Below are 54,617 nucleotides of genomic sequence, written 5' to 3'. Positions count from 1 at the left end.
AAGAGGATCGGCTGAGATGGGATGGACAAGGCTTTACGCCCTCATCGTCAAGGAACTGCTCGCCGTGCTGCGCGACCCCAAGGGCCGCGCCATCCTGATCGGCCCGCCGATCGTCCAGCTTCTGGTCTTTTCCTATGCCGCCACGCTCGAAGTGCGCAATGTTGACGTCATGATCTTCAACCGCGACAGCGGCCACTGGGGCCAGGAACTGATCGAGCGCATCGATGGCTCGCCGACCTTTCGCACTATCGAGATCGCCGCCAATCAGGCCGAAGTTCAGGTGGCAATCGACAACCAGGCGGTGATCGCAGCGATCGAAATCGGCCCGGATTTCTCCCGCAACATCGAGGCGAAAGCGCCGGCCGATCTGCAGGTGATCCTCGACGGCCGCCGTTCCAATGCCTCGCAGATCGTCGCCGGCTACCTCTCGCAGATCAGCGCCGCCCTTGCCGCCGAGACGCCGGCAGGCAGGCGCGCCGGCCCCGAGATGGTTTCGACCATGCCCCGCAACTGGTTCAACCCCAACCTCACCTATCAGTGGTTCATGGTCCCGAACCTGATCGCCAGCATCGCGCTTTTGATCGGCCTGATCGTCACCGCCTTGTCGATCGCCCGCGAGCGCGAGCTCGGCACCTTCGATCAGCTGATGGTCTCGCCGCTGCGCCTGCACGAGATCCTGATCGGCAAGCTGATCCCGCCGATGATGATCGGCCTGTTCCACATCACGGTCTATATCCTGGCCGCCGTCTTCCTCTTCGAGGTGCCGCTGCGCGGCTCGCTCTTCCTGCTTTACGGCAGCGCCATCTTCTACCTCGGCTCGGTCGCCGGCCTCGGCCTCTTCATCTCGGCGCTGTCGATGACGCAGCAGCAGGCGATCCTCGGCGCCTTCCTGTTCATGGTCCCGGCCATGCTGCTTTCCGGCTTCGCGACCCCGATCGAGAACATGCCGGGCTGGCTGCAGCCAATAACCTTCATCAATCCGCTGCGCTATTTCCTGGTGATCGTCAAAGGCGTTTTCCTCAAGGACATCCCCTTGAGCGAGGTGATAAACCAGACGATCCCGCTGGCGCTGATCGCCAGCGTCACGCTCAGCGCCGCCGCCTGGCTCTTCCGCCGGCGGCTGGAATGAGGCGATTTCAGCCGCCTCACAGAATGTGAACCGGGCTTCCAAAGCGTGAATCTCCTGCCGGAACATCGGCCAGGCGGCGTCGTTACCCAGACGCAACCCCAGCAAAGGAGAAGCAAAATGTACAAGATTCTACTTGTCTCCGGCGCCCTTGCGCTTTCGTCTTTCGCCACCAACGCGCTTGCTGACGGCGCCGTCACCGGTGCGGCTGGCGGCGCCATCACCGGCGCGATTGTCGGTGGCCCCGTAGGTGCCGCCGTTGGCGGCATAGCCGGCGGTGTCGTCGGTGCTGTCGTCGATCCGCCGCCGCGCGAGGTCGTCACCTATGTCGAACAACAGCCGGCCCCGACTTCTCGCGTGGTCGTCGAACAACCGATCGTCGTCGGCAAGCCACTTCCAGCTGATGTCGTCGTCACTCCGGTGCCCGACAACCCGAAATATGCCTATACCGTCGTCAACGATCGCCGTGTGATCGTCGAGCCCCGCACCCACCGCGTGGTGCAGGTGATTGAATAATAAGATCGTCGAAGCCGCCTGCGGCGGCTCGGCTACCTCAAGCCCCGCTTCGGCGGGGCCTTTTTCGTTTGCTTGCGCCAACGCGCCCATGCCCGTCGCCGGTTCAAGCCCTGTAGGCGACGAGCACGGCGCCTCCGGCAATCATGATGACGCCGAGCCAGTTCGACAGCGTCAGGCGTTCACCCAGGCAGAGCACAGCAAAGACAGAGACGAAGACGACGGACAGCTTGTCGATAGGCGCCACCCGGGCGGCATCACCGAGCTTCAAGGCGCGGAAATAACAAATCCAGGATGCGCCGGTGGCAAGACCGGAGAGCACTAGGAACAGCCAGCTCCTGCTCGACACCGACGACGGCTCCTGCCAACTGCCTGATATGGAGACCATGATTGCCGCCGCCATCAGGATAACGATGGTGCGAATGAAGGTCGCGAAGTCGGAATTGACGTTCTCGACGCCGACCTTTGCGAAAATCGCGGTGAGCGCTGCGAAGCAGGCGGAAAGAAGCGCCCAAAGCGGCCAGCTTGTGAGAATGCTTTTCATGCAGCTTGTCTCGCTCCTCCGCCTCCTTCTCCAGCAGGATCAGACCTTCAGCTCGCGCCGCTCACGCTCGGTGACCATGGCGAGGTCGAGAACCTTCTGCAGGTTGGCGGCGTGGCGGAAATTGGGATCCGGCTGGATGCGGCTTGCTACCGCCTCAGCGAAGCGCTGGTAGTTGGTCGGCACCGGCGTCACCTCGATCTCCCTCCAGGTGGCGGTCTCGGCATCTTCGCCGAGGCAGCCGCGCAACTCGGAACCGCCGGGGCGATGTATGACCTCGAGGCTGCCCTTCTCGCCGTAGATGCGCAGCTTCAGTTCATTAAGATGGCCCGTCGCCCAGCGGCTGGCATGGATGACGCCGAGCGCGCCGTTGGCGAAATCGACCGACATGGTGAAGCTGTCATTGGCGTCGAGCATATATTCGCCGATCTGGCCGCCCGGCGCCTTGTTGAAGGTCTTCAGCCGCGCAAAGACATGATCGATGTCGGTCGCCGCGCCATAGGCGGCGAAATCGAGTATGTGGATGCCGACATCGCCGAGCACGCCGTTCGAGCCATGGCCGGTGGACAGCCGCCACAGCCAGGTCGATTCCGTGCGCCAGTCGCCCCAGGCGCGCGAGACGAGCCAGCTCTGCAGATAGGATGCCTCGACATGTTTGATCGTGCCGAGCTCGCCGGCGAGCACCATCTCGCGGGCGCGCTGAAGCGGCGCCACATTGCGATAGGTGAGGTTGACCATGTTGATGATGCCGGCCTTTTCGGCCGCTTCCGTCATCTCCAGCGCCTTCGGATAGTTTTCCGCCAGCGGCTTCTCGCAGAGCACATGTTTGCCGGCTGCGATCAGCGCCAGCGTCGTCGGGTGATGGATGCGGTCGGGCGTAATGTTCGTCGCCGCATCGAATTCACCCCAGGCGATCGCCTCATCCAGCGACAGAAACCGCTTTTCGATGCCGAACTTGTCGGCGAAGGCGGAAAGCCGGTCGGGATCGGTGTCGACGGCGGCGACCACCGTTACGCCGTCGATTTTGCTGAAGTGGGTGAGCTGGCTTTTCGCCATCACGCCCGTGCCAAGAACGAGTAGTCGCATGAATGCTCCTCAGCGGTAACCGGCTTCGCCGGCCTGGTGCAGTCTCGGGCCGCGTTCGACGATCGGCTCCAGCGCCTTTTCTACCGGCACATTTGGAGCGTCGGTAATGGCAGTCAACGCCGCTTCAGGGTTATAGGCCCACTTGACGCCATTGATCAGCACCTTCTGGATGGTGGCGTCATGATAGGTCGGATAGGTCTCGTGGCCGGGGCGGAAGTAGAAGATGTTGCCGGCGCCGCGGCGCCAGGTCAGGCCGGAACGGAAGACTTCCCCGCCCTGGAACCAGGAGATGAACACCGTTTCCAGCGGCTCCGGCACCGAGAACTGCTCGCCGTACATTTCCTCGTTCTCGAGCTCGAAATGCTCGCCGATGCCGGCGGCGATCGGATGGCGCGGATTGATCGTCCACAGCCGCTCGCGCTCGCCCGCCTCGCGCCACTTCAGCGCGCAGGGCGTGCCCATCAGCCGCTTGAAGATCTTGGAGAAATGACCGGAATGCAGCACCAGCAGGCCCATGCCCTCCCAGACGCGCTTGGCGACGCGTTCGACGACGACGTCGGAGACGGCGCCGTGATCCTTGTGGCCCCACCAGGTCAGCACGTCGGTTTCGGCAAGCCGGGCTTCGCTAAGGCCATGCTCCGGCTCCTGCAGCGTCGCCGTCGCCGCCGAGATGGCCGGATCGGCATTCAGCGCATTGGCAATCGCCGTGTGCATGCCCTCGGGATAGATGCCGCGGACGATCTCATTGGTATTCTCGTGAATATTCTCTCCCCAGACGACGGTGCGAATGGCCATGCTGTGCTCCTGTAGAGTGGAAAGCTCTCGAAAGGCGGGAAGGTAGGATTCAAAGCGCTTTGGAAAATAGCGCCGCGTGCGCCTCGCTCTCCTCCACGTTTAGCAACACATAGCCCTTTGTCAGGAATTTGACAAAGGGGAAAATTTGTCTCGTGGCCCGGACACCAGTTTTATGAAATATCCCAGCAATATCAATGCGAAACTGATTTCGAAAACAGGTTGACCACGACGACGCCGGATACGATCAGCCCAAGCCCGAGGATTGCCGGCAGGTCGAGCCGTTGCTTGAAGAAGATCAGCCCGACCGAGGAAATCAGCACGATTCCCAAAGCGCTCCAAATCGCATAGGCGATACCAACGGGGATATTCTTCAACGTAAGCGACAGGCAATAGAAGGCTGCCGCATAACAGGCGACGACGAGCGCCGTTGGCCCGATGCGGGTGAACTGCTGCGACAATTGCAGCGCAGTCGTGCCGATGACTTCGAGCACGATGGCGGCAAAAAGCAGCCCGTAAACGGCGGCCTGGCTCATGACGAATTCCCTTTCGGATTACTAGCCGGTCAGTTCCACGAGGCGGCCGATAAGATCCCGCCTCAGGGCATCGTCGATGTCGTGGCTTTCCAGCGTGTCTGCGAACCAAAGCCCGTCGGCGGCAAACCGCGCGATCTGGGCGTCGAGCGAGGAGTCCGTGCCGACATACTCTTCTGCCCGCGCCTGCACCCACTGGCGCCAGCGCAGACGCAGCCTCGGTTCGGCAAGCAGCGCGATCGTCACCTGCGTCCAGTTCCTGGAATCGTCGGGACGGTCCTTGAGGCCGGATACCGCCATGACATAGGCGCGGGTGAAACGCCCCTGCGGCAGCGGATCACTCCGCATCAGCTCCTCGATGTCGGCGTCGAACGTTTCAAGCAGGCTCTCGAACAGGGCGTCGAGCAACGCATTCTTCGTCGGGAAGTGATGCAGCAGCCCGCCCTTGCTGACGCTGGAGGCAGCCGAAACCGCATCGAGTGTGACCGCGACCATGCCTTCGCTCGCGGCAAGACGCGCGGCGACATCCAGCAATTGCTGGCGCACGAGAGCCGGTTGTTTCTTGCGGTGATGAGCGTTCGACATGCGAGATAAAGATACCGTCCGGACGGTTTTGTCAAGAAGAATCGATGAACCCCTGCCGCGCCGGCATTATGCGCGAAATGCCGCGGCAGCTTGATGACAGTTGCGATCATTTTCCGCCCGGTGCATGAAGGTCGGGCGGATGGCAATGATATCGGGAATGGTTTCGTGACGGAAAAAGTCATCACTCTCTATGAGGCGATCGGCGGCGATCCGGCCGTGCGGGCGCTGACGCATCGCTTCTACACGCTGATGGACACGCTGGAGGAGGCAAGAAACGTGCGCGCCGTGCATCCGCCGAACCTCCAAGGCAGCGAAGAGAAATTCTACGAATACATGACCGGCTATCTCGGCGGCCCGCCGCTTTACACAGACAAGCGCGGCCATCCGCGCCTGCGCAGCCGCCATTTCGTCGCCGAGATCGGCCCGGTCGAGCGCGACGAATGGCTGCTCTGCTTCCGCCGCGCGCTCGATGAGACGATCGCCAGCCACCCGCTGCGCGACCTGATCTGGGCGCCGGTCGAACGCCTTGCCTACCATATGCAGAACAAGGCCACTGACACCGAGGAACAGCCATGAGCCTGAATGCGCGTCTAGAGCCGGTGCTCTATCTCTTTGCCGGCCTGTTCGGCGTGGCCGGCGTCGCGCTTGCCGCCCTTGCCGCCCATGGCGGCGACCAAGCCCGCCTTGCGGCTTCGGCATCCGCCATGTGTCTCGCGCATGCTCCTGCCCTGCTGGCATTGGCCCTCGGCACGGCAAGGCTCAAAACCGCGGGGCTGGCCGGTTTCCTCATGATTGTCGGAACGTTGCTCTTTGCGGGCGACCTGGTGACGCTGCGCTTTACCGGCGCCGACCTCTTCCCCTATGCCGCGCCGACCGGCGGATGGGCGATGATGCTCGGCTGGCTGGCCGTTGCGGCAGGCGCCGGCTTCCGCGTCAAAGCTTAGCCGCGCTGCTGCGGCACGCGGCCGAAGCGCAAGAGGTTGCCGTGTGGATCATGGATATAGAATTCTTCCATGTTCCACGGCCGCACTTTCATCTCGCTCAGACGTTCGACACCCTTTTCGCGATATTCCGAATGAAGGGCGCCGATACCGCCGCCTCGGAGATAGACGGAGGTCTTCTCGCAGAGCACGGCATCTTCGGTGCGCCAGAAATGCAGCTCCATGTCGTCACGCCGCAGGATGAGATAATCCCCCGCCTGATAGACGACATTCGCAAAGCCGAGCTTGTCTCGATAAAAGGCGAGCGTCGCATCGATATCGAGCGACGGCAACGGGGAGGACCTCGATTCGATCAGGCCCCTGGTTCATATACCATCGACCACATTGAAGCCCTCAAACACCGGCGGCCCCTTGTACATCGCCTTGCGGTCGCCGGCATCTCGGTGCGCGGCGCGAAAATTCTCGGACTTCGTCCAGTTCTGAAAATCCGCTTCGCTCTTCCAGACCGTGTGCGAGGAATAGAGCGTATAGCCTTCCTCTTCGTTGGCCTTGCCGCGCAGCAGGCGGAATTCGACGAAACCGGGCACTTCGGCCAGGCTGGAATCGCGATTGCGCCAGACCGTTTCGAAATCGCCCTCGGTCCCGGTTACGACCTTGAAGCGGTTCATTGCAATATACATGAAATCTCCTTACGCCTTCTTGGCCGCCTTCGCAGCAGGCAAGGGAAAGGCGAGAATATTATTGCCGTTTGCCGCCGCCGCGCCGAGCGGTCTCGTGGCCGCCTCCCCAGGCATACGCGCCTCCCAGGTGGGGAACAACGTCACATTCTGATAGATCTGCTGGCGTGCGGTGTGCTGCTGGAACAGTTCGTAGAGTTCGGGCACGAGGCCGTCGCCGCTTTGTGCGGCGAGCTTGTGCAGACCGATCATGGTGAAGCCGTCGGGGCGCTGGTCGTTCATCGGGAATTGTCTCGTTCGTTCATCGTCTGCAGCGCACGTTCCAGGCTGGACTTGCTGCCGTTTCGAAGCGGGATGAAGGCCTTGCTGAACTTCTTGCAGCCGGTCTTTACGCGCAGGCAGGCATCGTGGCTGATACAGTCGATGGGGCAGAACACGCAGTCGACGGAGGGAAGCAGCGTGTCGATGCGGGAAACCGCTTCGCGCAGGCCGCCATCGTGATGAATGAGCTCGGCGCCGAAATTGCTGGCGATCTGGCGCAGATGCGCCACCTGGCAGTCGCGCCCGCCGACATAGAGGAAACTGCGGCCATCCAGTTTGGACCGTCCGGGGGATGCCTGACTTGCGTCCTCGCCCGCGCTGTCGCGGCCCTCCCGGTTCGAACCCTTCTTGCCCTTGCGAGCCATTTACCACCCGTTCGCTCGTTGATCGTCACACGATTCCTGCGTGTGCGAACGGACCTTATTAAACTTGATTTTAGAGTAAAGTATAAAGTTGATTGTTTTTATCATATTTATTCCCTCCCGATCTCGAAGACCTGCGTGAAGCTCATTGAGATTCCGCCTGGAGGCGGACTGAAGGGAGATGCGCGCCGCACAGCCTCAGCAGCCGCCCGATCGATCTCCGGAACGCCCGAGCTTCTGGAGATGACAGCAGAGACAAGATTACCGCTTCCAGCGATGGTCAGCGTCACTCCGGCCGTCCCACTAACATTCTTCGGCTCGCGAAGGGCGCGCCGGATGCGTGAACGAACCTTTCCGCCATAGTTGGCGCGGGCGGCTGTGCCTACCCCGTTATTATTGCTGGCGGCTTGCGAATTGCGGTCTGACTGGGCCGACGGATTACCTTCAGCAACGCCACGCATAGAATCCTGCTGCGCTTCGCCCTTCGACCCGGCAGCCTTCTTCAGTGGGCGCTTTTTCTCGATCGGTTTCGGCTTTTCCTCAGTCACCGCTTTCGGTTTCGGCTTCGGCGTCACGACCTCTTCCGGCACATCTGGTTCCGGCTGCACCTCGGCCGTTTCGAAGGGCTTGACCTCTTCTGGCTCGACTGCGGCGACAGGAGGGGTCTCGGATGGTTGGAATTCCGGGGGTATCTCGTCAGCAGGCTTCTGCTCCTCGGGAACGATCGTCGACATCTGTTGTGCGACGGCAGTTTCCGCCGGAACTTCGGAAACGAGGATCTCCGGTTCCACCGCCGCCGCAGTCTCCGGAGAGACGCGCGTTACCTCTGGAGCGGGGGCTTGCTGGATCGGATCCTGAGTTTCTACAGGCGAAACTTCGGTTGGCTGAATCGTCTCAGGTTCGACCGCCTCTGGAATGATTTCTTCCTGTACGGTCACATCGGTCTCGCCTGCAGCGGTCTGGTCGACGTCGGAATTACCATACATCACGACGCTGACAGCTTCGCCGGCTTCCTCGATTGCTTCTTCCGAGATGTGGGGGAAGGCGACAATCAGCATTGCGGCCAACGTCGCATGGAAAATCAGCGAACAAAAGCAACTCAGCGTCACCCGCCGCCGCACCGGTGTCTTCTCTGCTTCTTGTTTTTCCACCGCCGCGTCCATCGGTGGTGCAGGAGCGGGAGTTGCCGGCGCGGCTTCCGGATGATCCGGGAAGGATGAAATCTGCGCGAAACGCGTGTAATGGATCACCGTTTCGCCGGCCGGCTGCCGCTGCGCGTTGCGCAATTCGGGAAGCTCGTGGCCGGGGTGCATTCCGGGCGTATTATCATTCAGGCTGCCGCCGGCGTCCGCCTCCCCGATGAGCACCTGTCTCGATCTGGTTTTCGCTGAAATCGCCATTGTCTATGCCTCGGACAGCCTGAAACATGCCCGCCGGAGATCATCCCCGGCGTCTTCTTATCCCTCGAAGGGAACGGAAATCTGCGAGCGGGCGACGAGGCCCTTCATGCATTCGCCGGCAGCCGGCCCGTCGCAGACCGGCGTGTCGTTGATGAGGATGCGGGTCACGCTCTCGCATTTGACATTCGGCATGTCGAACTGACGCACGCGCTTCTTGCCCTGCGGCAGATCGCGGAAATCGAGCACGGTGATGCGGTCGACGGCATTCTTGTCGTTGAAGAAGGCAAGTTCGAAGGACACCTTGTTGATGGCGGCGGGCAGTTGGTTGAGCGCGACGAAGGTCATCATGCAGCCCTTCTGCGAGGGGGCCAGCGCGTTGAGCTCGACATTGAGAGAGGCTGCCGGCGCCGTCTCCTGTGCCTGGCATACGCTCGCAACCGTCATCACCCAGCCGGCCGCAACGGCCGCAAACCTACCCGTCATGATCTTCTCCGCCATTGTCGCAGGCCGCCAGCAGGCGGCAGCAAATCAGCAATCTCAAAAACTTGACTACGTTAGTCGCCTATTGCGTCTTTAAAAAACTATGAGTAAGAAAGTCAAGTTAATTGTCACCACACCGGGGACCACCGATCCCCGGCTTCACGGAATTGCCAACCGACATGATGGTTGAAAAGCCAGATAGCTTTAAGCATGCGCCGCTGCCCAGCGAGCCGGCGGCGCAACAGCGGATCGTCGAAAGCGCGGATCTTTTCCGCGGCACGAACGAGATCGTGATCAAACACGACGGGCTGGTCTACCGCCTGAAGATCACCCGCCAGGGCAAGCTCATTCTTAATAAATAAAGGCCAATAAGTAGGTAAGACATGACTGAACAGAAAAGACCGGCGCCGGCCGAAATCCGTGCGTTTCGCGCCGAAAATCCCAAGATGCGCGAGCGCGATATCGCCGCCCGGCTGAAGATTTCCGAGGCAGCCCTCGTCGCCGCCGAAACCGGCATCAGCGTGACCCGCATCGATGGCAGCGCGCTGAAGCTTCTGGAACGCGTCACCGGCCTCGGCGAAGTGATGGCGCTGTCGCGCAACGAAAGCGCCGTGCACGAGAAGATCGGCGTCTTCGAAAACATCAAGATGGGCATGCAGAGCGCGATCGTGCTCGGCGACAACATCGACCTGCGCATCTTCCCGAGCCGCTGGGAGCATGGCTTCGCCGTATCCAAAAAGGATGGCGACCAGGAGCGTCTCAGCCTGCAATATTTCGACAAGGCGGGCAACGCCGTGCACAAGGTGCATCTGCGACCGAATTCGAATGTCGAGGCCTATCACGCGATCGTCGCCGAGCTGAAGCTCGAAGACCAGTCGCAGGAATTCGTCGAGGCGGAGATCTTCAATGCCGCCGATGAGGCCGCAGATGTCAATCGCGACGAGCTGCGCGACAACTGGAGCAAGCTCACCGACACGCATGAGTTCTTCGGCATGCTCAAGCGCCTGAAGATCGGCCGCCAGGCGGCCATCCGCAGCGTCGGCGACGACTATGCCCGGAAGCTCGACAACAGCGCGACAGCGGAGATGATGCATGCCTCGGTGAAATCAGGCCTGCCGATCATGTGCTTCGTCGCCAATAACGGCATCGTCCAAATCCATTCCGGCCCGATCTTCAACGTGCAGACCATGGGCCCGTGGATCAATATCATGGACCCGACATTTCACCTGCATCTGCGCCAGGATCACATCGCCGAGACCTGGGCCGTGCGCAAGCCGACCAAGGATGGCCACGTCACTTCGCTCGAGGCTTACAATGCTGACGGCGAGATGATCATCCAGTTCTTCGGCAAGCGCAAGGAAGGCTCTGACGAACGCGCCGAATGGCGCGAGATCATCGAAAACCTGCCGCGGGCAGCAAGTGTCGCCGCATAAGGATCGCAACGATGACGATGCGTAACAATGTGCGCCGAATCCGTCCCTGGCAACTGGCGCTGACGGCGGCGGTCATGGCGCTGCCGCTGATCACTTCGGCGCCGGCGGTCAAGGGCATCGCCTTTGTCCGCGCCGTCCACGCCGAGGACAGGAGGCTCGACACGTCGCGCCTGATTTCGGTCGGCGGCGATATTACCGAGATCGTCTATGCGCTCGGCGAGGAAAGCCGGCTGATCGCCCGCGACACGACGAGCACCTATCCGGAAGCGGCGCTGAAACTGCCCAATGTCGGTTATATGCGCGCGCTCTCGCCCGAAGGCATCCTCGCCATGAACCCGACGGCGATCATCGCCGTCGAGGGCTCGGGCCCGAAGGAGGCGCTGGCCGTGCTGAAAAATGCCAGCGTGCCCTTCGAGACCGTGCCGAGCCCGTTCACCCGCGACGGCATCATCGCCAAGATCGATCGCGTCGGCGCGCTGCTCGGCGTGCCCGACAAGGCCAAGGCGCTTGAAGGAACGGTCGCGGCCGATCTCGATGCGGCGATCGCCGACGCAGAAAAGCGCCCGGAGGCCGAACGCAAGCGCGTTCTCTTCATCCTCAGCGCCCAGAACGGCCGGATCATGGCCTCGGGCACCGGCACGGCGGCCGACGGCATCATCCAGCTTGCCGGTGCCGTCAATGCCGTCGGCGCATTCCCCGGTTATAAGCCGCTGACGGACGAGGCGATCATCGAAGCCAAGCCCGACATAATCCTGATGATGGACCGCGGCGATGCTGCCGGCACCAGAAACGAGGACCTGCTGGCCCAGCCGGCGATCGCGCTGACGCCGGCCGGCGAGAAGAAGGCGATCGTGCGGATGGACGGCATCTACCTGCTCGGCTTCGGCCCGCGCACCGCCGCCGCCGCACGCGAGCTCCACGCGGCGATCTACGGGGGCTGACATGGCCCTGCCGCAAGCCATGACGCAACGAGAGCGACGCTTTGCGATGGCAGAGATCGGCGAAACCAGGCGGGCGGGCGACAGAACGCGGCTCGCCTTGCTGGCGATCGCGCTGCTTGTCGCCGGCTCCGCCTTCGCGATGTTGTTTTCGGTGACAACAGGCGCCTCGGATGCCTCGATCCTCGACGTGATCGGCAACATGACCGGCTCGGAGGCGGCGCTGAGCGCCCGTGACCGGATCATCATCTTCGATATCCGCCTCCCCCGCACGATCCTCGGCTTTCTAATCGGCGCCTCGCTGGCCGTCTCCGGCACGGTGATGCAGGGCCTGTTCCGCAATCCGCTCGCCGATCCGGGCCTTGTCGGCGTTTCCTCCGGCGCAAGCCTCGGCGCGGTCGCCATGATCGTGCTCGGCAGCGGCCTGGCGGCACCGTTCCAGGCACTATTCGGCATCTATGCTTTGCCAGTGGCCGCCTTCGGCGGCGGTCTGGTCACGACGCTGCTGCTCTACCGGATCGCCACCCGTCACGGTCAGACCTCGGTGGCGACGATGCTGCTTGCCGGCATCGCGCTCGGCGCGCTCACCCTGGCTCTGACCGGCCTGCTGATCTACGTGGCCAACGACCAGCAGCTGCGCGACCTGACCTTCTGGAGCATGGGTTCGCTTGCCGGCGCCACATGGACGAAGATCGCCGCCGCCGGCCCGATCATCCTGCTGTCCTTCATGGCCCTGCCCTTCATGGCCCGCGGCCTCAATGCCATCACGCTTGGCGAGGCAGCCGCCTTTCATATGGGCGTGCCGGTGCAGCGTCTGAAGAATGTCGCGATCGTCGGCGTCGCCGCGGCGACCGGCGCTTCCGTCGCCGTCAGCGGCGGCATCGGCTTCGTCGGCATCGTCGTGCCGCACATCCTGCGCATGGCGATCGGCCCGGATCATCGTTTTCTGCTGCCGGCCGCAGCCCTTCTCGGCGGCTCGCTGCTGATCTTCGCGGATGTGCTGGCGCGCACCCTCGTCGCCCCTGCCGAACTGCCGATCGGCATCATCACCGCAGCGGTCGGCGGCCCCTTCTTCCTGTGGATCCTGCTGAAGCAGCGTTCGCGCCTTGCCCTGTGAGCGATCTTGTGAGTGACGTGCAGATGATCGAAGTGTCCGGCCTTTCCGTACGCCTTTCCGGCAAATCCATCATCAGCGACGTCGCCTTCACCGCAAAGGCCGGCGAGCTGACGGCGATTGCCGGACCGAACGGCTCCGGCAAGACGACGACGATGAAAGCGATCTCCGGCGAGCTTGCTTATGATGGCTCGGTGCGCATCGGCGGCGGCGAGGTGCGAGGACTGAAACCCTGGCAGCTTGCCGCCATTCGCGGCGTGCTGCCGCAGGCAAGCACCATCTCCTTTCCCTTCACCGTGCGCGAGATCGTCCGCATGGGCCTGACCTCGGGCCTCAACCTCAATCCCGACCAGGCCGATGACACGGCGGCCGCAGCACTTGCGTCCGTCGACCTCTCCGGCTTCGAAGGCCGTTTCTATCAGGAACTCTCCGGCGGCGAGCAGCAGCGCGTGCAGCTTGCCCGCGTGCTTTGCCAGATCGCCGAGCCCGTCGTCGACGGCAAATCCCGCTGGCTGCTGCTCGACGAGCCGGTCTCCAGCCTCGACATCAGCCATCAGCTGACCATCATGTCGCTCGCCCGCGATTTCTGCGAACGCGGCGGCGGCGTCATCGCCGTCATGCACGACCTCAACCTGACGGCGCTCTTTGCCGACCGCCTGGTGCTGATGAAATCCGGCCGCCTCGCCGCCGCCGGCGGCATTGATGAGGTGTTGACCGATGAGACCATGCTCTCAGTCTTCGGCTGCGCGCTGCACATCAATCAGGTGCCTGCCGACGGCACGCCCTTCGTGCTCGCCCACAGCGCCATTTCCCAGCGCTAACCACCGCGCATAGCGGAACTTTTGAGCGCCCGACACGTTGTCGGCAGTGATTTGGGTCAATGCCGCGCGGTCTCATGTATGCAACGAACGGTGGTGACCCCGGTGCAGAACAGGCGGGCTTGCGCGCGCCCCAGCCAATGGAGACAGCCATGACCTATTCCATCTTTCACTCCGGCCGCAGCCGCCGCAACGGCACCTTCCACAATTTCGAATCCGGCATCGAGGAACAGATCGAGGCGCTGCGCGATGAGCTCGCGGAACTGACGCGCCTGGTCGGCAAGAGTTCGCGCCATCAGGGCGATAAGATGCGCAGCCAGGCAAGCGCCGGTTATGAGGAACTGCTGAGCCGCAGCGAGGATCTCTTACGCGAATTGCAGCATGGCTACGAGCGCGGCGCGACCGAGATGCGCGATACCGTGCGCAAACATCCGCTGGCAACAATCGGCGCCGCAGCCGCCTTCGGCCTGGCCATCGCCTTCCTCGCGCGGCGCTGAGGAAGCGCGATGCTCTCGATCCTCAGCCTGCTGACGGGCGCAAGCGTGCATCGGACCGTCGCGCGCGCCAAGCGCACCAGCATCTTCCTTGCGCTTGCCCTGCTCTTCCTCCTCACCGCCTATGCGCTGGCCGTCACCGCCGGCGCCATCTGGCTCGCCGGCATCTACGGCCCGGTCGGCGCCGCCCTCTTCCTGGCCGCTTGCGCGCTGCTGATCGCCGTCATCCTGGTCGTGGTGATGGGGGTCATCAACGCTCAGGAGAAACGCCGCGCCCGCGAGCGCCGCGCCGCGCTGGAATCGGTGGCGGCAGTCGGGCTCGGCCTCGTCCGCGCCCAGCCGCTACTGACCGCCGGCGTGCTGGCGGCCATCGTCGCCGCCAATCTGGTGGGGTCGAAGCGGGAGGATTGAGGAAGGATTGGCGCCTCATTTCCGAATGCTTGTCAAAGGAAGAGCGTGTGTTCCTCCACACACCGGTGGACGATGGGCATAGACGCCCGCCTCACCCTCCCTCATTCCTGTGCCTGTCACAGGAATCCAGCCACGGCGCGTCCGCGCCGTGAAATGAAGCCGTACTTCAACGGAAAGAGTCTTTTGCGCCCAAGGACTTGGGCGCACTGGATTCCTGTGACATCCCTTGGGCGAAGCCTGAGGGCACAGGAATGAGGGCGCGGAGAGGTAGCGATCACCCCTTAATGCAAAAAGCCGGTGTCTCAGCAGCCGGCATCCTCAGAATGCAAACGCCTTCGACGTCAGCGGCGCCGATGTTGCATCGGGGCCGAAATCGGCTTCGCCCGAGATCTGCAGCAATTCCTGCAGTCGTTGGCGGGCGCGGTTGACGCGGCTCTTGATGGTGCCGACGGCGCAGCCGCAGATTTCGGCGGCTTCCTCGTAGGAAAAGCCCGAGGCGCCGACGAGGATGATCGCTTCGCGCTGGTCCGGCGGCAGCTGATCGAGCGCCTTCTTGAAGTCCTGCAGATCGAGCGCGCCATATTGCGAGGGATGCATCGCCATCGATTCGGTGAACAGGCCGTCGCTGTCCTGCACTTCGCGGCCGCTTTTCCGCATCTGGCTGTAGAGTTCGTTGCGCAGGATCGTGAAGAGCCAGGCCTTCATGTTGGTGCCCATCTCGAAATGATCCTGCTTGGCCCAGGCTTTCATGATCGTATCCTGGACGAGATCGTCGGCACGGTCGTGGCGGCCGATGAGCGAGATTGCGAAGGCGCGAAGACTGGGCAGGGCCGCCAGCAGTTCCCGCTTGAAGCTGGGTTGCATTTTATCTTCCATGCGACGATCCTATTCGGCCATCTTGGCGGAAGCCATCATCTCGGCATGGTCGAGCTTTTCGAGAAGATCGAGAAAACGATCCGGGATCGCTTCATCCTGTGCGGCCGCATAAAGCGACCGCAATTTGACGCCGATCTGATTGTTCGGGTCCAGGATATCGCTTGCCCGCAGCTCCAGCTTTCGCTGATCGGCTGCTTCTTTCTTGCGTGAGGTCATCAATTCGTCTTCTCGCCGGTTGTCTGTTCTAGAGGCGCGCACGGCATCATCACGACTTTAACCCGCGAGACCGAGGCTTTCGAGTATCGATGTCGCCGAAGTTTGCCGCTGCGTGGGTCAAAATGCTACGCCCTTTCTATGTCGGCTGGAATAATGCGGCGCGGCAAAAAAAGTTCCTGCCTCCGGAACTTTTTTATCAAGATGACGTTAATCGGTCATTGAAGCCAATGCCGGCCTGTATACAGGAGCCATATATGACACTTTCTACTCGAATTGCGCCGCACCTGCCTTATCTGCGTCGCTATTCCCGCGCACTGACCGGCACGCAGACTTCGGGCGACGCCTATGTCGCCGCCGTTCTTGAAGCCATCATCGCCGATCTCTCGATCTTCCCGGATACGGCGAATGACCGGGTCGCCCTCTACAAACTGTTTACGCAACTGTTTGGTTCCACTGCAGTCCAGATTCCAGAGCCGACCTCGCCATATGCGTGGGAACAGCGCGCCACCCTCAATCTGTCCAAAGTTTCGCCAGGCGCCCGTCAGGCCTTTTTGCTTGCTTCCGTGGAGAATTTCCGCGTCGCTGAAATCGCAGAAATTCTCGAGCTCGACGAACAGGATGTGATGCAGCTGCTCGACAAGGCTTCACAGGAGATTTCCCGCCAGGTGGCAACCGATATCATGATCATCGAGGACGAGCCGTTGATCGCCATGGATATCGAACAGATGGTCGAAAGCCTCGGACACCGCGTCACGGGCATCGCCCGCACCCATGCCGAAGCCGTCGCGCTCTACAACAAGACGAAGCCGAGCATGGTGCTCGCCGACATCCAGCTTGCCGACGGCAGTTCCGGCATCGATGCCGTCAACGACATTCTCAAGACCTCGAGCGTGCCGGTGATCTTCATCACCGCCTTCCCGGAACGGCTTCTGACCGGCGAGCGCCCCGAACCCACTTTCCTCGTCACCAAACCTTTCAACCCCGACATGGTCAAGGCACTGATCAGCCAGGCGCTTTTCTTCAATGAATCGACCAAGGTAGCCGCCTGAGACGCAATTTTCCGGCCTTCGGAACCAAACCGTTGAAACAGGCGTTCCGGTGCTGCCGGGACGCGTCGAAGGCCTTAACGGTTTTTGCAGCGCTTTGTTCTAGAGTTGGCAGGCGGTTTCTGGAGGGGCGTCCCCCTTCAGCGACGTTCAAGACGTCACAAGGAAAGGCGGCCGAGTGAATACGACTGAACCATTGTCGGGCACGCCTTTCACCTTCGAAGGCAAAGCCGCAATGATGGAACGGGCGCTCGGCAGCGCCGGTATTTCAATACTGTGCCAGGACGCCCGGCTGTCGATTTTCTACGCCGAAAATCTGCCGCCGTATTTCGCTGCGCGCTTCATGCCCGGCGGCACCGATGCCGGCCTCTTCGGTGATATTCACGGGCAGTATCTGACAGCGCTGAAACACAAGGTGCTGGAGACCGGAATCCCCAACAATGCCGAGGTCGAGATCGACGTCGACGGCGAAATGCGCACCTATGAACTGAAAATCCAGCGCACCGGTGCACGCGGCATGCACGGGCTTCTGTCCGTCATGACGGAGGTCACCGAAAGCCGGCATCGTGAGAAAGTACTGAAATCGCTGCTGCGCGAACTCTCGCACCGCTCGAAGAACCTTCTCGCCATCATCCAGGGCATCGCCACGCAGACGGCGCGCAACACGCTCTCTCTCGACAGTTTCCTTCTGAAGTTCCGCGGGCGGCTGCAATCGCTTTCCAATTCCCAGGACCTGATCACGGATTCGAGCTGGCGCGGCGCCTATCTCTTCGAACTCGCCGAAAAACAATTCGCCCCCTACTGGCCGGAAACATCAGGCTCCATGCCGATCTACGGGATCAACGCGCATCTGACGCCGAATGCCGCGGTGCATCTTGGACTTGCCCTCCACGAACTCATCGTCAACTCCGCCTCCTATGGCGCCATTGCCGGCGGCGCTGCCTCCATCACGCTCAACTGCCGGGAAGCTGCGATCGGCGGCAGAAGGGCGATCGAGATCGCCTGGACGGAAGTGCTGCAGGATCAGTCGGAAGTCCACGAATTCAGTGACAACAGCTTCGGTCGCACCGTGCTGGAGCGCGTCGTGCCCTCGTCGGTCAACGGCAAGGCGGAACTGAAGCTTGTGCCCGGCCGCATCGAATATCGGCTGACCATTCCGGAGACCGAATTCGAGATCTTCAAGCGCATCTGACGTGGGAATAAGACGAGCGAAAACAGAAAAACAGCCGGTGCGAGGGCGGCGCACCGGCTGTCTTCACTCACCGGGAGGGGACCGTGAGTACGTCCGGATGGTGGGTTGGGGGCGCGCATGTTGGGTCGATGCGATCACCATCCGGATATCGCAATAACGACGACGTCCAAATTTGGTTCCCTGTGATCGTAAATAAATTCCACTTTTTTGAATTTTTTTCGGACGCCCTTACCGAGCCGAACGCAGAAATATTTCGCAGGCCTAAGGCGGGGAAATTTCTCGCGCGAAAACAGGGGCTTGCGCGGTCACGACGGTCAAAATTTTACCGTTTGATAAATTTTTAAACCTGAGTTACGCTTTCCCTCACAGGCCGTTTACCAATAATGAGGGAACTTCAATGGAACGACTGGAAACTGGGATTCATGCCGGCCGGCTATCGCCCGCCGAGTATGAGGCTAATTTTTCCGATCTGCATCCCCGCCTCGACAATCACGAGGCGCTGGTCGCCGCCGACCGCTGCTATTTCTGTTATGACGCGCCGTGCATGACGGCCTGTCCCACCTCGATCGACATTCCGCTCTTCATCCGGCAGATTTCGACCGGCAATCCGCTCGGCTCGGCGAAGACGATCTTCGATCAGAATATTCTCGGCGGCATGTGCGCCCGCGTCTGTCCCACCGAAGAGCTCTGCGAACAGGCCTGTGTGCGCAACACAGCGGAAGAACGGCCTGTCGAGATCGGCCGCCTGCAGCGTTACGCAACCGATGCCGCCATGCAGGCCGGCAAGCAGTTCTATGTCAGGGCCGAAGCATCGGGAAAGAAGATCGCCGTCGTCGGCGCCGGCCCGGCAGGACTGGCCGCTGCGCATCGCCTAGCGGTCAAAGGCCACTCCGTCACCATCTACGATGCCAGGGAAAAATCCGGCGGCCTCAACGAATACGGCATCGCCTCCTATAAGACGGTCGACGACTTCGCCCAGCAGGAAGTCGATTACATCATCTCGATCGGCGGTATCGAGGCGCGCCACGGCGCCCTTCTCGGTCGCGATTTTTCGCTTGCCGATCTGCAGGCGCAATATGATGCCGTCTTCCTAGGCATCGGCCTTGCCGGTGTCAACGCGTTGCGCATCGAGGGCGAAAACCTTGCCGGTGTCGACGATGCCGTCGATTTCATCGCCGCACTGCGCCAGGCTGACGACAAGAGCGATATCCCTATCGGCCGCCGCGTCGTCGTTCTCGGCGGCGGCATGACGGCGATCGACGCTGCCGTGCAGGCAAAGCTGCTCGGTGCCGAAGAGGTGACGATCTGTTACCGCCGCGGCAAGGAGCATATGAACGCCTCGGAATACGAGCAGGATCTGGCAAGCTCCAAAGGTGTCATCATCCGCCATTGGCTGGCGCCGAAGTCGATCCTGGCTCAGGACGGCGAGGTCGCCGCCATCGAAGTGGAATATACCAAGCTCGTCGAAGGCCGCCTCGTCGGCACCGGCGAAACCGGGGTGATTGCCGCCGACCAGATCTTCAAGGCGATCGGCCAGACCTTTGACGCCTCCGGCCTCGGTTCGCTTCGCATGGAATCCGGTCGCATCGCGGTCGACGTCGAGGGCCGCACCTCCCTCGACGGCGTGTGGGCCGGCGGCGACTGCGTCTTCGGCGGCGAGGATCTTACAGTTTCCGCCGTCGCGCACGGCCGCGACGCGGCTGAATCCATCCATCGCGCCCTCTCCGCAGCAGCCGCGCCGGCTGTCGCGGTTGCTTGAAGGGGAGAATGAACAATGGCTGATCTCCGTAATAATTTCGTCGGCATCAAATCCCCCAACCCGTTCTGGCTGGCGTCAGCGCCGCCGACCGACAAGGCCTACAACGTCGAGCGCGCCTTCAAGGCCGGCTGGGGCGGAGTGGTCTGGAAGACGCTGGGCGAGGAAGGCCCGCCCGTCGTCAACGTCAACGGCCCGCGCTACGGCGCGATCTGGGGCGCCGACCGCCGGCTGCTCGGACTCAACAATATCGAGCTCATCACCGACCGCGACCTCTATACCAACCTGCGTGAAATGAAGCAGGTCAAGATGAACTGGCCGGACCGGGCGCTGATCGCCTCGATCATGGTGCCCTGCGAGGAGCAGGCCTGGAAGTCGATCCTGCCGCTGGTCGAAGAGACCGGCGCCGACGGCATCGAACTCAATTTCGGCTGTCCGCACGGCATGTCGGAACGCGGCATGGGATCGGCCGTCGGCCAGGTCCCGGAATATATCGAAATGGTCGTGCGCTGGTGCAAGCAGTACACCCGCATGCCCGTCATCACCAAGCTGACGCCCAACATCACCGATATTCGCCGTCCCGCCCGCGCCGCCAAGGCCGGCGGCACCGATGCCGTCTCGCTGATCAACACGATCAATTCGATCGTCTCCGTCGACCTCGACAATTTTGCCCCCAACCCGACGGTCGGCGGTAAGGGCAGCCATGGCGGTTATTGCGGCCCGGCGGTCAAGCCGATCGCCCTCAACATGGTGGCCGAAATCGCCCGTGATCCCGAAACCTACGGCCTGCCGATCTCGGGTATCGGCGGCATCACCACCTGGCGGGACGCGGCCGAATTCCTCGTTCTCGGCGCTGGCAATGTCCAGGTCTGCACCGCGGCGATGACCTACGGCTTCAAGATCGTAGACGAGATGATTTCGGGCCTCTCCGACTGGATGGACGAAAAGGGCCATCGCACGCTCGACGACATCACCGGCCGCGCCGTGCCCAATGTCACCGACTGGCAATATCTGAACCTCAACTACGTCGCCAAGGCGAAGATCGACCAGGATGCCTGCATCAAATGCGGCCGCTGCCACATCGCCTGCGAGGACACCTCGCACCAGGCGATCACCAACGTCGTCAATGGGCTGCGCCATTTCGAGGTGATCGAAGAGGAATGCGTCGGCTGCAATCTATGTGTCAACGTCTGCCCGGTCGAGAACTGCATCACCATGGAACCACTGCCTGCCGGCACCCTCGACAAGCGCACCGGCCGTGTCGTCGATCCGAACTATGCCAACTGGACGACACATCCAAACAACCCGATGGCCCGCCAGGCGGCGGAGTGACGAATGGAACCGCCGCGGCGAATATCGCCCGCGGCGTGCTTCTGATCGCTAGAGCTATCGCGCAAAGCAAAGTGCGCAGTCACGTGGCCGGGACTGGCTCAAGTGGCGCCGCCGGTCCTGTGAGGCCCCCTGCGCATCTCCAACTCATGCTCGTATGGTCCCGCATGTCCTCCGGTCCTCATGAAGTGCTTATCGATCTCGGCGATGATCGCTTCACCCTTCTCTCCGGCATTTAGCCGGATGAGAGCATCGAGTTTTGCTTCCGTGCGGTCATCGTTTTCCTTTGAAGAGGGCGAGCCGATATAAAGAAGATAGGCAAGACCAACGACCTGCCAGAGCAATTGCAGGAATTCGGACTGCCAGTTTTCAAAGGTGTCTCTGCTCATTTCCATGAGATAGGCATTGATATCAGGCGCTTGCCCGTGGCTCTGCTGCTCGCCCACAAAGGCGAACCAACCGAACATCCAATGGCCGGCGAGCGAAAATAGAAAGAAGGCGACGGTGATCCAGGCATAGGCGTACTTCTTGAACATGATACCTCCTTTGGAAGGCTTCCCTCCTCGAGTGCCGGCGGTAGCGACCAGCAGCATTTGCCGAGATCCATATCAGCCGATCCCGGGCCTGCCCTTCAAGCGATCCGACCCGGAGACTGCGGATGAAGCAATCGGCGCGCCGGTCGTGAATGAGGGTACTTCACGTCCAAAGACGTCGATGAAAGCGCGCTGATTGCGCCAGACATTGTGAACAGTCCCTACTGGAAACCTCTAACGGTTCTGGAAGGGCGGGGTTCCTCGAAACCGCTCCGCTGCGGAGAAGGCTTTCGCATAGTGTCCGGGTGCGGCTGCGAGACAGTCCTGTCAGCGCCCCGCCGGGACGGCCGAGTGACGGCTTTGCAAACGCTGCGGCAAAGTTCGATCCGCAACATTGCGCTGAACCAGCCATAGACTTATGACGAGCATGCTGCACGCCGCAGCGTGTCAACGAAGAGGAGGCAGCCATGGCTCGCAAACCTCACCGACTTCAGCTTTTGAGGTCACGTCGAAACGGCGTAAATCCTTCCCGTCCGAAGCCCGAGTCAAGACCGGTTCGCAGATCGTTCATGGCGACGTGGAACTGATCGAAAAACTCGGCCGCGCCGATCCCTGCCCCTGCGGTTCCAGGAGGCGGTTTCAAGAACTGCTGCCTGCAATCCGGCCGCTATGACGGCATCGAACGGGATCACTATTTTCAGAGACCGTAACTGAAAGGAGCGGCGCCCCTTCATCGAAGGGCGCCGTTTCTTGTTGCGGTCGGACCGATATGCCGGATCACAGCTTGAAAGCCTTGACCTCGTTGCCTCCCTCGATGGTGCGGTTGGCGATGAAGCGTCCGAATTTGGCCGCCTCCTGCTTTTCAGCCTCGACTTGACGCAACATCGCTTCAAGACGCCGAAGCGCCAGGGCCTTGTTGCGATGCTGCGAGCGCTCGTCGCGCGCCGTCACCACCAGACCGGTCGGCCGGTGCAGAACACGCACGGCGCTGTCCGATCGTATTCTGATGCTGCCCGCCCCGTCCGCCGGCTCTCAGCGTCTCGAAACGCAGGTCGGTCGGAATCGATCGTCACCGCGCCGCCTTCCGGCCCCGCCTCGATACGCTGAACCGCGACGTACCAGTTCTGCCGTTTGTGACCGGGACGCACCGGGCTCTTGAAGGTGAACCTGATCGTGCCGCAATAGCCGCCGGCGATCCGTTCCGCCTCGAGACCATCGAGGCTGACGATCGCCGACTTTGCACCGTGCCGATCCGGCATCGGGCCGAGGCTCTTCTCGAAGGTGCAGCCAAGCCCGATCGCCTCACGCTCGAGGATGGCGAGAAGTGCGGAGAGCCGCCATGCGGCATTCCACCGGGCCGTTGCCCGACGTCACGAGAAGATCAATAGCGCTCATGGCTGCGCCCTCCTTGCCTGCGATATTCAGGCTTTCGCCGACGCTGTTCCACCTCCGCCTCGTCGACCGCCTTCTTGAAGGTGACCAGCGGCCGCAGGCTCGCAACACCAACGACCAGCCCTGCCTGTTCGAGATCACCCACCACCTGCCCGGCATCCTTGTAGGCCGACGCCGCTTCTTCGATGACGAGGGCGCGATCATCGCAGATCGCGATCCCGCCCCAGGAGTTGCGCAGCAGCTGTTCGCGCTCGGACCGGTTGCGGCCGACACGCCCATGCATGGTGGCGCGGTCATATTTGCGGCCGGCCCCATGAGAGATGCCGCCGAGCGAACGGCCGACATCGGCGCTCGCGACAACCACATGGCTGAGGCTCGCCCGAGATCCCGCAACTGGCGCGAGTTCGCCCGGTGCGACGGCCGCAGCGCCTTTGTAATGGACAAACCCGCGATCTGAGCGACGAACGAGATTGTGCGGTATGTCGGCGATCAGGCGCAGATCGGCGCGGAGCGCCGCAGCCACCCGCACTGCGATCAGCCGCCGGTTCAACGATGCCCAGGCAACGCAGCGGTCGTGGCTCGCAAGCCAGGCGGCGCCCGCCTCCGAACCCGGATCGAGGCCGGCAGCAAGTCCCGAATGAGCGGCGAGCGTCTGCGAGAAGACCGCGGCGCCGACGGCGCGTGAGCCGGAATGAACGAGCAGGTAAAGGCCCCGATCGTCGAGACCGGCGGCCTGCCCGCCCTCGGCAACATCCTCCACTGCCTGCAACTCGCAGAAATGGTTGCCGCCGCCGATCGTGCCCAAGGCATCGGGCGCAAGATCGGCCGGCAGTCCGGTTTCGGCCATCCACCCGCGACCCTCGCCGATTGCCTGCACCTCGAGCCGGCGAAGCCGCTCCGCCGCCTTGTCAATCTTCAGCTTGCGCAGCGGTAGATCGAGGCCGAAGAGCGACATGCCGCAGCCTATATCGTTGCCGATCAGCAGCGGGTGCAGCCGGGACGACAACAGGGCCACGCCGGTTGCACCATATTTGCCGGGGTGCAGATCCGGAAAGGCGGCGATTTCCGAAACACCCGGCAGTCGCGACATCTCGGCGAGTTGGTCCAAGGCGGCGCCTTCGATCCAGGCAGAACTGGAAAAGAAACGATTGATGTCCGACGCCGACGTCATCGGGGAGCTTCCGCTCCCGATAGAATTGCCCATGACAATGAACTCTGGATATGAGTGCTCTTCATCACCGGAAACGGCGATGTTCAGCCGGCACCATCAGCCTCTTGGCCGACTTAAGCCGAAATCCTCTCGGGGCGTGCGGAGATATTCGTCATCGTGGCGCTCCCTTCCCAGAACAATAGAGAGCGCCCGTTTAGGCGAAGTCAGGCGTAATTGCAACATAAGGTGCACTAACCGCAGAATGATTTCCGATAGGCGCTTGGACTCGTTCCCAGCTTTCGGCGAAAATGATGCCGCATGGTCGCGAGCGTGCCGAAGCCGCTTGATATCGCGATGTCGTCGAGCGACACCGCAAGCTCCTTCTCCAGCAGATCACGCGCATGGCGCAGCCGCTCCTTCAGCAGCCACTCGCCGACACTCTCACCGGTTGCCGCTTCGAAGCGGCGTTGAAAGGTGCGCATGCTCATCCCCGCTCTTTTGGCGAGCAGACTGATCGGCTGCTCCTCGGACAGGCTTTCCCGCATCCATTCGATCAGCGGCCCGAGACGGATGCCCTCGCGCTCTTCCGGCACGGGAGCCGCGATGAACTGCGCCTGCCCGCCCTCGCGATGCGGTGGAACGACGAGCCGTCGCGCCACGCTGTTGGCGGCATCCGGGCCGAAATCGCCGCGCACGACATGTAGACAGAGATCGATGCCGGCCGCACTGCCCGCCGCGGTCAGCAGGCTGCCCTCGTCCGTGTAGAGAACATCGGCGTCAAGGGTGATGTCGGGATAACGCGCGGCGATCGAGGCAACGTAGCGCCAATGCGTGGTCGCCCTGCGATTGGCAAGCAGCCCTGATTCGGCCAGAACCGCGACGCCAGAGCACAGTGACATGATGCGAGCGCCGCGCTGATGGGCTGCCTTAAGTGCTGTGGCGAGCGCCGCAGGCACCGGCGCATCGATCGCCCGCCAGCCCGGCACGACGATCAGGTCCGCCTCCTCAAGCACCTCCAGTCCCTTGTCGACGGCGACCGTCAGCCCTCCCGCGGCGCGCAGCGGCCCCGGCTCGATGCCGCAGACTGAGAAGCGATACCAGCGATCGCCCATCTCCGGACGCGGCAGGCCGAAGACCTCGTAGGCGATGCCGAATTCGAAGGTGCAAAGCCCGTCATAGGCAAGGGCTGCGACCAGCGGTCCCTTCGTCTGATGCGGTGAAGTGTTTGGCATGATCTTTACGCTGTCAGTCATGATGGCCAATTTCGCAAAGCTCTACCATCGGCGATACCAAGCTGCAATTCCAACACGGAAAGGAACGACAGATGCCAAGCCCCGTCGCCGAAATACCAGCCGCCCAGCCCGATCTCGCCGCCGCCCACTATGCCGCCAAGCTCGCTTTCGAAACCGATTGCTCGGATGTCCATGCCGCCTTTGCCGGCGCCAAGGTCGATTTCGTTCTCCTCGACGTGCGCTCGCCGGCCCTCTTTGCGCAATCCCACGTGCCGGGTGCGATCAATCTGCCGCACGGCAAGATGACCGCGCACCGGATGTCGGAATGGGCAAGGGACACGCTGTTCGTCGTCTATTGCGCCGGCCCCCACTGCAACGGCGCAGATAAAGCCGCTCTCCGCCTCGCCAAGCTCGGCCTTAGGGCGAAGCTCATGATCGGCGGCATGACCGGCTGGGCCGATGAAGGTCTCGCCTTCGAAAGCGAGGCCGCCGCTGCCGAATAGCAGCAAGCTCCCCTCCACGACGCGAGGGGAGCGCATGTTTCAAAACTCGATGACGACCTTGCCGAACGGGCCGCGATAGAGATGATCGAGCGCCTGCGGCAGTTCCCCGAAGGCATAACGCCTGTCGATGACGGGTTTCAGCCCGGTCCGGTCGACGGCGCGCACCAGATCCTCCAGCGCCCGGCGGTGACCGACCGAAATTCCCTGCACGATGGGCGCCTTCAGAAGCAGGGGCGCCGCAGGCCCGGAGACGTCGAACCCTTCGAACACGCCGATCACCGAAATCCTACCGTTCACCGCCACTGCCTTCAGAGCCTAGCCGAGATGCGGTCCGCCGACGATCTCCAGCACGTGGTCGGCTCCGTAATCGCTGGTCAAGTGATAGAGCTGCTCCACCCAGTCGCCTTCGTGCCGGTTGATCAGATGATCGGCGCCGAGCGCCGACGCCCGTTTGAGCTTTTCGGCGCTGCCTGACGTGATGAATACCTCGGCGCCATGCGCCTTGGCGATCTGCAGGCCGAAGAGCGCGACACCGCCGGTCCCCTGCACCAACACCTTGTCGCCGGCCTTGAGCCTGCCGCATTCAATCAGCGCGAACCATGCGGTCAGGCCGGCACAGGGCAGCGTGCTCGCTTCGGCGGCGTCGAGCGTTGACGGCGCAAGCGTGAACCACTGCTCGGAAAGCACGGTATATTCGGACAGCACGCCCGGATAAATGCCGCCGCGTGTATGATAATGCGGAGTGCGGGCAGTGCCCGGTCCCCGGCCGTCGATCCAGTCCGGAGAAAAGGTGGAGATCACCCGGTCGCCGGCTTTGAAGCGCGTGACATCCGGCCCGACGGCCTCGACCACGCCTGCCATGTCCGAGGCCGGTACGAAGGGAAACTGCAACGGCAATCCCATGCCGCTTTCGAGCACCAGCCTGTCGCGAAAATTGAGGGAAACGGCCTGCGTCCGCACCCGGACCATCGTGCCTGATACCTCGGGAATCCCGGCTTCACCGATCTTCAGATCGGCTTCCGGTCCGATTGCCTCGGTCTGCCACTGCCTTGTCGTCTGCATCTTCCGCTCCTTCTCGATTGAGAGAGCAGCAGATATATCGTTGAAAATTCGTCCGTTGTTGCGATAATAAATCGACAGAATGGTGCCGCGATGGAAACAAACATGGAGCAGCTAAAGGGAATTTCGATCTTCGTCCAGACGGCAGAAGCCGGCGGCTTCTCAGCCGCTGCCGAACGGCTCCATCTTACCCGCTCGGCAGTCAGCAAGACGATCGCAAGGCTCGAACAGCGGCTCGGCGTCCGGCTCTTCAACCGCACGACCCGGACCCAAAGCCTGACCGACGAAGGCCGGTTCTTCTATGAGCGCTGCCTGAGAGCCATCGAGGAAATCCGGATCGGTGAGGCCCAGCTCGAATCTGGCAGGCGCGAGGTCCGCGGCAGGCTGCGGGTATCGATGCCGGTGCTGTTCGGACGCCATTGCGCCGCCCCGATTCTAACCCGCCTGCTCGACGATCACCCGGATCTCGAACTCGACCTCTCATTCAGCGATCGCGTCGTCGACCTCCTGGAGGACGGCTTCGATCTTGCCGTCCGCAACGGCCCGCTGAAGGATAATCCCGACTTGATGGCGCGCGCCATCGCCCGGCAGTCCATGACGGTCTGCGCCTCGCCTGCCTATCTGGAAAAATATGGCGTGCCGCAAACGCTCGACGACCTCGCCCGTCATCAGGGTATCGTCTATCGCAGGGGTGACAACGACAGGGCATGGATCTTCCCGGCGGCAGTCGGTCCCCCGCGCGAAGTTCTGCCGAAATCGCGCCTGCGCCTCGACGATCTCGCCTCGATAGCAGACGCCGCCGTCGAAGGCCGGGGGCTCGCCTGGCTGACCTGCTGGCTGGTGCGGGACAGGGTCATGTCAGGTGAACTCGTGCGGGTTCTGACCGATATGCCGTCCACCGTTTTCGAAGCCTATGCCGTGTGGCCGAGATCGCCGGTGATGCTGCCGAAGGTGCGCCTTGCCATCAATATATTGGCGGCAAATCTGCCTCGCCTGATGGACTGAAAAGGGCGCGCGCCGTTAGTCCTGCCTGCGCTTAGGCCGAGCAGTGGACCGCGGGGCAAAGGAAGCCCATGTTTTTCTATGGGTTTCTCTGGAAATACTGAGATGCTGCAATATATCGCTAGTTCGTCGTTCTCCTATAAACCGCATTATCTGCCATATCATCCAGAATACGGTCCGCATGTCACTTCGCAGCGTGCTCCGCGCACAAACAGCAGATTGCCACGCCGAGGTCGACAAGCTTTTCGGCACGTTCGACCTCTCCGATAGACAGCAGTACGGAACATTCCTGTGCGCGCATGCCCGGGTAGTCCCTGCGGCCGAAAATGCGCTTGAGGAAGCCGGTATAGACCGCCTGCTGCCCGACTGGCCGGAGCGCAGGCGCACGCAAATGCTGTTGGCCGATATCCACGAGCTCGGCGATCCGTTGCCTCCGTCCCTGCCGCCACCGGCGTTGCACGGCGAGGCAGCGCTCTGGGGGGCCCTTTACGTGTTCGAAGGCTCCAAGCTCGGGGGCGCCCTGCTTGCCAAAGCCGTGCCTGACTACCTGCCCAGCAGCTATCTCACGCCACAAGGTCCAAAGACCGCCATGAAGATCTTCATGGACCGTCTCGATGCCAGCAATCTGGACGACTTCGACGCTGCCATCGCCGCCGCCCGCGATGTTTTCGGCCTTTTTCTCCAAGCGGGCCAACTCGAACTGGAAGCCGTCCCATGAGCGGCACATTCGAACCCGTCGATCTAACCAATTGCGACCGCGAGCCGATCCATCAACTTGGCGCAGTTCAGCCTTTCGGCTTTCTGCTGGCAGTATCCTCGGACTGGATTGCAGTCCGCGCCTCGGCAAATCTGGTGGAGTTCCTCGGCATTGCGCAGGCCGACGCGCTCGGCCGCCCTGTTGCCTCCATGATCACGCCCGAAGCGCTGCACACAATCCGCAACAAGTTGACGACGCTGCGTGGTTCCGACGTCGAGCGCATTTTCGGCGTCGTCCTGACACCCGGCCAAGACAGGTTCGACCTTGCCGTGCACATGAACGAGGACCTGGTCATCATCGAAGGCGAGCGCTGCCAGGACGCCAGACGCGACGGCTCTTCTCTCTCCATGCGCAGCATGATGTCTCGCCTCGACCACACGGAAACGATGGAAGCTTTCTTCCGAGAGGGTGCAAGGCAGGCGCGCGCCCTGACCGGTTTCGACCGGGTGATGGTCTATCGTTTTGACGAAGACGGATCCGGCGAAGTGGTGGCGGAAGCCGCCCGAGGCGGCATCGGCTCGTTCCTGGGGCTGCACTATCCGGCTTCCGACATTCCGGTACAGGCCCGCGCGCTCTATCTGCGCAACCTGTTCCGCATTATTGCCGATGTCGACGCCGTCCCGGTCCCGATACTGCCGCACCTCGACGAGCACGGTCAGCCGCTCGACCTCTCCATGTCGGTGTTGCGCTCGGTCTCGCCGATCCACATCGAATATCTCAAAAACATGGGCGTCGGGGCGTCGCTCTCCATTTCGATCGTGGTGGATGGCAAGCTCTGGGGCCTGTTTGCCTGTCATCACTACGGTCCGCGCCTGCCATCGGCCCAAAGCCGCTCCACCGCCGAACTCTTCGGTCAGATGTTCGCTTCGCGCCTCGAAAGCCGTGAACGCCGGCTGGCGCTGGACTATGAGACCAAGGCGCGCCGCATCGCCGACCGGCTTCTGACAGCCGTGGCAGACAATGCCAGCCTGCTCGACGATCCCGCCTGGCTGGTCGAAGCGCTGGCCGAAGCCATTCCTGCCGACGGCATCGGTGTGTGGATCAACGGCCGGCTGGCGCTGGCCGGCATCGGACCGGATGAGAAAGGCTTCGCAGCGCTTGTCCGCCATCTCAACCGCACTGCCGCCGGTCGCATCTATGCCGTCGACAGGCTGGGGGACACCTGCCCGGATCTTGGGATCGACGGTGCAGTGGCAGGCATGCTCGCCATCCCGATCTCGCGTTCGCCGCGCGATTATGTCGTGCTCTTCCGCCAGGAGCTGGTGCGCACCGTCCGCTGGGGCGGCGATCCGCACAAGCCGGTGGAATACGGACCCAACGGCCCGAGGCTGACGCCGCGCAAGAGTTTCGAGGCCTGGTCGGAACTGGTGCGCGGCCGCTCCCTGTCCTTTAGCGAAGCTGAGCGTCGTGTCGCCGAAACGATCCGGGTCACGCTGATCGAGGTGGTTCTGCGTCTCACCGACGAGGCCAGCATGGCGCGCCAGACGGCAAACGAGCGGCAGGAGCTGCTGATCGCCGAACTCAACCACCGCGTCCGCAACATATTGAGCCTCATTACCGGCATCATCCGCCAGTCGCAGGCAACCTCCGTGAGCCTCGGCGACTACGTCCGCCAGATCGAGGGTCGCGTCCAGTCACTGGCCCGTGCCCATGACCAGATTACCCGCGATCACTGGGCGCCCGCTTCGCTTCGGCAATTGCTGCTGGCCGAGACCGCCGCCTATCTTGGCAAAAGTGCGGAACGCATTCAGATGCGCGGCGAGGACGTGCTGCTGGAGCCGCAGGCCTTTTCCACCGCTGCCCTTGTTTTCCACGAGCTGATGACCAACAGCGCCAAATATGGCAGTCTTTCCGGCACCGGCCGCGGCATCGTCGAACTCGGCTGGTCCCGCGATGATGAAGGCAATCTGCGCATTGGCTGGCGCGAAAAAGGTGGTCCGCCGGTCACCGAACCGACGCGCCACGGCTTCGGCTCGACGATCATTCGGCGCTCGATTCCGTATGACCTCGGTGGCAAGGCCGAGTTGCGCTACAACGAGGGCGGGCTCGAAGCGGATTTCTTCATTCCCGGGCGATATGTCGTCGGCAAGACGAGCGGTCGATCAAATTCAGCGCCGTACGGAGCAGCGGCACCCAAGGTGATTGCAGGAGGACAGCCGCTTTCCGGCCTGAGCGTGCTACTGGTGGAAAACAACCTGATTATTGCCATGGACGGCGAAGATATCCTGCGCCGTCTAGGCGCCGAAGTAGCAACCGCACCGACCGTTGCCGAGGCGATGGAAATCCTGGCTGGCCGGTCCTTCGATCTGGCGCTTCTCGATGTCAATCTCGGCGATGAGACCAGTTTCGGGATTGCCGACCGACTGGCAGCTGACGGCGTGCCCTTCGTTTTTGCCACGGGTTATGGAGAAGGCATCGGCCAGGCAAACAGCCATTCGGACGCGCCGGTGTTGCAAAAGCCCTATACGATGGAAGGCGTAACGGACATTCTCGCCCGCATACCGCTGCCGAAAAGGCAATAAATCTTAGCTCTCGGAGCGATCCGGCCGCAGCCCGCCAATAAAGAGCTGTTCCAGAAACCGCGCCGCATCCTCGAAGCGGCCTTCGCCAGCATGCTCCTGTCCGAGCACAGCGCGCACCTGCACGTCGAAATCCGCATAATGCTGGGTCGTCGACCAGATGGAGAAGATCAGATGGTAGGGGTCGCATTTGACGATCTTGCCTGATTTCGCCCAGGCACGGATGACCTCAGCCTTCTCGTCGACCAGTTCCTTCAGCGGACCCTTCAGCTCGTCCTCGATATGCGGCGCGCCCTGCAGCACCTCATTGGCAAAGAGCCGGCTTTCACGCGGAAAGTCGCGCGCCATCTCCAGCTTGCGTCTGATATAGCTGCGGATTTCCTCTTCCGGATTGCCGTCGGCATCGAAGGCGCGCAGCGGCTCCAGCCAGGTGTAAAGCACCCGGTCGATCAGCGCCCGATGCATGGCTTCCTTCGTGCGGAAATAATAGAGCAGGTTGGGTTTCGACATGCCGGCCACTTCGGCGATCTGGTCGATGGTCGAGCCGCGGAAGCCGCTTGCCGAAAACACGTCGAGCGCCGCTTCCAGGATCTGCTCTTCCTTCTCCTCCTGGATTCGCGTCCGCCTCAGGGTTTTCGCTGCTCTCGGTATGGTCACAGGCTGTTGTTTCCCCTTGAAATTCAACTTCTTCGCTCAAGTTCGGCTGGATGCACACCGGCCGCTTTCTTGAGCAACTGCCCGTATTTTTATCGGCAATTTTCGTGATTTTCGTCTTGAGCCCGGCGGTGGAAGTTGTAATGTTTACCAATCGGTCAAATTATCCGCCAGATGCAAAACAAAGGCAACTGGCGATTTTCCGGCGCTCGACAAAACCAATAAGAGGCGCAGGAATAGACCACGGGAACAGGCGGGCATGTCACTTCACATGACCGCCGCAAACAGGTGAGGGCATAAAAATGGTGGCAGCACCAGGCGAGAACATGCGCGTCAACGGCGACCGTCTCTGGGACAATCTCATGGACATGGCGAAGATCGGACCCGGCATTGCCGGCGGCAACAATCGCCAGACGCTGACGGATTCGGACGCCGAGGGACGCAGCCTCTTCAAAAAATGGTGCGACAAGGCCGGCCTGAGTATGGGTGTCGACCGCATGGGCACGATGTTCGCCACCCGCCCCGGCACCGATCCCGACGCCCTGCCCGTCTATGTCGGCTCGCATCTCGACACCCAGCCGACCGGCGGCAAATATGACGGTGTGCTTGGCGTGCTCTCAGCCCTCGAAGTCGTGCGCACCATGAACGATCTCGGCATCAAGACCAAACATCCTGTTGTCGTCACCAACTGGACGAACGAGGAAGGCGCGCGTTTTGCCCCCGCCATGCTGGCCTCGGGCGTCTTCGCCGGCGTGCACAGCCTCGACTTCGCCTATAACCGCAGAGATCCCGAGGGCAATCTCTTCGGCGACGAGCTAAAGCGCATCGGCTGGGTCGGCGACGAAGAGGTCGGCGCCCGCAAGATGCACGCCTATTTCGAATATCATATCGAGCAGGGCCCGATCCTCGAAGCCGAAAACAAGCAGATCGGCGTCGTCACCCACTGTCAGGGCCTGTGGTGGCTGGAATTCACGCTGACCGGCAAGGAGGCCCATACCGGCTCGACGCCGATGAACATGCGCGTCAACGCCGGCCTTGCCATGTCGCGCATCCTGGAAATGGTGCAAACTGTGGCGATGGGCGAGCAGCCGGGCGCCGTCGGCGGGGTCGGCCAGGTCTTCTTCTCGCCAAACTCCCGCAACGTGCTGCCGGGCAAGGTGGTCTTCACCGTCGATATCCGTTCGCCCGATAAGGCCAAGCTCGACCGCATGCGGGCAAAGATCGAGGCGGAAGCGCCAGGCATCTGCGACGTGCTGGGTGTCGGCTGTTCCGTCGAGGCGATCGGCCACTTCGCACCTGTTACCTTCGACGAAAAGCTTGTTGCCTCGGTCCGCTCCGCCGCCGAACGCCTCGGCTACACCCACATGAACCTCATCTCCGGCGCCGGCCACGACGCCTGCTGGGCCGCCAAGGTCGCGCCTGCGACCATGATCATGTGCCCCTGCGTCGGCGGCCTCTCGCACAACGAAGCGGAAGAGATCTCCAAGGAATGGGCGACGGCGGGCGCCGACGTGTTGTTCCATGCGGTGGTGGAGACGGCGGAGCTCGTGGTGTGATGTCTAGTGTCGCGCCCAAAGCCCCCTCATCCGACCCTTCGGGCCACCTTCTATTCGCCAGCCGCATTCACAAAAAAGATAGGCAACGATCATGACCACAGTCATCAAGAACGGCACCATCGTCACGGCCGACCTCACCTACAAGGCTGACGTCAAGATCGACGGCGGCAAGATCGTCGAGATCGGTCCGAACCTCTCGGGCGACGAAACCCTCGACGCCTCCGGCTGTTATGTCATGCCTGGCGGCATCGACCCGCACACTCATCTCGAAATGCCCTTCATGGGCACCTATTCCTCCGACGATTTCGAGAGCGGCACGCGCGCGGCCCTTTCCGGCGGCACCACTATGGTGGTCGATTTCGCCCTTCCCGCCCCCGGCCAGTCGCTGCTCGAAGCGCTGACCATGTGGGACAACAAATCGACCCGGGCCAATTGCGACTATTCCTTCCATATGGCGGTGACCTGGTGGAGCGAGCAGGTCTTCAAGGAGATGGAGACCATCGTCCGCGACAAGGGCATCAACACCTTCAAGCACTTCATGGCCTATAAGGGCGCTCTGATGGTCGATGACGACGAGATGTTCGCCTCGTTCCAGCGCTGCGCCGAGCTTGGCGCGCTGCCGCTGGTGCATGCCGAAAATGGCGACGTCGTCGCCTCGATGTCGGCAAAGCTGCTTGCCGAAGGCAATAACGGACCCGAGGCGCATGCCTATTCCCGTCCCGCTGAAGTCGAAGGCGAAGCCACCAACCGCGCCATCATGATCGCCGACATGGCCGGCTGCCCTGTCTATATCGTCCATACCTCCTGCGAACAGGCGCACGAGGCGATCCGCCGCGCCCGCGCCAAGGGCATGCGCGTCTATGGCGAGCCGCTGATCCAGCACCTGACGCTCGACGAGAGCGAATATTCCAACCCCGACTGGGATCATGCCGCCCGTCGCGTGATGTCGCCGCCATTCCGCAGCAAGCAGCATCAGGACAGTCTCTGGGCCGGGCTTGCCTCCGGTTCGCTGCAGGTGGTCGCAACGGACCATTGCGCCTTTACGACGGCGCAGAAACGTTTCGGCGTAGGGGATTTCACCAAGATCCCGAATGGCACCGGCGGCCTCGAAGACCGCATGCCGATGCTCTGGACGCACGGCGTCAACACCGGCCGCCTGACGATGAACGAGTTCGTTGCCGTCACCTCGACCAACATCGCCAAGATTCTCAACATCTATCCGAAGAAGGGCGCGATCCTCGTCGGCGCCGATGCCGATATCGTGGTTTGGGATCCGAAGCGCTCTAAGACCATCTCGTCGAAGACCCAGCAGTCGTCGATCGACTACAACGTCTTCGAGGGCAAGGAAGTGACCGGCCTGCCGCGCTACACGCTGACCCGCGGCGTCGTCGCGATCGAGGAAAGCGACATCAAGACCCGCGAGGGCCACGGCGAGTTCGTCCGGCGCGAACCGGTAACGGCCGTCAGCAAGGCACTCTCCACCTGGAAGGAGATCACCTCTCCGCGCAAGGTGGAACGAAGCGGCATTCCGGCAACCGGCGTATGACGATGGAGCATGATGATACGGCATCAACCGGGGAATGACGCCTTCATGCGGATGACCTCAAGCCGGCACCAGCGCGTCCAGCTCCGGGAGAAGCACGACGCTTTCCTGCTCGTGCGGATCGGTGCGGGCGATGACCGCCGTGCAGGGCGTGCTGCTGAGGTTTGCCGGCATATGCGGCACGCCGGCCGGGATGTAGAAGAGCTCGCCGGCATGGGTAATGACGTGATGCTCCAGCCGATCTCCGTACCAGGTATGGGCCTCGCCGGAGAGCACGTAGATCGCCGTCTCATGCGCTTCGTGCAGATGCGCCTTGGCGCGCACGCCTGGCGGGATCGTCAGGAGGTGCATGCAGATGCCGGTGGCACCGACCGTCTCGGCCGCTATCCCTTCGAAATAGCTAAGCCCCTGCTTGCCGTCATAGGCGTGCTTGGGACGAACGATGTGGCAGGTGGGTTTTGATGTCGCGTCCATTCTCTTCCTCCAACAATTATGCCGCCGGCAGAGCCAGCGGCGATGGTAACATGCAAACCGTCTTCAGGCGGGGAAAACAAGATCGGACGCAATGATGCAAGCACCCTCCGTCGTATCCGCCAAGGACCTCTGTCTCACCTACCAGGCGAATGACGGCCCAGTGCGGGCGCTGAGCGATGTCAATCTCGATGTCCGCAAGGGCGATTTCGTCTCTTTCATCGGCCCGTCGGGCTGTGGCAAGACGACTTTCCTGCGCGTCATTGCCGACCTCGAAAAGGGCACGTCGGGCGAGATTTCCATCAACGGCATGACGCCGGAAGAAGCCCGCAAGGCCCGCGCCTACGGCTATGTCTTCCAGGCGCCGGCGCTCCTGCCCTGGCGCACCATCGAAAACAACATCGCCCTGCCGCTGGAGATCATGGGATACTCCGGCGCCGACCGCACGCGGCGCATCGCCGAAGCGCTCGATCTCGTCAGCCTGTCCGGCTTCGAGAAGAAATTCCCCTGGCAGCTTTCCGGCGGCATGCAACAGCGCGCCTCGATCGCCCGCGCGCTCGCCTTCGACGCCGACCTGCTGCTGATGGATGAGCCCTTCGGCGCGCTCGACGAGATCGTCCGCGACCATCTGAACGAAGAACTGCTGAAACTCTGGGCCCGCACCAACAAGACGATCTGTTTCGTCACCCATTCCATTCCCGAGGCGGTCTATCTCTCCACCAAAATAGTGGTGATGTCGCCGCGCCCGGGCCGCGTCACCGATGTGATCGACTCGACGCTGCCGGCCGAACGCCCGCTCGACATTCGCGACACCCCCGAATTCCTGGAAATCGCCCATCGCGTCCGCGAGGGGCTGAGGACGGGGCATAGCCATGAGGTTTAGGCGCGTGTTGCCGGAAAAGACCCCTCCCCAACCCCTCCCCACAAGGGGGAGGGGCTTGAGCGTCGAGCTCGCCGCCGGCCTTGATACTCTTTCGCGCCGGTCGCTGGAGAACTCGGCGAGCGCCCCAGGTTTGCCCCTCCCCCGTGTGGGGAGGGGTTGGGGAGGGGTCTAGATGCCACATTCGAACATCACCCCAGAAACCCGCGAAACCGCAAAACGCCTCCGCCGTGAACTCACAAAGGCAGAGGCCGCCATGTGGGATATGCTTCGAGATCTCAGGCCGTATGGCGCCCGGTTCAGGCGCGAAACGCCGATCGGCCCCTATATCGCCGATTTCGCCTGGCTTTCAGCAAGACTAATCGTCGAAGTCGACGGTGATAGCCACGAAACAATTGCCGGCCGCCGACATGATTTTGTCCGGGACGCGTTCCTGCGCAATCAAGGTTTCAACGTGCTGCGCTTCGACAACGCTCAAGTGTTGGACGGCCCCGACTACGTGTTTTTGACTGTCGAAAAACACGCCGCTCCGTTTTTGAAGGAGCGCGTAGCGTGAAACCCGACACCCTCAAAGACAAGATCGTCCCCGTCACCACCATCCTGCTCGTCCTCATCGCCATCTGGTATGTCGCCGCGGTCCTGATGAACGCGCCGTTCCAGCGCGACATGGACGGTCGCGCCGGTGCCACGCCGACGACGATGGAATTCATCGGCAAGACGCTGGCGCAGCCGAAACCGATCCTGCCGGCGCCGCATCAGGTGGCACAGAATGTCTATGAGAACACCGTCCTGCGCAGCCTTTCGAGCAATCGCAGCCTTGTCTATCACAGCTGGGTGACGCTCTCCTCGACTCTGCTCGGCTTCGGCTTCGGCATGCTGCTCGGCATCCTCCTTGCCGTGCTGATCGTGCACAACCGCGCCATGGACCGCTCGCTGATGCCGTGGCTGGTGGCGAGTCAGACCATACCGATCCTCGCCATCGCGCCGATGATCGTCATCATCTCCTACAATGTGCTGACCGGCGACAATGCGCTGGCCCATCTCCTGAACCTCGATTCCGACGCCTCCCGTCTGGTCTCCAAGGCGCTGATCTCCACCTACCTCTCCTTCTTCCCCGTCGCCGTCGGCATGGTGAAGGGATTGCGGTCGCCTGAGATCATGCATCTCGACCTGATGCGTACTTATTATGCGAGCCCCATGCAGACCTTCTGGAAGCTGCGCGTCCCGGCATCGATCCCCTTCCTCTTCACCTCGATGAAGGTCGCGATCGCCGCAAGCCTCGTCGGCGCCATCGTCGGCGAACTGCCGACCGGGGCCGTCGCCGGCATCGGCTCGAAGCTGCTTGCCGGCTCCTATTACAGCCAGACCATCGATATCTGGGCGGCCCTCGTCGCCGGATCGCTGCTGGCGGGCATCCTGGTTGCGATCGTCGGCCTTGCCGCCAAGATCGTCGACCGCGCCATGGGCGGGAGGCCGGCATGAGACATCTGACCTTCTCCTGGCAGGGCGTAACCGCCCTCCTCCTCTGCCTTGCAGCGCTGATCACCCTGCCGCTCCTGGCCGACGGCGCGGCGCAGCCCTTCACCGACGGCACCGCAAGCCTCGTCTTCACCATCGTTATCGCCGCCGCCCTGCTGTCCTTCGCGCCGCAACCGCTGGCCTACCGCGCCACCGTGCTGTTCATCGGCGCACATGGCGCCGCCTGGATGCTGCTTTCCGCTCTCTCCGGCAACGAGGGCATGGCGACGCGGGCTTTCTTCCTGCTGCTCTTTTCCTGCTGGCTGCTGGCTTGGCGATGCGTCACCGAGCTATCGAAACAGCAACCCGTCACCGCCTTCGGCAAATCGACGCTCCAGCTGCTGATCCCGGCGATCTTCGGTGCCTGGATCCTTATCCTCTGGGAGGCGGCAACGCGCGGCGCCGGCATTCCTTTCATCATCCTGCCGCCGCCGAGCGCCATCGGCGCCCGCATCATGACCTCCCTGCCGATCCTCGGCGACGACGTCAGGCAGACGATCTTCAAGGCGGTCCTGATCGGTTATGCCGCCGGCTGCCTTGCCGGTTTCGCCGTCGCCGTACTGGCTGACCGCATCACCTTCCTGCGCCGCGGCCTTCTGCCGATCGGCAACATGGTGTCGGCCCTGCCGATCATCGGCGTCGCTCCCGTCATGGTCATGTGGTTCGGCTTCGACTGGCCTTCGAAGGCCGCCGTCGTCATCATCATGACCTTCTTCCCGATGCTGGTGAACACCGTCGCCGGCCTTGCCGCCTCCGGCAGCATGGAGCGCGATCTGATGCGCACCTATGCATCGAGCGATTGGCAGACGCTGCTCAAGCTCAAGCTTCCGGCGGCCATGCCGTTCATTTTCAATGCACTGAAGATCAACTCGACGCTGGCGTTGATTGGTGCCATCGTTGCCGAATTCTTCGGGACGCCGATCGTCGGCATGGGCTTCCGCATCTCCACCGAGATCGGCCGCATGAATGTCGACATGGTCTGGGCGGAAATCGCCGTTGCGGCGCTAGCCGGCTCGATCTTCTATGGCGTCATCGCCCTGACGGAGCGGGCGGTGACATTCTGGCATCCGTCTATCCGTGGTGGCTAGGCGCGCGCGGGCTTCGCAAACGGGGTCCGGGCATAACTTCAGAGGGTAAGGACAAGAAAATGAAAAAGTTGATGGTTGCAATGATGGCGGGCGCGATGACGCTTGCCGCCGCGCACGCGATGGCTGCTGACAAGGTGGTGCTGCAGCTGAAATGGGTCACGCAGGCCCAGTTCGGCGGCTATTACGTCGCCAAGGACAAGGGTTTCTACAAGGAGGAAGGTCTCGAAGTCGACATCAAGCCGGGCGGTCCTGATATCGCCCCCGAACAGGTGATCGCCGGCGGCGGCGCCGATGTGATCGTCGACTGGATGGGCGGCGCTCTGGTTGCCCGCGAAAAGGGCGTTCCGCTCGTCAACATCGCCCAGCCTTTCCAGAAGTCGGGCCTGCAAATGATCTGCCGCAAGGACGGCCCTGTTAAGACCGAGGCCGACTTCAAGGGTCATACGCTCGGCGTCTGGTTCTTCGGCAACGAGTACCCCTTTTTCGCCTGGATGAACAAACTCGGCCTGTCGACCGACGGCGGTCCGAACGGCGTCACCGTGCTGAAGCAGAGCTTCGACGTGCAGCCGCTCGTCCAGAAGCAGGCCGACTGCATCTCGGTCATGACCTATAATGAATACTGGCAGGCGATCGATGCCGGCTTCAAGCCGGAGGAACTGACGGTCTTCAACTATACCGAGATGGGCAACGACCTCTTGGAAGACGGCCTTTATGTGATGGAAGACAAGCTGAAGGATCCGGCCTTCAAGGAGAAGATGGTCAAGTTCGTCCGTGCCTCGATGAAGGGCTGGAAATATGCGACCGAAAACCCCGATGAAGCAGCCGAGATCGTCCTGGACAATGGCGGTCAGGACGAAAACCACCAGAAGCGCATGATGGGCGAAGTCGCCAAACTCGTCGGCGACGGCTCCGGCAAGCTGGACGAGGCGCTCTATGCCCGCACAGCAAAGGCGCTGCTCGACCAGAAGATCATCAGCAAGGAGCCCTCGGGCGCCTGGACGCACGACATTACCGACGCTGCTTCCAAGTAATCGCGCCAACATTGCGAGGGAAACGCGCGGGGAAGATCTCCGCGCGTTTCGTATTTTTCCTACTTGCACGAAAAATCACCCTGCAACTGTCGCATTTGTCCGGCGTCAAACGTCATTGTGGTAGAGGCAGGATCAATCATCGTCATGCTCGCATAACCCTTCGGTGATTGATTCAGGTTCTGATGGTAACTATTATCGGCTCATGGGAATTGTTTTCTGCCGGGCTTGCATATCGAGCAAATCGATACCAATTAGAAGCCGATTTGCCGATGAGGGATGAAGACGGCAAATGATGTGCGGATACCCTTGAGAATGCAGGAAAGGCAGTGGCCTGGTCGCGAGCTGAAGGACAGACGCGCGAGTTCGGCCAACCTTGTTACAGGATTGGACGACGACGCATGGCACGCAAGCCGACCAGAATTCTAGGCGCATCCACCCTTTTTGCAGCCGCGCTTGCTGCATCCACCGGATTTTCGCAGGAAGCGCCGGTGGCAAAGCCGCAGCAGAACCTGCCGGCGATCGTCGTCACCACGGCAGTGAACCGCACGCTTGTCGATCGCGTCATCGGCACTGGAACGGTCAAGCCCGTCGAGGAAGTCTATATCCAGCCACAGGTCGAGGGCCTGTCGATCCGGACGCTGAAGGCCGATGTCGGTGACAAGGTTCGGGCCGAAAGCACACTGGCGACGCTCAACGACGACGCGCTGGTCCTGGAAAAGAGCCAGATGATGGCGACGAAGGCCAAGGGCGAGGCAAGCCTTGCCCAGCTGCGCGCCCAGCTCATCGAGGCGCAGGCCAATGCCGAACAAGCAAGGCAGCAGCAGGCCCGCGCCCAGGAAATGGGCAAGAAGGGCACGGTTTCCACAGCCCAGGTCGAACAGGCCGACGCGACCGCCGCCGCCGCCAATGCCCGCGTCGTCTCCGCCGAACAGGCGATCGAGGTCGCCGAAGCCGATCTGAAGGTCTTCGACAGCCAGATCGCCGATGCCGATCTGAAGCTCGCCCGCACCGATGTGAAGACGCCGGTTGCCGGCGTGGTTGCGGCAAAGAACGCCAAGGTCGGCGCCATTGCCGCCGGCAACGGCGATCCGCTGTTCACCATCATTCGTGACGGCGATATCGAGCTCGTGGCCGAAGTCGCCGAAAGCGACATCGTCAGGATCATGGCCGGCCAGAAGGCGACGATTTCGCTTTCCGGCAGCCGCGAGAAGCTTTCCGGCGCAGTGCGCCTGGTGTCGCCGACCATCGATCCGACCACCCGCCTCGGCCTCGTTCACATCTCCATCGACGATGACAGCAAGGCGCGCTCCGGCATGTATGGCAGTGCCGAGATCATCGTGCGCGAGACCCAAGGCGTATCGCTTCCCCTGACCGCGGTCTTGACGAGCAATGAAGGCTCGTCGGCCCGCAAGGTCGAGGATGGTGTGGTAAAATTCGCCAAGATCGAGACCGGCATCCAGGACGGCGCCTATGTCGAGATCGTCAATGGATTGAAGAGCGGCGATGAGGTCGTGGCCAAGGCGGGCGCCTATGTCCGCGACGGCGATCACATCACGCCGGTGCGTGAACAGCCCTCGGCTTCCAACTAAAGAGACCATCCGATGAATTTTTCAGCCTGGTCCATTCGAAATCCGATCGCGCCGCTGCTGGCCTTCTGCCTGCTGATATTCATCGGCATCCAGTCCTTCAACACGCTGCCGATCACCCGCTTCCCGAACATCGACGTGCCGCTGGTCTCGATCAGCGTGACGCAGAGCGGCGCTTCGCCGGCCGAACTCGAAATGCAGGTGACGAAGGAGATCGAAGACGCGATCGCCTCCATCACCGGCATCGATGAAATCCAGTCGACGGTGACCGACGGCAGCTCGCAGACCAACGTCATGTTCCGCATGGAAGTGCCGACGGAACAGGCCGTGCAGGACGTCAAGGACGCGATCGATCGCATCCGCAGCGATCTGCCGGCGACGGCCGAAACGCCGATCGTTACCAAGGTGGACGTCGAGGGCCAGGCGATCCAGACCTTCGCCGTTTCCTCGCCCGCCATGTCCCTCGAAGAACTCTCCTGGTTCGTCGACGATACGATCAAGCGCGCCCTGCAGGGCCAAGCCGGCATCGGCCGCGTCGACCGTTACGGCGGCGCGGAGCGCGAAGTGCGCATCGAACTCACTCCCGCCAAGCTCGATGCCCATGGCATCACCGCCGCAAGCGTCAACCAGCAGCTGCGCGGCACCAACGTCGACCTCGGCTCCGGCCGCGGCCAGGTGGCGGGTAGCGAACAGGCGATCCGCGTCCTCGGCGATGCCCGCAATGTCGCCGAACTCGCAGACACGACGATCGCGCTGCCGAACGGCCGTTTCGTCAAGCTCTCCGACCTCGGTGTCATCAAGGACACTTATGAAGAACCGAAATCCTTCTCGCGCTTCAACGATACGCCTGTTGTCACCTTCGGCGTCTTCCGTTCGAAGGGCGCCAGCGAGGTCAGCGTAGCCGAAACCGTAGCGCAGAGCCTCGACAAGGTCAGAAGCGAAAACCCGAATGTGAAGATCGAGATGATCGACGATTCGGTGTATTTCACCTACGGCAACTACGAAGCCGCCATCCACACGCTGCTCGAAGGCGCTATTCTCGCAGTCATCGTCGTCCTCCTCTTTCTCCGGAACTGGCGCGCGACCCTGATCTCGGCGATCGCCCTGCCGCTGTCTGCGATCCCGACTTTTTGGGTCATGGACATGATGGGCTTCTCGCTGAACCTCGTCAGCTTCCTGGCCCTGACGCTGGCGACCGGTATCCTTGTCGACGATGCGATCGTTGAAATCGAGAACATCGCCCGCCACATCAAGATGGGCAAGACACCCTACCGCGCGGCGATCGAGGCGGCGGATGAAATCGGCCTTGCCGTCATCGCCACCACCTTCACCATCATCGCCGTCTTCGTGCCGGTTTCCTTCATGCCGGGCATTCCGGGCCAGTACTTCATCCAGTTCGGCCTGACCGTCGCCTTCTCCGTCTTCTTCTCGCTGGTGGTGGCACGCCTCATCACCCCGATGATGGCCGCCTATCTGATGCGCGCCGAAGACGGTGTCGACGACCATCACGACAATGACGGTCTGCTGATGAAGGGCTACACGCGCCTGATCCGCGGCACGACGGGGCATAAATATTCGCGATATCTAACGTTGTTTGCGGCGATTGGCTTCCTCGTTGGTTCCGTTGTGCTGCTGATGAAGGTTCCGGGTAGCTTCCTGCCGCCCGAAGACGCCTCGCGCATCGTTCTCTCCGTCGAACTGCCGCCCAACGCACGGCTCGACGACACCGAGAAGACAACGAAAGCGATTTATGACAGGGTCAAGGACATCAACGGCGTCGAAAGCGTCTTTGTCCTCGGCGGCGCTTCGCCGAAGGGCGATCTCGAACTGCGCCGCGCCACCATCACGCTCGCGCTCCACAAGCTCGACCAGTCGCTGATCAAGAAGGTGGTCAACGACGTCTTCGGCGATATCCCGGTCATCGGACCGATGCTGCCGAAGGTGGAAGTCCACGGCCGTGAACGTCCGCAATGGGACATCGAAAAGGAAGTCTTCGCCAAGCTGCGCGACATTCCCGACGTTCATATCCTGAAGCTCAACGACCGCGGCGAACGCGATCTCGCCTTCAATTTCCTTTCCAAGAACGAAAAGGACCTGAACGACGCGGTCGGCATCTTGGAATCGAAGCTCCGCGCCGATCCGTTGCTCGCCAATGTCAGCGCCGACGGCGCGCTGCCCCGTCCGGAACTGCAGGTCTACCCGCGCAAGGACGAGGCTGCCCGCCTTGGCATCACGCCGCAGCAGATTTCCGAGACGATCCGCGTTGCCACCATCGGCGATGTCGACGCGGCGCTCGCCAAGATCTCGCTCGACGATCGCCAGATCCCTATTAGGGTCCAGGCGGCGGTCGACATGCGCCGCGACCTTGCAGCCATCCGCGCATTGAAGATCCAGACCGCCAGTGGCGGCACCGTTCCGCTATCGAGCGTCGCCAACATCGACTATTCGGAAGGCGTAAGCTCGATCAAACGCAACAACCGCAACCGTGTCGTCTCTATCGGCTCCGATCTGCCGCAGGGCGTGGCGCTCGACACAGCCTCGGCCCGCTTCCGCGAGATCGTCAAGGCGGCCAACATTCCGGCCACCGTGCATCTTGCCGAAAGCGGCGATACGAAGGTGCAGACCGAGATGCAGCAGAGCTTCGTCAACGCCATGTTGATGGGCCTGTTGCTGGTGCTGACGGTGCTGATTCTCCTCTTCAAGGACGTCATCCAGCCCTTCACCATCCTGTTCTCGCTGCCGCTTGCCATCGGCGGCGTCGCAGCAGCTCTGATCATCACCAGCAATCCGCTGTCCATGCCCGTCATGATCGGCATTCTGATGCTGATGGGTATCGTCACCAAGAACGCCATCCTGCTCGTCGATTTCGCCATCGAGATGCGCCATCAGGGCATGGCCCGCGTCGAGGCCATGGTCGAAGCCGGCCGCAAGCGCGCCCGGCCGATCATCATGACCTCGATCGCCATGTCGGCAGGCATGCTGCCTTCGGCGCTCGGCGTCGGTGAAGGCGGCTCGTTCCGCGCGCCGATGGCGATCGCAGTGATCGGCGGCATCATCGTCTCGACGGTGCTTTCGCTTGTCGTCGTGCCCTCGTTCTTCCTGATCATGGACGATCTCTCCCGCCTGCTCGGATGGATGTTCGGCCGCATGGTCGGCAGGAAGGACGAAGAGGAGCTGCCCCTATCGCCCGAGGATCTCACCCGCGTGACCCGCGAGAACCGCAGCGATATCGATGCGCTGGACGAGCGCCTGACGGCGATCGAAAAGCCGGAAGGCAAGCGCAAGAATGTCAAAGGCAACGACACCAACGTGCTCCGGCTACCGCCGTTTGCGGCGGAGTGAGCAAAGCCCAAGGAAAAGCAAACGGGCCGGGAGCGATCTCCCGGCCCATTTGTTTTGTGCATCTTGCTACCGGCGGTGGTTTCGACCGGCGGCGGCTTGACCGCTCAGAGTCCGCCCTGCTCCCTGAGGAAATTGACGATCGAACTGATGCCGTCGCCGCGCTTCATGTCGGAGAAGACAAACGGGCGGCTCGCGCGCATGCGCGTCGCATCCCGGTCCATTACCTCGAGATCGGCGCCGACATAGGGCGCCAGATCCGTTTTGTTGATCACAAGCAGATCTGAGCGGGTGATGCCGGGCCCGCCCTTGCGCGGGATTTCCTCGCCCTGGCAGACGGAGATCACGTAGATGGTGATATCGGCAAGATCCGGCGAAAAGGTCGCCGCCAGATTGTCGCCGCCGGATTCGATGAAGACGACGTCGAGATCGGGAATGCGCTCGTTGAGGCCGGCGATCGCCTGCAGATTGATCGTGGCATCCTCGCGGATGGCGGTATGCGGGCAGCCGCCGGTTTCGACGCCGACGATCCGCTCCGAGGGCAAGGCCTGCATGCGCACCAGCGCCTCGGCATCCTCGGTCGTATAGATGTCGTTGGTGACGACGGCGACGGAATAGTCGTCGCGCATCGCTTTGCAGAGCTTTTCCGTCAGCGCCGTCTTACCCGAGCCGACCGGCCCGCCAATGCCGACGCGCAGAGGTCCGTTTCTTGATTTCATATGTCTCACTCCAATTGAACCCGATGATAGCGACGCCGCCGGCGCGCGCCACCGTCAAATAACGCAGTTCCCGCGATAACTGGTCACGAGCGGAACAACCGCGTAGCCTGCGTCTCGTGGCGCAGGCTTGCGATATCGGCCTGCACGGTGGCCGAGCCGAGGTCGTCGAGAGTCGAAGCCGCCGCCCGCCGGGCAACCTCCACGATATGCTCTTCGAGGTCGGCAAGGACGGCAACGCCATCTCTCTGCCCGGCAACGCCGAGGCGGATACCAGACGAAACCGCTTGCGAGGCATAGGCGTGCAGGAAGATTGCGAGCACCTGCTCGGACCTTATACCATGCGCACCGGCAACCGCGCCCACCGCGACGGGATAAGCGGTCTTGCCGGGCAGCCTCTCGAATACTTCGTCCGGCCAAGCCCGGGCCGCCGCGAGGAAGGCATCACCGAGCAGCATGGTTTCCTGATGGCGCTCACGCGATCCTGCAAGAGCCTCGGCCAGAGCGGCGGTTTCGGCAAGGCGCGCGACATCTGCCTGTTGCCTGTGGCTCTCGGCCAGAAGCACCGCATCATTCCAGACGGCACCATGGCCGATCAGCGTGCCGATCCAGTTTGCAAGCGAAGCCGCATCGATGACGAGCCCATCGGCCACTGCCCGCTCCAGCCCACCCGAATAGGCGAAGCTGCCGACTGGAAAGGCCGGCGACAGCCACGCCGTCAGGCGCAGCAATGCCTGCAGTTGGCGATCCCCTGTCATCGCGCCTCAATCGTGCTTGTGGCCGTGATGATGCCCGTGACCGTGGTCGTGATCGCAGCTGTGATCATGGCGGTGGTCATGGCCATGCGCGTGTCCGTGATCATGTCCATGATCATGGCTGTGAGCGGCATGGCCGTGATCATGCGCATGGCCGCCATGGGAATGATAGGCTCCGCGCGCGGGTTGAAAGGGCTCATCGATCTCCAGCACGGTGGCGCCGAGGCCCTGCAGCATCGAGCGGATGACATGGTCGCGCAGGATGACGATGCGGTCTTCCTCGATCTGGGCGGCAAGATGACGGTTGCCGAGATGCCAGGCGAGCTCGACGAGATGCGTGCGGTCGCGTCCGCGAATTTCGAAGAGTTTCTCGTCGGCAGCCAGAATCTCGATCAACTCCCCATCCTCGCGCACCAGCAGATCGCCATTGGCGAAGAGCACCGGATCCTTGAGATCGAGCATGACCATCTCGCCATTTTCCAGATGCAGCAGCTTGCGGCGCAGATGGCGCAGATCGTGCGGCAGCTTGACCTGGGCGGTCGGATGAGAGGACGGGGTACCGGCGGGAAGATAAGAAGTTACGCGCTGCATGATATGTCCGTTTTGCTGAGACGAACATGCAAAATAGTCTTTCCCGATGCAAGCACCAATGGCCTTTTGTTCGGACCGGGGCTTTTATATCCCGCAAGCCTGCATCACGTTGTCGCTCTCGGCTCCCCTGCCCTTGGCATCGAGGCCATTATCGACGAGCCCGTGCCAGGCATGATGCAGGCCCTCCCGTTCGTGCACGACGCGATTGCGCCCGAGCGCCTTGGCGAGGTAGAGCGCCCGGTCCGCCGAAGCATACACCGCCTGCTTGCTGCGCCCGGCGGCCAGATCGGCAACGCCGCCGGAAACGGTGATGCGGATCTCGTGGCCCTCCGCCGCGATGGCGCCGCTTGCGATCCGGGCTCGCACCCCTTCGATGCGTTCCATCCGCACCTCCAGCGGCTCGCCGGAGACGATGACGCCAAACTCCTCTCCACCCAGCCGTGCAATAACGGACATGTCGTCGAAGGCGGACATGAGCGTGGCCGAGACTGCAGTGATGACGGCATCGCCGCAGGCATGGCCGAAACGGTCGTTGATCGCCTTGAAGCGGTCGACGTCGAAAATGACAAGCGAGGCATTTCCCTCGGTTTTGTCGAGCGCCTCCGTGAAGGCGCGGCGGTTCAAGAGGCCGGAGAGCGTATCCGTGCGGCTGAGCTTTTCGAACTCCGCGCGCGAAACTGTCAACTCATGCATGGTAAACCCAGCGGTCAACGACAGCATGCCGCAAACCGTGCCGCCGACAAGCCAGGAAAAAACGGCACCGAAGCCCATCGCATGCGAAAGGCTCACCGGCAGCAGCCCAAAAAAATCGAGTGGCGGTATCGTCAGCGCGAGGATGGCGCCTGAAAGAATGACGGCAAGAAAGCTCATCCTCAGCGCAAAGAGATAGACGTTCCTGCGATATTGAAAATCGCCGAAACCGGCCTGCAGCGACATCCAGCTTCTCATGAGAATCGACCTTCCTGCCCGGGCGTTTCACGGCATTGATAAGTGCTCAATTGCTGCGGGTGTCTTAATCGACTCGTTAAAATTGGAACGATTTTGGACGATTTGACGGACAGATTTTTTCTAGCAGGGGATGCAAACATCCGATCCCTGAATGGGACACGGCGGGCAGACGCTGAAATAATTGATAATAAACGCTTTTTTTCACTTGGTCGGCGTGCGTGTTCCAGAATGGTTTTACCTGGGGAAAACGCCGGTTCCTATCGATTTTTACAACCAGATGGGGAGTCCCGTTCACAATTCCGTATACACCGAGACCGGTCCGCAGCTGCGTCAATTGTAGACACCGGCGGATAATCGCAATGATTGTGGAAGCGGGTTCCATAAGCCGGTTCGAAGCCCTGCCGAACGGAGTGCTGCGGCAGTCCAGGTGTTGCAGCCGAATAGGGCGTTGAAATATCCCTTGGCCTCGAAGAACCGGTCGATCTCGCCGTAACCTGCGTTTGAGATCAGCTTCACCTCGCCCGCATCGCGGACAAAACTATCCGAGATGAAATTGCGCAGCCGCGCCAATTGTTCGTCACCGATATCGAAGGCCATAACGGCTGGCTGCGGCTCGGCAATATGACCGGCGAGATCCACGTGCAGCACCGAACGGTCGATCGTCAGGGCCCGCAACACCGGCATCGGCTTCAGCTCCGACCAGGACGGCGTTTCCAGATAGAAGGCGCGGCCACCCCAGCCAATGACGAGCCATTCCGCATTCGGATGGCCGAGCGGAAAACCGGGATCGTCGAGGAAGGAAAAGGCGGCCCGCGTCTCCTCGTCGAGCGGAATGGCAATATCCGTATGGATCGGTCCCGACAGAAGCAAAATCCGGTGGGTCGCCGCCGCGGACGATGCTTCGACCGGTGCAATCAGCGGCCGGGGAATGAAGGTTCCGGCCGTCGCCAGAGCAACGAGCACCAATATGATCCGCAACAGCCAGCGGATGCCTGTTTTCATTGGAACCGTCCGGCGCGCACGGAACGACCGGGCCTAGAACAGGAAATAGCGCTGCGCCATCGGCAGCACCGACGCCGGCTCGCATGTCAGCAATTCGCCGTTCGCCCTGACTTCATAGGTCTCCGGATCGACCTCGATCTCCGGCGTCAGGTCGTTGTGGATCATCGATGCCTTGGAGATGCCGCCGCGGGTATTCTTCACCGCCAACAGGTCCTTCGCAACTCCGAGCTTGCCCTTGAGGCCGGCGTCGAGCGAGGCCTGGCTGACGAAAGTGACGGAGGAATTGGTGAGGCTCTTGCCGTAAGAGGCAAACATCGGCCGGTAGTGGACCGGCTGCGGCGTCGGGATCGAGGCGTTCGGATCGCCCATCGGCGCTGCCGCGATCGAGCCGCCGAGCAGCACCATATCCGGCTTCACGCCGAAGAAAGCCGGGTTCCACAGCACCAGGTCGGCGCGCTTGCCGATTTCGACGGAACCGATCTCATGGCTGAGACCATGCGCAATTGCCGGATTGATCGTGTATTTGGCGATATAGCGGCGGACGCGGAAATTGTCATTATCGCCCTTCTCTTCTTTCAGCCGGCCGCGCTGACGCTTCATCTTGTCGGCCGTCTGCCAGGTGCGGATCGCCACTTCACCGACGCGGCCCATCGCCTGGCTGTCAGAAGAGATGATCGAGAAGGCACCGATATCGTGCAGAATGTCTTCGGCCGCGATCGTCTCCTTGCGGATGCGGCTTTCGGCAAAGGCGATATCCTCGGGGATCGACGGCGACAAATGATGGCAGACCATCAGCATGTCGAGATGCTCGGCAATCGTATTGACCGTATAGGGCCGCGTCGGATTGGTGGAGGAAGGAATGACGTTCGGTTGGCCGCAGATCTTGATGATGTCAGGCGCGTGCCCGCCGCCCGCCCCTTCCGTATGGAAGGCATGAATGGTGCGGCCCTTGATGGCGCCGATCGTATCCTCGACGAAGCCGCTTTCATTCAGCGTATCGGTGTGGATCATCACCTGCACGTCATAGTCGTCGGCGACCGACAGGCAGCAGTCGATCGCGCCCGGCGTCGTGCCCCAGTCCTCATGCAGCTTCAGCGAAGTGGCGCCGCCCAGCACCATCTCGGTCAGCGCGCCCGGCAGCGAGGCATTGCCTTTGCCGGCAAAGGCGAGGTTCATCGGGAAGGCGTCGGCCGCTTCGATCATCCGCGCGATATGCCATGGGCCGGGCGTGCAGGTGGTGGCGAGTGTGCCATGCGCCGGTCCCGTGCCGCCGCCGAGCATGCAGGTCATGCCCGACATCAGCGCTTCCTCGATCTGCTGCGGCGCGATGAAGTGGATATGGCTGTCCATTCCGCCTGCCGTGACGATCTTGCCTTCGCCGGCGATCGCTTCGGTGCCAGGGCCGACGATGATATTGACGCCGGGCTGCGTATCGGGGTTGCCCGCCTTGCCGATCGCAGCGATGCGCCCGTTCTTGAGGCCGATATCGGCCTTGTAGATGCCTGTATGGTCGACGATCACCGCATTGGTGATGACGGTATCGACCGCGCCGTCCGCCCGCGTCACCTGGCTCTGGCCCATGCCATCACGGATCACCTTGCCGCCGCCGAACTTCACCTCCTCGCCATAGGTGGTGAAATCCTTCTCGATCTCGATGAAGAGCTCCGTGTCGGCAAGGCGCACCTTGTCGCCGGTGGTCGGTCCGAACATGCCGGCATAGGCGGCGCGCGAGATCTTGTAGGGCATCCATCAGGCTCCGTAGGAGGAAGAGACAAGCATTTTTCCGCCGAGCCGCCTGAGGCGGCCTGCGGCAATATAACTATCGACAAGCTGTCGTTCGGCGGCAAACGGGTGCCATTCCCAGCCGACGTGACCGAAGCCGGCGAGCATCACCTCGGCCTCGGCGTATGTGTTCAGCACCTCGGCGATGACGATCATGCCGCTGCTCGGCACGACATAGGGCGTGGGCGCAAAGGCCGCAAGCGAGGCATCGGCGGCCTCGTGGATCGATTTGTCGATCACGACACGCGTCTTGCCGGTCTCCGCGCAGAAGGCGCCGAATGCCTCCGTGTAGTCGTCGCAGAAATCGTCGAGATCGGGATGCGAGACGGCAAGCGGCGCCCGCATGGCGGCGAATTTGTCCGGGTCGCGCACGCTCCAGATTTCGCGAGCCGAAACGACGCCGGGATGGGTCCGCCACTCAAGCGAACCGAGCATCGCCTTTGCCGGCCGGCCGGTATTGCAAACCGCAACGGCGTCCGTGCGACTGCCGCCGGCGCCATAGGAACGGCAATCGTTGAAGCGGATGACGAAATCGGCAGCATCGATGATGCCCGCCTCTCCCTCACCAACCTCGCCATTGCCGACGATCACGATCTTCCTGATCACCTTAGTTGCTCATCGTGTCTTCGAGCTCTTTCAGCTCTTGCGTTCGTTTGTCAGTGATGTTGGCGAGGCATCCGGCGACCAGCATCGGCTCCATCGTACCGCCACGGGCCTGGAAGCCGAAGGCGTCGCACTCGGCGTCGCGATAATCGATCCAGGCGCGTTGTGCCTTGACCAGTGCCTGCTCCGCGCCCTTCATGTCGCCATCGAGATCCTTGTCGATCGCCGCAAGAGCCGCCCGGGTCTTCTTATATTGCGCATTCAAAGCTTTGTCCGCGGTCTCGTGGCGCGCCGCCTCGCAAGAGGTCATGTCCGATTGCGTCTTGGGATTCTGGCAATCGATATCCTGAGCGGAGGCACCACTCGCGGCCAGCAGCATCGCCGCCCCGATGAGGCAGATGTTCAAACGCATGCATCCCTCCCGTTAAAGCTTGCCCATCACCAGCTGACGGAAACCATAGACCTCGCGCTTGCCGGCAAGCGGGATCAGCGTCACAGACCGCGTCTGTCCCGGCTCGAAGCGCACGGCCGTTCCGGCTGGAATATCCAGCCGCTTGCCATGCGCCGCCGCCCGGTCGAAAGACAGCCCGGCGTTGGTCTCGGCGAAATGATAGTGGCTGCCGACCTGCACTGGCCGATCGCCGGTATTGGAAACCTCCAGCGTCACCGTCGGTGCGCCGGCATTGAGTTCGATGTCGCCGTTTACGGCAATGATCTCGCCTGGAATCATCTCGTTCCCCTTACGCTGCCTTGGGCGCGCAGCCCTCGGCCTTCAGCACGCGTTTCGTCGACGCCGGATGTTTGGCGAGCATGGCCGCCGGCCGAATGGGCCTCGCAACGAGATTGCCGCCGCAATTCGGGCATGCGTCCTTCAGCACATCGTCTGCGCAGTCAGCGCAGAAAGTGCATTCATAGGTGCAGATCCGCGCCTCGGCGCTCTCCGGCGGCAAATCCTTGTCGCAGCACTCGCAGTTGGGTCTGAGCTCCAGCATTCTACTTCCTCACCGGATCGGTTCGTGGACGGTGACGAGCTTGGTGCCATCGGGAAACGTCGCCTCCACCTGCACGTCATGAAACATCTCGGCAACGCCCTCCATCACCTGATCGCGGCTGATCACGTGGGCGCCGGCTTCCATCAGTTCGGCGACGGGGCGGCCGTCGCGGGCGCCCTCGACGACGAAGTCGCTGATCAGCGCGATTGCCTCGGGATAGTTCAGCTTGACGCCGCGCTCGAGCCGCCGCCGCGCCACCATCGCCGCCATTGAAATCAGCAGCTTGTCTTTTTCTCTCGGAGTGAGGTTCATTGCTTGTCCATCTGCTTGATGCTTAGCTTTAGAGATTCCAGACTTTCGGCACAGGCGCACCGTTGCGCAAGACGGAAATGACAGGGATCAGGATTTTTCTCAGCGTGAAGCCGTCGGCCGCCGCAAGGCGTACGATCAGCTTGTCGCTCCAGGCGCTTGCACCGCCCATCATACCCTCGACCAGCGGACGGACCCTGCCGAGATAGGCTTCGGCCAGCGGCCCGGCATAAAGCAGCGTCGCGAAGGCAACTTGCCCGCCGAGCACCGCCTGGCGCGCCGCCAGCGCCGCAACACCTTCGGAGAGCCTGAGCTCCTCGGCATGGATCAGCCGGCCCGAGCGGCGGATGCGCCAGCGGTCGCGAAAGAGACCCCTGTCGACCGTCTCTCCCATCGCCTTGCGGCCGAGCAGCACGGCTTCGACGGCCAGGAATTCGGCGCTCTCGTCGAGATCCACATCGAGCCGGCGGAAGAGCGCCGCCCGGTCGAACAGGATCGTTTCCTGTGGCAGCCAGTCGACCCGCGCTCCCGCCCCCACCTCGATGCGGGTCCTCACCTCTGCGACGCCGGCCGATGCCTTGTAGATCTTTTCGCAGGCCTGGGTGGTGACGTCGATCTTCGTGCCGGCGCCGGCAACGACGCTCCAGTCCATTCGGTCGCCGCCGGTCAGCCCACCGGCGGTGTTGATGATGACGGCTTCCATCGAGGCATCGAACGTATCCGGCAGGCGGATCTTCGCCGCGCCCTCCTGATAGAGCTCGCGGATGCGCGTACGGCCGCCGAACACCTTTGCCGCCAGATGTCCGCGCCCCTCCGCTCTTTGCGGTCTCGTGCCTGCCGCCGCAATCATCATAACGTCCCTTTCGGTCGCGCTACCGGTTCATTCGATCGCGCGGGTGACGGAAGCAAAGCAATTCCCATGCCGTCCCGAACAGACCTTTTGGCGGCGGGCGAAGGCTTCGAAGCGTCGAGCCTGCTGCTGCAAAATACGGCATCTGCCGGTCAAACGGTCAGATGACGGCGAGCCTCCGGCGTATCCAGCGTCTCGGCAAGTCCTTCATGTACGATCTCACCGCGATCCATGATGTAAACGTAGTCGGCAAGCTCCCGGCAGAAATCGAGATATTGTTCGACGAGCAGGATCGCCATGCCGGTGGAATCGCGCAGGTAACGGATCGCCCTGCCGATATCCTTGATGATCGACGGCTGGATGCCTTCGGTCGGCTCGTCGAGCACGAGTATCCTCGGCCGCGTCACCATGGCTCGTCCGATCGCCAGCTGTTGCTGCTGCCCGCCGGAAAGATCGCCGCCGCGACGCGACAGCATCGACTTCAGCACCGGGAAAAGGCTGAAGATATCGTCGGGGATGTTGCGGTCGCGGCGGCCGAGCGGAGCAAAGCCGGTTTCGAGATTTTCCTTGACCGTCAGCAACGGGAAAATCTCCCGCCCCTGCGGCACATAGCCGATCCCCTGCTTGGCGCGGGCGAAAGGCGGAAGGCCGTTCAGCCTGGTATCGTTGAAGGTGACGGTCCCGGCCGATAGCGGATGCTGGCCGGTCACGGCGCGCAGCAGCGAACTCTTGCCGACGCCGTTGCGTCCCAGCACGCAGGTAATCTTGCCCATCTCCGCTTTGATCGAGATGCCGCGCAGCGCCTGCGCCGCGCCGTAATGCAGATTTGCGTTTTCGACTGTCAGCATCCGTTCACCCGTTTCCCATCAGTTCATCAGCGTGCGCCTCAGCGTCTGCAAGGCGTACTCCTGTTCTTTCGTTCTCTCGCCGCCAACTGCGGCCACGTCCTCGGCAATGCCGATCAGCTGCTGACGCTCCGGTATGTCGAGCGCCTTTAGCCAGAGATCCCGGAAGCGGCGGATCGGATCTTCGGGGCTCGTCACGTTCTTGGACGCCCACTCGCCGAAAACCAGCACCTCTTCCATATCGCCCGGCCGGATGATGCCCTTCATGCGGTTGCGGACGACATCCTTCGCCGCGTCGAGATACATCGGTTTCTCCTTGCCAAGGCAGAAGAAGAAGGCCACCGCCGCAATCGCCGGATCGGCGATCGAGGCCAGCGGCGCTGCCTCCGCCTGTTTGCGAAGCTTTCCGCGCTTATAGGCGCCCCGCATGC

At 62.1% G+C, this 54,617-nt stretch carries 62 protein-coding genes and 2 pseudogenes (2 of these 64 cut by a window edge); 29 read left to right on the top strand and 35 right to left on the bottom strand.

Going from position 1 to position 54,617, the window contains the following annotated elements; all coding sequences use genetic code 11:
• From A7X77_RS21535 to A7X77_RS21525, 3 genes are all read left to right on the top strand, one after another.
• On the top strand, positions 1-15 hold the 3' portion of the coding sequence (locus tag A7X77_RS21535) for an ABC transporter permease (RefSeq protein WP_064684869.1). The gene continues 1,113 nt to the left of window position 1, outside the view; the window shows 15 of its 1,128 coding nt (coding positions 1,114-1,128); its start codon lies beyond the left edge, outside the window; the stop codon is at positions 13-15.
• Position 16: 1 nt separating this feature from the next.
• A complete protein-coding gene (locus tag A7X77_RS21530) occupies positions 17-1,129 on the top strand; it encodes an ABC transporter permease (protein WP_064684868.1) in 1,113 nt (370 codons plus the stop codon).
• A gap of 117 nt (positions 1,130-1,246) precedes the next feature.
• Complete coding sequence (locus A7X77_RS21525; protein ID WP_064684867.1) at positions 1,247-1,642, top strand: DUF1236 domain-containing protein; 396 nt, start codon at positions 1,247-1,249, stop codon at positions 1,640-1,642.
• Positions 1,643-1,745: 103 nt separating this feature from the next.
• Here the strand turns inward: A7X77_RS21525 and A7X77_RS21520 are convergent, their stop codons facing one another.
• The 5 genes from A7X77_RS21520 to A7X77_RS21500 all read right to left on the bottom strand — a co-directional run bounded on the left by A7X77_RS21520 (position 1,746) and on the right by A7X77_RS21500 (position 5,176).
• Positions 1,746-2,183: an EamA family transporter gene (locus tag A7X77_RS21520; protein WP_064684866.1), complete on the bottom strand. Its 438-nt coding sequence runs from the start codon at positions 2,181-2,183 to the stop codon at positions 1,746-1,748.
• Between the two features lie 39 nt (positions 2,184-2,222).
• A complete protein-coding gene (locus A7X77_RS21515; RefSeq protein ID WP_064684865.1) occupies positions 2,223-3,266 on the bottom strand; it encodes a Gfo/Idh/MocA family protein in 1,044 nt (347 codons plus the stop codon).
• A 9-nt stretch (positions 3,267-3,275) separates the two neighbouring features.
• On the bottom strand, positions 3,276-4,061 hold the full coding sequence (locus A7X77_RS21510; RefSeq protein ID WP_064684864.1) for a ThuA domain-containing protein: 786 nt from the start codon (positions 4,059-4,061) through the stop codon (positions 3,276-3,278).
• A 191-nt stretch (positions 4,062-4,252) separates the two neighbouring features.
• Complete coding sequence (locus A7X77_RS21505; RefSeq protein ID WP_064684863.1) at positions 4,253-4,594, bottom strand: SMR family transporter; 342 nt, start codon at positions 4,592-4,594, stop codon at positions 4,253-4,255.
• 21 nt (positions 4,595-4,615) lie between these two features.
• Positions 4,616-5,176 carry a TetR/AcrR family transcriptional regulator gene (locus A7X77_RS21500; protein ID WP_064684862.1) on the bottom strand — a complete coding sequence of 187 codons (561 nt, stop codon included), beginning with the start codon at positions 5,174-5,176 and terminating at the stop codon, positions 4,616-4,618.
• Between the two features lie 165 nt (positions 5,177-5,341).
• Here A7X77_RS21500 and A7X77_RS21495 point away from each other — a divergent pair, with 165 nt between their 5' ends.
• Both A7X77_RS21495 and A7X77_RS21490 read left to right on the top strand, forming a co-directional pair.
• Positions 5,342-5,752: a group II truncated hemoglobin gene (locus tag A7X77_RS21495; RefSeq protein ID WP_064684946.1), complete on the top strand. Its 411-nt coding sequence runs from the start codon at positions 5,342-5,344 to the stop codon at positions 5,750-5,752.
• Complete coding sequence (locus tag A7X77_RS21490) at positions 5,749-6,120, top strand: DUF423 domain-containing protein (protein WP_064684861.1); 372 nt, start codon at positions 5,749-5,751, stop codon at positions 6,118-6,120. Before A7X77_RS21495 ends, A7X77_RS21490 begins: the two co-directional genes overlap by 4 nt.
• Here A7X77_RS21490 and A7X77_RS21485 read toward each other — a convergent pair.
• The 6 genes and pseudogenes from A7X77_RS21485 to A7X77_RS21460 form a co-directional block, all read right to left on the bottom strand.
• Positions 6,117-6,486, bottom strand: a pseudogene (locus tag A7X77_RS21485) (bleomycin resistance protein). The gene A7X77_RS21490 and the pseudogene A7X77_RS21485 sit on opposite strands and share 4 nt — an antisense overlap.
• Complete coding sequence (locus tag A7X77_RS21480) at positions 6,483-6,797, bottom strand: antibiotic biosynthesis monooxygenase family protein (RefSeq protein ID WP_064684859.1); 315 nt, start codon at positions 6,795-6,797, stop codon at positions 6,483-6,485. Before A7X77_RS21480 ends, A7X77_RS21485 begins: the two are co-directional and overlap by 4 nt.
• Positions 6,798-6,806: 9 nt before the next feature.
• On the bottom strand, positions 6,807-7,076 hold the full coding sequence (locus A7X77_RS21475; protein ID WP_064684858.1) for a hypothetical protein: 270 nt from the start codon (positions 7,074-7,076) through the stop codon (positions 6,807-6,809).
• Positions 7,073-7,480 carry a DUF2325 domain-containing protein gene (locus A7X77_RS21470; protein ID WP_064684857.1) on the bottom strand — a complete coding sequence of 136 codons (408 nt, stop codon included), beginning with the start codon at positions 7,478-7,480 and terminating at the stop codon, positions 7,073-7,075. The genes A7X77_RS21475 and A7X77_RS21470 overlap by 4 nt, the downstream gene beginning before the upstream one ends.
• A 107-nt stretch (positions 7,481-7,587) precedes the next feature.
• Positions 7,588-8,877, bottom strand: coding sequence for a cell envelope integrity protein TolA (locus A7X77_RS21465; RefSeq protein ID WP_064684856.1), 1,290 nt, complete (start codon positions 8,875-8,877; stop codon positions 7,588-7,590).
• Between the two features lie 57 nt (positions 8,878-8,934).
• Positions 8,935-9,360: a hypothetical protein gene (locus A7X77_RS21460; RefSeq protein ID WP_064684855.1), complete on the bottom strand. Its 426-nt coding sequence runs from the start codon at positions 9,358-9,360 to the stop codon at positions 8,935-8,937.
• 176 nt (positions 9,361-9,536) lie between these two features.
• Between A7X77_RS21460 and hemP the strand changes: the two genes are divergently transcribed.
• The 7 genes from hemP (at position 9,537) to A7X77_RS21425 (ending at position 14,565) form a co-directional block, all read left to right on the top strand.
• Positions 9,537-9,719 (top strand): hemin uptake protein HemP, encoded by a 183-nt coding sequence (hemP, locus tag A7X77_RS21455; protein WP_064684854.1) that lies wholly within the window; start codon positions 9,537-9,539, stop codon positions 9,717-9,719.
• Positions 9,720-9,740: 21 nt separating this feature from the next.
• Positions 9,741-10,790 carry a hemin-degrading factor gene (locus tag A7X77_RS21450; RefSeq protein WP_064684853.1) on the top strand — a complete coding sequence of 350 codons (1,050 nt, stop codon included), beginning with the start codon at positions 9,741-9,743 and terminating at the stop codon, positions 10,788-10,790.
• Between the two features lie 11 nt (positions 10,791-10,801).
• Complete coding sequence (locus A7X77_RS21445; RefSeq protein WP_064684852.1) at positions 10,802-11,731, top strand: heme/hemin ABC transporter substrate-binding protein; 930 nt, start codon at positions 10,802-10,804, stop codon at positions 11,729-11,731.
• Between the two features lies 1 nt (position 11,732).
• Positions 11,733-12,845 carry a FecCD family ABC transporter permease gene (locus A7X77_RS21440; protein ID WP_064684851.1) on the top strand — a complete coding sequence of 371 codons (1,113 nt, stop codon included), beginning with the start codon at positions 11,733-11,735 and terminating at the stop codon, positions 12,843-12,845.
• Between the two features lie 23 nt (positions 12,846-12,868).
• Positions 12,869-13,663 carry a heme ABC transporter ATP-binding protein gene (locus A7X77_RS21435; RefSeq protein WP_064684945.1) on the top strand — a complete coding sequence of 265 codons (795 nt, stop codon included), beginning with the start codon at positions 12,869-12,871 and terminating at the stop codon, positions 13,661-13,663.
• Positions 13,664-13,812: 149 nt separating this feature from the next.
• Positions 13,813-14,157, top strand: a complete 345-nt coding sequence (locus A7X77_RS21430) for a DUF883 family protein (RefSeq protein WP_064684850.1) — start codon at positions 13,813-13,815, stop codon at positions 14,155-14,157.
• 9 nt (positions 14,158-14,166) lie between these two features.
• Entirely contained in the window at positions 14,167-14,565 is a 399-nt protein-coding gene (locus A7X77_RS21425; RefSeq protein WP_064684849.1) for a hypothetical protein, read from the top strand.
• A gap of 318 nt (positions 14,566-14,883) precedes the next feature.
• On the opposite strand, the gene A7X77_RS21420 is transcribed toward A7X77_RS21425, so the two are convergent.
• On the bottom strand, positions 14,884-15,441 hold the full coding sequence (locus tag A7X77_RS21420) for an RNA polymerase sigma factor (RefSeq protein ID WP_064684848.1): 558 nt from the start codon (positions 15,439-15,441) through the stop codon (positions 14,884-14,886).
• Positions 15,442-15,450: 9 nt separating this feature from the next.
• Positions 15,451-15,657 carry a NepR family anti-sigma factor gene (locus A7X77_RS21415; RefSeq protein WP_064684847.1) on the bottom strand — a complete coding sequence of 69 codons (207 nt, stop codon included), beginning with the start codon at positions 15,655-15,657 and terminating at the stop codon, positions 15,451-15,453.
• 254 nt (positions 15,658-15,911) lie between these two features.
• Here A7X77_RS21415 and A7X77_RS21410 point away from each other — a divergent pair, with 254 nt between their 5' ends.
• The 4 genes from A7X77_RS21410 (at position 15,912) to preA (ending at position 20,983) form a co-directional block, all read left to right on the top strand.
• Entirely contained in the window at positions 15,912-16,706 is a 795-nt protein-coding gene (locus A7X77_RS21410) for a response regulator (RefSeq protein ID WP_020922074.1), read from the top strand.
• Positions 16,707-16,899: 193 nt separating this feature from the next.
• Positions 16,900-17,895, top strand: a complete 996-nt coding sequence (locus A7X77_RS21405) for a sensor histidine kinase (RefSeq protein WP_197486875.1) — start codon at positions 16,900-16,902, stop codon at positions 17,893-17,895.
• Positions 17,896-18,292: 397 nt separating this feature from the next.
• On the top strand, positions 18,293-19,654 hold the full coding sequence (locus tag A7X77_RS21400; protein ID WP_064684846.1) for an NAD(P)-dependent oxidoreductase: 1,362 nt from the start codon (positions 18,293-18,295) through the stop codon (positions 19,652-19,654).
• Between the two features lie 15 nt (positions 19,655-19,669).
• Entirely contained in the window at positions 19,670-20,983 is a 1,314-nt protein-coding gene (gene preA, locus A7X77_RS21395; RefSeq protein ID WP_064684845.1) for an NAD-dependent dihydropyrimidine dehydrogenase subunit PreA, read from the top strand.
• Between the two features lie 98 nt (positions 20,984-21,081).
• Here the strand turns inward: preA and A7X77_RS21390 are convergent, their stop codons facing one another.
• The 5 genes from A7X77_RS21390 to ftrA all read right to left on the bottom strand — a co-directional run bounded on the left by A7X77_RS21390 (position 21,082) and on the right by ftrA (position 25,308).
• Positions 21,082-21,573, bottom strand: coding sequence for a DUF6766 family protein (locus tag A7X77_RS21390; RefSeq protein WP_245293777.1), 492 nt, complete (start codon positions 21,571-21,573; stop codon positions 21,082-21,084).
• Positions 21,574-22,290: 717 nt separating this feature from the next.
• Positions 22,291-22,497: a peptide chain release factor family protein gene (locus tag A7X77_RS34060; protein WP_245293776.1), complete on the bottom strand. Its 207-nt coding sequence runs from the start codon at positions 22,495-22,497 to the stop codon at positions 22,291-22,293.
• Entirely contained in the window at positions 22,461-22,772 is a 312-nt protein-coding gene (locus A7X77_RS34055) for a hypothetical protein (RefSeq protein ID WP_245293775.1), read from the bottom strand. Before A7X77_RS34055 ends, A7X77_RS34060 begins: the two co-directional genes overlap by 37 nt.
• A 122-nt stretch (positions 22,773-22,894) precedes the next feature.
• Positions 22,895-24,076 (bottom strand): RNA ligase RtcB family protein, encoded by a 1,182-nt coding sequence (locus A7X77_RS21380; protein WP_245293774.1) that lies wholly within the window; start codon positions 24,074-24,076, stop codon positions 22,895-22,897.
• 230 nt (positions 24,077-24,306) lie between these two features.
• Positions 24,307-25,308 (bottom strand): transcriptional regulator FtrA, encoded by a 1,002-nt coding sequence (ftrA, locus tag A7X77_RS21375; RefSeq protein ID WP_064684842.1) that lies wholly within the window; start codon positions 25,306-25,308, stop codon positions 24,307-24,309.
• Between the two features lie 71 nt (positions 25,309-25,379).
• Between ftrA and A7X77_RS21370 the strand changes: the two genes are divergently transcribed.
• Positions 25,380-25,790 (top strand): rhodanese-like domain-containing protein, encoded by a 411-nt coding sequence (locus A7X77_RS21370; protein ID WP_064684841.1) that lies wholly within the window; start codon positions 25,380-25,382, stop codon positions 25,788-25,790.
• Between the two features lie 39 nt (positions 25,791-25,829).
• Here the strand turns inward: A7X77_RS21370 and A7X77_RS21365 are convergent.
• A pseudogene (locus A7X77_RS21365) lies at positions 25,830-26,852 on the bottom strand (zinc-dependent alcohol dehydrogenase family protein).
• 102 nt (positions 26,853-26,954) lie between these two features.
• On the opposite strand from A7X77_RS21365, the gene A7X77_RS21360 reads away from it, so the two are divergent.
• The 3 genes from A7X77_RS21360 to A7X77_RS21350 all read left to right on the top strand — a co-directional run bounded on the left by A7X77_RS21360 (position 26,955) and on the right by A7X77_RS21350 (position 31,130).
• Positions 26,955-27,854 (top strand): LysR family transcriptional regulator, encoded by a 900-nt coding sequence (locus A7X77_RS21360; protein ID WP_064684840.1) that lies wholly within the window; start codon positions 26,955-26,957, stop codon positions 27,852-27,854.
• A 178-nt stretch (positions 27,855-28,032) separates the two neighbouring features.
• Positions 28,033-28,569, top strand: a complete 537-nt coding sequence (locus tag A7X77_RS21355; RefSeq protein WP_064684839.1) for a biliverdin-producing heme oxygenase — start codon at positions 28,033-28,035, stop codon at positions 28,567-28,569.
• Positions 28,566-31,130: an HWE histidine kinase domain-containing protein gene (locus tag A7X77_RS21350; protein WP_064684838.1), complete on the top strand. Its 2,565-nt coding sequence runs from the start codon at positions 28,566-28,568 to the stop codon at positions 31,128-31,130. The genes A7X77_RS21355 and A7X77_RS21350 overlap by 4 nt, the downstream gene beginning before the upstream one ends.
• Positions 31,131-31,133: 3 nt before the next feature.
• On the opposite strand, the gene A7X77_RS21345 is transcribed toward A7X77_RS21350, so the two are convergent.
• A complete protein-coding gene (locus A7X77_RS21345; protein WP_064684837.1) occupies positions 31,134-31,811 on the bottom strand; it encodes a TetR family transcriptional regulator C-terminal domain-containing protein in 678 nt (225 codons plus the stop codon).
• A 272-nt stretch (positions 31,812-32,083) separates the two neighbouring features.
• On the opposite strand from A7X77_RS21345, the gene A7X77_RS21340 reads away from it, so the two are divergent.
• Positions 32,084-33,337, top strand: a complete 1,254-nt coding sequence (locus A7X77_RS21340) for a Zn-dependent hydrolase (protein ID WP_064684836.1) — start codon at positions 32,084-32,086, stop codon at positions 33,335-33,337.
• A gap of 91 nt (positions 33,338-33,428) precedes the next feature.
• On the top strand, positions 33,429-34,883 hold the full coding sequence (gene hydA / locus A7X77_RS21335; RefSeq protein WP_064684835.1) for a dihydropyrimidinase: 1,455 nt from the start codon (positions 33,429-33,431) through the stop codon (positions 34,881-34,883).
• 57 nt (positions 34,884-34,940) lie between these two features.
• Here the strand turns inward: hydA and A7X77_RS21330 are convergent, their stop codons facing one another.
• The gene (locus A7X77_RS21330) at positions 34,941-35,354 is read right to left on the bottom strand and encodes a cupin domain-containing protein (protein ID WP_011426527.1); all 414 of its coding nucleotides are present in this window, start codon (positions 35,352-35,354) and stop codon (positions 34,941-34,943) included.
• Positions 35,355-35,448: 94 nt separating this feature from the next.
• Here A7X77_RS21330 and A7X77_RS21325 point away from each other — a divergent pair, with 94 nt between their 5' ends.
• The 7 genes from A7X77_RS21325 to A7X77_RS21295 all read left to right on the top strand — a co-directional run bounded on the left by A7X77_RS21325 (position 35,449) and on the right by A7X77_RS21295 (position 44,796).
• Positions 35,449-36,234, top strand: a complete 786-nt coding sequence (locus tag A7X77_RS21325; protein ID WP_064684943.1) for an ABC transporter ATP-binding protein — start codon at positions 35,449-35,451, stop codon at positions 36,232-36,234.
• 172 nt (positions 36,235-36,406) lie between these two features.
• A complete protein-coding gene (locus A7X77_RS21320) occupies positions 36,407-36,787 on the top strand; it encodes an endonuclease domain-containing protein (RefSeq protein WP_064684834.1) in 381 nt (126 codons plus the stop codon).
• The gene (locus A7X77_RS21315) at positions 36,784-37,713 is read left to right on the top strand and encodes an ABC transporter permease (RefSeq protein WP_064684833.1); all 930 of its coding nucleotides are present in this window, start codon (positions 36,784-36,786) and stop codon (positions 37,711-37,713) included. Before A7X77_RS21320 ends, A7X77_RS21315 begins: the two co-directional genes overlap by 4 nt.
• Positions 37,710-38,837: an ABC transporter permease gene (locus A7X77_RS21310; RefSeq protein ID WP_064684832.1), complete on the top strand. Its 1,128-nt coding sequence runs from the start codon at positions 37,710-37,712 to the stop codon at positions 38,835-38,837. The genes A7X77_RS21315 and A7X77_RS21310 overlap by 4 nt, the downstream gene beginning before the upstream one ends.
• 59 nt (positions 38,838-38,896) lie before the next feature.
• A complete protein-coding gene (locus tag A7X77_RS21305; RefSeq protein ID WP_064684831.1) occupies positions 38,897-39,868 on the top strand; it encodes an ABC transporter substrate-binding protein in 972 nt (323 codons plus the stop codon).
• Between the two features lie 398 nt (positions 39,869-40,266).
• Complete coding sequence (locus A7X77_RS21300) at positions 40,267-41,457, top strand: efflux RND transporter periplasmic adaptor subunit (protein ID WP_064684830.1); 1,191 nt, start codon at positions 40,267-40,269, stop codon at positions 41,455-41,457.
• Between the two features lie 12 nt (positions 41,458-41,469).
• Positions 41,470-44,796, top strand: coding sequence for an efflux RND transporter permease subunit (locus A7X77_RS21295; RefSeq protein ID WP_064684829.1), 3,327 nt, complete (start codon positions 41,470-41,472; stop codon positions 44,794-44,796).
• Between the two features lie 104 nt (positions 44,797-44,900).
• Here the strand turns inward: A7X77_RS21295 and ureG are convergent, their stop codons facing one another.
• The 14 genes from ureG to A7X77_RS21225 form a co-directional block, all read right to left on the bottom strand.
• Entirely contained in the window at positions 44,901-45,512 is a 612-nt protein-coding gene (gene ureG, locus A7X77_RS21290) for an urease accessory protein UreG (protein WP_064684828.1), read from the bottom strand.
• Between the two features lie 83 nt (positions 45,513-45,595).
• A complete protein-coding gene (locus A7X77_RS21285; protein ID WP_064684827.1) occupies positions 45,596-46,267 on the bottom strand; it encodes an urease accessory protein UreF in 672 nt (223 codons plus the stop codon).
• Positions 46,268-46,273: 6 nt separating this feature from the next.
• A complete protein-coding gene (gene ureE, locus A7X77_RS21280) occupies positions 46,274-46,855 on the bottom strand; it encodes an urease accessory protein UreE (RefSeq protein ID WP_064684826.1) in 582 nt (193 codons plus the stop codon).
• An 84-nt stretch (positions 46,856-46,939) separates the two neighbouring features.
• Entirely contained in the window at positions 46,940-47,803 is an 864-nt protein-coding gene (locus A7X77_RS21275) for a GGDEF domain-containing protein (protein WP_064684825.1), read from the bottom strand.
• A 330-nt stretch (positions 47,804-48,133) separates the two neighbouring features.
• Positions 48,134-48,805, bottom strand: a complete 672-nt coding sequence (locus tag A7X77_RS21270; RefSeq protein ID WP_064684824.1) for a TIGR02117 family protein — start codon at positions 48,803-48,805, stop codon at positions 48,134-48,136.
• Between the two features lie 33 nt (positions 48,806-48,838).
• The gene (gene ureC, locus A7X77_RS21265; protein WP_064684823.1) at positions 48,839-50,551 is read right to left on the bottom strand and encodes an urease subunit alpha; all 1,713 of its coding nucleotides are present in this window, start codon (positions 50,549-50,551) and stop codon (positions 48,839-48,841) included.
• Positions 50,552-50,554: 3 nt separating this feature from the next.
• Positions 50,555-51,178 carry a Urease operon accessory protein gene (locus A7X77_RS21260; RefSeq protein WP_197486874.1) on the bottom strand — a complete coding sequence of 208 codons (624 nt, stop codon included), beginning with the start codon at positions 51,176-51,178 and terminating at the stop codon, positions 50,555-50,557.
• 16 nt (positions 51,179-51,194) lie between these two features.
• Positions 51,195-51,602, bottom strand: coding sequence for a lysozyme inhibitor LprI family protein (locus tag A7X77_RS21255; protein ID WP_064684821.1), 408 nt, complete (start codon positions 51,600-51,602; stop codon positions 51,195-51,197).
• 12 nt (positions 51,603-51,614) lie between these two features.
• On the bottom strand, positions 51,615-51,920 hold the full coding sequence (locus A7X77_RS21250) for an urease subunit beta (protein ID WP_064684820.1): 306 nt from the start codon (positions 51,918-51,920) through the stop codon (positions 51,615-51,617).
• Positions 51,921-51,930: 10 nt separating this feature from the next.
• Positions 51,931-52,182 carry a DUF1272 domain-containing protein gene (locus tag A7X77_RS21245; protein WP_064684819.1) on the bottom strand — a complete coding sequence of 84 codons (252 nt, stop codon included), beginning with the start codon at positions 52,180-52,182 and terminating at the stop codon, positions 51,931-51,933.
• A 9-nt stretch (positions 52,183-52,191) separates the two neighbouring features.
• Positions 52,192-52,494, bottom strand: a complete 303-nt coding sequence (locus A7X77_RS21240; RefSeq protein WP_064684818.1) for an urease subunit gamma — start codon at positions 52,492-52,494, stop codon at positions 52,192-52,194.
• A 28-nt stretch (positions 52,495-52,522) separates the two neighbouring features.
• Positions 52,523-53,344 carry an urease accessory protein UreD gene (locus tag A7X77_RS21235; RefSeq protein ID WP_064684817.1) on the bottom strand — a complete coding sequence of 274 codons (822 nt, stop codon included), beginning with the start codon at positions 53,342-53,344 and terminating at the stop codon, positions 52,523-52,525.
• A 149-nt stretch (positions 53,345-53,493) separates the two neighbouring features.
• On the bottom strand, positions 53,494-54,189 hold the full coding sequence (gene urtE, locus A7X77_RS21230; protein ID WP_003581844.1) for an urea ABC transporter ATP-binding subunit UrtE: 696 nt from the start codon (positions 54,187-54,189) through the stop codon (positions 53,494-53,496).
• Positions 54,190-54,207: 18 nt separating this feature from the next.
• Positions 54,208-54,617, bottom strand: the 3' portion of a protein-coding gene (locus A7X77_RS21225) for a hypothetical protein (protein ID WP_064684816.1). It continues 109 nt past the right edge of the window; only the last 410 of its 519 coding nucleotides appear in the window; its start codon lies beyond the right edge, outside the window; the stop codon is at positions 54,208-54,210.

This window comes from Rhizobium bangladeshense, assembly GCF_001662075.1.
Lineage (GTDB): Bacteria > Pseudomonadota > Alphaproteobacteria > Rhizobiales > Rhizobiaceae > Rhizobium > Rhizobium bangladeshense_B.
This window is presented reverse-complemented; position numbering and strand designations above follow the sequence as displayed.

Coding starts and splice junctions, on each gene's coding strand:
- A7X77_RS21530 (WP_064684868.1), top strand. CDS start 17: ATGGGATGGACAAGGCTTTACGCCCTCATCGTCAAGGAACTGCTCGCC.
- A7X77_RS21525 (WP_064684867.1), top strand. CDS start 1,247: ATGTACAAGATTCTACTTGTCTCCGGCGCCCTTGCGCTTTCGTCTTTC.
- A7X77_RS21520 (WP_064684866.1), bottom strand. CDS start 2,183: ATGAAAAGCATTCTCACAAGCTGGCCGCTTTGGGCGCTTCTTTCCGCC.
- A7X77_RS21515 (WP_064684865.1), bottom strand. CDS start 3,266: ATGCGACTACTCGTTCTTGGCACGGGCGTGATGGCGAAAAGCCAGCTC.
- A7X77_RS21510 (WP_064684864.1), bottom strand. CDS start 4,061: ATGGCCATTCGCACCGTCGTCTGGGGAGAGAATATTCACGAGAATACC.
- A7X77_RS21505 (WP_064684863.1), bottom strand. CDS start 4,594: ATGAGCCAGGCCGCCGTTTACGGGCTGCTTTTTGCCGCCATCGTGCTC.
- A7X77_RS21500 (WP_064684862.1), bottom strand. CDS start 5,176: ATGTCGAACGCTCATCACCGCAAGAAACAACCGGCTCTCGTGCGCCAG.
- A7X77_RS21490 (WP_064684861.1), top strand. CDS start 5,749: ATGAGCCTGAATGCGCGTCTAGAGCCGGTGCTCTATCTCTTTGCCGGC.
- A7X77_RS21480 (WP_064684859.1), bottom strand. CDS start 6,797: ATGTATATTGCAATGAACCGCTTCAAGGTCGTAACCGGGACCGAGGGC.
- A7X77_RS21475 (WP_064684858.1), bottom strand. CDS start 7,076: ATGAACGACCAGCGCCCCGACGGCTTCACCATGATCGGTCTGCACAAG.
- A7X77_RS21470 (WP_064684857.1), bottom strand. CDS start 7,480: ATGGCTCGCAAGGGCAAGAAGGGTTCGAACCGGGAGGGCCGCGACAGC.
- A7X77_RS21465 (WP_064684856.1), bottom strand. CDS start 8,877: ATGGCGATTTCAGCGAAAACCAGATCGAGACAGGTGCTCATCGGGGAG.
- A7X77_RS21460 (WP_064684855.1), bottom strand. CDS start 9,360: ATGACGGGTAGGTTTGCGGCCGTTGCGGCCGGCTGGGTGATGACGGTT.
- hemP (WP_064684854.1), top strand. CDS start 9,537: ATGATGGTTGAAAAGCCAGATAGCTTTAAGCATGCGCCGCTGCCCAGC.
- A7X77_RS21450 (WP_064684853.1), top strand. CDS start 9,741: ATGACTGAACAGAAAAGACCGGCGCCGGCCGAAATCCGTGCGTTTCGC.
- A7X77_RS21445 (WP_064684852.1), top strand. CDS start 10,802: ATGACGATGCGTAACAATGTGCGCCGAATCCGTCCCTGGCAACTGGCG.
- A7X77_RS21440 (WP_064684851.1), top strand. CDS start 11,733: ATGGCCCTGCCGCAAGCCATGACGCAACGAGAGCGACGCTTTGCGATG.
- A7X77_RS21435 (WP_064684945.1), top strand. CDS start 12,869: ATGATCGAAGTGTCCGGCCTTTCCGTACGCCTTTCCGGCAAATCCATC.
- A7X77_RS21430 (WP_064684850.1), top strand. CDS start 13,813: ATGACCTATTCCATCTTTCACTCCGGCCGCAGCCGCCGCAACGGCACC.
- A7X77_RS21425 (WP_064684849.1), top strand. CDS start 14,167: ATGCTCTCGATCCTCAGCCTGCTGACGGGCGCAAGCGTGCATCGGACC.
- A7X77_RS21420 (WP_064684848.1), bottom strand. CDS start 15,441: ATGGAAGATAAAATGCAACCCAGCTTCAAGCGGGAACTGCTGGCGGCC.
- A7X77_RS21415 (WP_064684847.1), bottom strand. CDS start 15,657: ATGACCTCACGCAAGAAAGAAGCAGCCGATCAGCGAAAGCTGGAGCTG.
- A7X77_RS21410 (WP_020922074.1), top strand. CDS start 15,912: ATGACACTTTCTACTCGAATTGCGCCGCACCTGCCTTATCTGCGTCGC.
- A7X77_RS21400 (WP_064684846.1), top strand. CDS start 18,293: ATGGAACGACTGGAAACTGGGATTCATGCCGGCCGGCTATCGCCCGCC.
- preA (WP_064684845.1), top strand. CDS start 19,670: ATGGCTGATCTCCGTAATAATTTCGTCGGCATCAAATCCCCCAACCCG.
- A7X77_RS21390 (WP_245293777.1), bottom strand. CDS start 21,573: ATGCTGCTGGTCGCTACCGCCGGCACTCGAGGAGGGAAGCCTTCCAAA.
- A7X77_RS34055 (WP_245293775.1), bottom strand. CDS start 22,772: ATGCCGGATCGGCACGGTGCAAAGTCGGCGATCGTCAGCCTCGATGGT.
- A7X77_RS21380 (WP_245293774.1), bottom strand. CDS start 24,076: ATGACGTCGGCGTCGGACATCAATCGTTTCTTTTCCAGTTCTGCCTGG.
- ftrA (WP_064684842.1), bottom strand. CDS start 25,308: ATGACTGACAGCGTAAAGATCATGCCAAACACTTCACCGCATCAGACG.
- A7X77_RS21370 (WP_064684841.1), top strand. CDS start 25,380: ATGCCAAGCCCCGTCGCCGAAATACCAGCCGCCCAGCCCGATCTCGCC.
- A7X77_RS21360 (WP_064684840.1), top strand. CDS start 26,955: ATGGAGCAGCTAAAGGGAATTTCGATCTTCGTCCAGACGGCAGAAGCC.
- A7X77_RS21355 (WP_064684839.1), top strand. CDS start 28,033: ATGTCACTTCGCAGCGTGCTCCGCGCACAAACAGCAGATTGCCACGCC.
- A7X77_RS21350 (WP_064684838.1), top strand. CDS start 28,566: ATGAGCGGCACATTCGAACCCGTCGATCTAACCAATTGCGACCGCGAG.
- A7X77_RS21340 (WP_064684836.1), top strand. CDS start 32,084: ATGGTGGCAGCACCAGGCGAGAACATGCGCGTCAACGGCGACCGTCTC.
- hydA (WP_064684835.1), top strand. CDS start 33,429: ATGACCACAGTCATCAAGAACGGCACCATCGTCACGGCCGACCTCACC.
- A7X77_RS21330 (WP_011426527.1), bottom strand. CDS start 35,354: ATGGACGCGACATCAAAACCCACCTGCCACATCGTTCGTCCCAAGCAC.
- A7X77_RS21325 (WP_064684943.1), top strand. CDS start 35,449: ATGCAAGCACCCTCCGTCGTATCCGCCAAGGACCTCTGTCTCACCTAC.
- A7X77_RS21320 (WP_064684834.1), top strand. CDS start 36,407: ATGCCACATTCGAACATCACCCCAGAAACCCGCGAAACCGCAAAACGC.
- A7X77_RS21310 (WP_064684832.1), top strand. CDS start 37,710: ATGAGACATCTGACCTTCTCCTGGCAGGGCGTAACCGCCCTCCTCCTC.
- A7X77_RS21305 (WP_064684831.1), top strand. CDS start 38,897: ATGAAAAAGTTGATGGTTGCAATGATGGCGGGCGCGATGACGCTTGCC.
- A7X77_RS21300 (WP_064684830.1), top strand. CDS start 40,267: ATGGCACGCAAGCCGACCAGAATTCTAGGCGCATCCACCCTTTTTGCA.
- A7X77_RS21295 (WP_064684829.1), top strand. CDS start 41,470: ATGAATTTTTCAGCCTGGTCCATTCGAAATCCGATCGCGCCGCTGCTG.
- ureG (WP_064684828.1), bottom strand. CDS start 45,512: ATGAAATCAAGAAACGGACCTCTGCGCGTCGGCATTGGCGGGCCGGTC.
- A7X77_RS21285 (WP_064684827.1), bottom strand. CDS start 46,267: ATGACAGGGGATCGCCAACTGCAGGCATTGCTGCGCCTGACGGCGTGG.
- ureE (WP_064684826.1), bottom strand. CDS start 46,855: ATGCAGCGCGTAACTTCTTATCTTCCCGCCGGTACCCCGTCCTCTCAT.
- A7X77_RS21275 (WP_064684825.1), bottom strand. CDS start 47,803: ATGAGAAGCTGGATGTCGCTGCAGGCCGGTTTCGGCGATTTTCAATAT.
- A7X77_RS21270 (WP_064684824.1), bottom strand. CDS start 48,805: ATGAAAACAGGCATCCGCTGGCTGTTGCGGATCATATTGGTGCTCGTT.
- ureC (WP_064684823.1), bottom strand. CDS start 50,551: ATGCCCTACAAGATCTCGCGCGCCGCCTATGCCGGCATGTTCGGACCG.
- A7X77_RS21255 (WP_064684821.1), bottom strand. CDS start 51,602: ATGCGTTTGAACATCTGCCTCATCGGGGCGGCGATGCTGCTGGCCGCG.
- A7X77_RS21250 (WP_064684820.1), bottom strand. CDS start 51,920: ATGATTCCAGGCGAGATCATTGCCGTAAACGGCGACATCGAACTCAAT.
- A7X77_RS21245 (WP_064684819.1), bottom strand. CDS start 52,182: ATGCTGGAGCTCAGACCCAACTGCGAGTGCTGCGACAAGGATTTGCCG.
- A7X77_RS21240 (WP_064684818.1), bottom strand. CDS start 52,494: ATGAACCTCACTCCGAGAGAAAAAGACAAGCTGCTGATTTCAATGGCG.
- A7X77_RS21235 (WP_064684817.1), bottom strand. CDS start 53,344: ATGATGATTGCGGCGGCAGGCACGAGACCGCAAAGAGCGGAGGGGCGC.
- urtE (WP_003581844.1), bottom strand. CDS start 54,189: ATGCTGACAGTCGAAAACGCAAATCTGCATTACGGCGCGGCGCAGGCG.